The 40,921-nt window shown below is 53.6% G+C and carries 39 protein-coding genes and 4 pseudogenes; 24 read left to right on the forward strand and 19 right to left on the reverse strand.

Features of this window, described 5'->3' with window-relative positions; translation table 11 throughout:
- Positions 1-399 precede the first annotated feature (399 nt).
- On the reverse strand, positions 400-606 hold the full coding sequence (locus tag GKG34_RS13465; RefSeq protein WP_082210884.1) for a DUF6219 family protein: 207 nt from the start codon (positions 604-606) through the stop codon (positions 400-402).
- Between the two features lie 276 nt (positions 607-882).
- Here GKG34_RS13465 and GKG34_RS13470 point away from each other — a divergent pair, with 276 nt between their 5' ends.
- The 10 genes from GKG34_RS13470 to GKG34_RS13515 all read left to right on the forward strand — a co-directional run bounded on the left by GKG34_RS13470 (position 883) and on the right by GKG34_RS13515 (position 7,160).
- On the forward strand, positions 883-1,662 hold the full coding sequence (locus GKG34_RS13470) for a DUF134 domain-containing protein (protein WP_154256530.1): 780 nt from the start codon (positions 883-885) through the stop codon (positions 1,660-1,662).
- Between the two features lie 55 nt (positions 1,663-1,717).
- Positions 1,718-2,320 carry a Crp/Fnr family transcriptional regulator gene (locus GKG34_RS13475; RefSeq protein ID WP_255536643.1) on the forward strand — a complete coding sequence of 201 codons (603 nt, stop codon included), beginning with the start codon at positions 1,718-1,720 and terminating at the stop codon, positions 2,318-2,320.
- A gap of 79 nt (positions 2,321-2,399) precedes the next feature.
- Entirely contained in the window at positions 2,400-2,942 is a 543-nt protein-coding gene (gene rbr, locus GKG34_RS13480; RefSeq protein ID WP_005946411.1) for a rubrerythrin, read from the forward strand.
- A gap of 21 nt (positions 2,943-2,963) precedes the next feature.
- Complete coding sequence (locus tag GKG34_RS13485) at positions 2,964-3,338, forward strand: desulfoferrodoxin family protein (protein ID WP_005946408.1); 375 nt, start codon at positions 2,964-2,966, stop codon at positions 3,336-3,338.
- Positions 3,339-3,460: 122 nt separating this feature from the next.
- Positions 3,461-3,658 carry a Ferredoxin thioredoxin reductase subunit beta gene (locus tag GKG34_RS13490; RefSeq protein WP_044954330.1) on the forward strand — a complete coding sequence of 66 codons (198 nt, stop codon included), beginning with the start codon at positions 3,461-3,463 and terminating at the stop codon, positions 3,656-3,658.
- 18 nt (positions 3,659-3,676) lie between these two features.
- A complete protein-coding gene (locus tag GKG34_RS13495; RefSeq protein WP_005946404.1) occupies positions 3,677-3,880 on the forward strand; it encodes a 4Fe-4S binding protein in 204 nt (67 codons plus the stop codon).
- Positions 3,877-4,452, forward strand: a complete 576-nt coding sequence (locus GKG34_RS13500) for a 4Fe-4S binding protein (RefSeq protein WP_005946402.1) — start codon at positions 3,877-3,879, stop codon at positions 4,450-4,452. The genes GKG34_RS13495 and GKG34_RS13500 overlap by 4 nt, the downstream gene beginning before the upstream one ends.
- A 28-nt stretch (positions 4,453-4,480) precedes the next feature.
- A complete protein-coding gene (gene trxA, locus GKG34_RS13505) occupies positions 4,481-4,801 on the forward strand; it encodes a thioredoxin (protein ID WP_005946400.1) in 321 nt (106 codons plus the stop codon).
- Positions 4,798-6,492: an FAD-dependent oxidoreductase gene (locus tag GKG34_RS13510; protein ID WP_005946398.1), complete on the forward strand. Its 1,695-nt coding sequence runs from the start codon at positions 4,798-4,800 to the stop codon at positions 6,490-6,492. The genes trxA (GKG34_RS13505) and GKG34_RS13510 overlap by 4 nt, the downstream gene beginning before the upstream one ends.
- Positions 6,489-7,160: a GTP pyrophosphokinase family protein gene (locus GKG34_RS13515; RefSeq protein WP_005946396.1), complete on the forward strand. Its 672-nt coding sequence runs from the start codon at positions 6,489-6,491 to the stop codon at positions 7,158-7,160. Before GKG34_RS13510 ends, GKG34_RS13515 begins: the two co-directional genes overlap by 4 nt.
- 540 nt (positions 7,161-7,700) lie before the next feature.
- Here the strand turns inward: GKG34_RS13515 and GKG34_RS13520 are convergent.
- On the reverse strand, positions 7,701-8,780 hold the full coding sequence (locus tag GKG34_RS13520; RefSeq protein WP_154256533.1) for a diguanylate cyclase: 1,080 nt from the start codon (positions 8,778-8,780) through the stop codon (positions 7,701-7,703).
- 531 nt (positions 8,781-9,311) lie between these two features.
- Here GKG34_RS13520 and GKG34_RS13525 point away from each other — a divergent pair.
- The 10 genes from GKG34_RS13525 (at position 9,312) to GKG34_RS13570 (ending at position 21,366) form a co-directional block, all read left to right on the forward strand.
- A complete protein-coding gene (locus GKG34_RS13525) occupies positions 9,312-9,743 on the forward strand; it encodes an Rrf2 family transcriptional regulator (protein ID WP_154256535.1) in 432 nt (143 codons plus the stop codon).
- Between the two features lie 22 nt (positions 9,744-9,765).
- Positions 9,766-11,679 (forward strand): acyl-CoA dehydrogenase family protein, encoded by a 1,914-nt coding sequence (locus GKG34_RS13530; protein WP_118658167.1) that lies wholly within the window; start codon positions 9,766-9,768, stop codon positions 11,677-11,679.
- 23 nt (positions 11,680-11,702) lie between these two features.
- Complete coding sequence (locus GKG34_RS13535) at positions 11,703-12,914, forward strand: FprA family A-type flavoprotein (RefSeq protein WP_118658168.1); 1,212 nt, start codon at positions 11,703-11,705, stop codon at positions 12,912-12,914.
- 166 nt (positions 12,915-13,080) lie between these two features.
- Complete coding sequence (locus GKG34_RS13540) at positions 13,081-15,597, forward strand: ribonucleoside-diphosphate reductase subunit alpha (protein WP_154256537.1); 2,517 nt, start codon at positions 13,081-13,083, stop codon at positions 15,595-15,597.
- A gap of 10 nt (positions 15,598-15,607) precedes the next feature.
- Positions 15,608-16,651 carry a ribonucleotide-diphosphate reductase subunit beta gene (locus GKG34_RS13545; RefSeq protein ID WP_005946381.1) on the forward strand — a complete coding sequence of 348 codons (1,044 nt, stop codon included), beginning with the start codon at positions 15,608-15,610 and terminating at the stop codon, positions 16,649-16,651.
- A 34-nt stretch (positions 16,652-16,685) separates the two neighbouring features.
- Entirely contained in the window at positions 16,686-17,549 is an 864-nt protein-coding gene (locus GKG34_RS13550; RefSeq protein WP_005946376.1) for a nitroreductase family protein, read from the forward strand.
- Between the two features lie 128 nt (positions 17,550-17,677).
- Positions 17,678-18,859, forward strand: coding sequence for an MBL fold metallo-hydrolase (locus GKG34_RS13555; protein ID WP_005946374.1), 1,182 nt, complete (start codon positions 17,678-17,680; stop codon positions 18,857-18,859).
- Positions 18,860-19,020: 161 nt separating this feature from the next.
- Entirely contained in the window at positions 19,021-19,344 is a 324-nt protein-coding gene (gene trxA, locus GKG34_RS13560; protein WP_005921771.1) for a thioredoxin, read from the forward strand.
- 14 nt (positions 19,345-19,358) lie between these two features.
- Positions 19,359-20,288 carry a thioredoxin-disulfide reductase gene (gene trxB, locus GKG34_RS13565; protein WP_005946373.1) on the forward strand — a complete coding sequence of 310 codons (930 nt, stop codon included), beginning with the start codon at positions 19,359-19,361 and terminating at the stop codon, positions 20,286-20,288.
- Positions 20,289-20,853: 565 nt separating this feature from the next.
- Positions 20,854-21,366: a ferritin gene (locus tag GKG34_RS13570; RefSeq protein WP_173012988.1), complete on the forward strand. Its 513-nt coding sequence runs from the start codon at positions 20,854-20,856 to the stop codon at positions 21,364-21,366.
- A 177-nt stretch (positions 21,367-21,543) separates the two neighbouring features.
- Here the strand turns inward: GKG34_RS13570 and GKG34_RS13575 are convergent, their stop codons facing one another.
- Positions 21,544-22,881 (reverse strand): FMN-binding protein, encoded by a 1,338-nt coding sequence (locus GKG34_RS13575; protein WP_154256541.1) that lies wholly within the window; start codon positions 22,879-22,881, stop codon positions 21,544-21,546.
- Between the two features lie 235 nt (positions 22,882-23,116).
- A pseudogene (locus GKG34_RS13580) lies at positions 23,117-23,323 on the reverse strand (PfkB family carbohydrate kinase); the annotation flags it as partial.
- A gap of 513 nt (positions 23,324-23,836) precedes the next feature.
- Here GKG34_RS13580 and GKG34_RS13585 point away from each other — a divergent pair.
- A complete protein-coding gene (locus GKG34_RS13585; RefSeq protein WP_005924624.1) occupies positions 23,837-24,031 on the forward strand; it encodes a DUF3873 family protein in 195 nt (64 codons plus the stop codon).
- A gap of 56 nt (positions 24,032-24,087) precedes the next feature.
- On the opposite strand, the gene GKG34_RS13590 is transcribed toward GKG34_RS13585, so the two are convergent.
- From GKG34_RS13590 to GKG34_RS13615, 5 genes are all read right to left on the reverse strand, one after another.
- Positions 24,088-25,470 carry a relaxase/mobilization nuclease domain-containing protein gene (locus GKG34_RS13590; protein ID WP_097782399.1) on the reverse strand — a complete coding sequence of 461 codons (1,383 nt, stop codon included), beginning with the start codon at positions 25,468-25,470 and terminating at the stop codon, positions 24,088-24,090.
- A gap of 62 nt (positions 25,471-25,532) precedes the next feature.
- A complete protein-coding gene (locus GKG34_RS13595) occupies positions 25,533-25,811 on the reverse strand; it encodes a hypothetical protein (RefSeq protein ID WP_005924630.1) in 279 nt (92 codons plus the stop codon).
- Between the two features lie 110 nt (positions 25,812-25,921).
- Positions 25,922-26,251 carry a plasmid mobilization relaxosome protein MobC gene (gene mobC, locus GKG34_RS13600; protein ID WP_005924636.1) on the reverse strand — a complete coding sequence of 110 codons (330 nt, stop codon included), beginning with the start codon at positions 26,249-26,251 and terminating at the stop codon, positions 25,922-25,924.
- 1 nt (position 26,252) lies between these two features.
- Positions 26,253-32,021, reverse strand: a complete 5,769-nt coding sequence (locus tag GKG34_RS13605; protein WP_154256543.1) for a DEAD/DEAH box helicase family protein — start codon at positions 32,019-32,021, stop codon at positions 26,253-26,255.
- Positions 32,022-32,389: 368 nt separating this feature from the next.
- Positions 32,390-32,743: a TnpV protein gene (locus tag GKG34_RS13615; RefSeq protein ID WP_005946359.1), complete on the reverse strand. Its 354-nt coding sequence runs from the start codon at positions 32,741-32,743 to the stop codon at positions 32,390-32,392.
- Between GKG34_RS13615 and GKG34_RS13620 the strand changes: the two genes are divergently transcribed.
- Both GKG34_RS13620 and GKG34_RS13625 read left to right on the forward strand, forming a co-directional pair.
- Positions 32,742-33,149, forward strand: coding sequence for a hypothetical protein (locus tag GKG34_RS13620; protein ID WP_154251302.1), 408 nt, complete (start codon positions 32,742-32,744; stop codon positions 33,147-33,149). The genes GKG34_RS13615 and GKG34_RS13620 overlap by 2 nt on opposite strands.
- Positions 33,150-33,642: 493 nt before the next feature.
- Positions 33,643-33,963: an NAD(P)H-hydrate epimerase gene (locus GKG34_RS13625; protein WP_005946353.1), complete on the forward strand. Its 321-nt coding sequence runs from the start codon at positions 33,643-33,645 to the stop codon at positions 33,961-33,963.
- Positions 33,964-34,079: 116 nt separating this feature from the next.
- Here the strand turns inward: GKG34_RS13625 and GKG34_RS13630 are convergent, their stop codons facing one another.
- From GKG34_RS13630 to GKG34_RS13660, 7 genes and pseudogenes are all read right to left on the reverse strand, one after another.
- Positions 34,080-34,544, reverse strand: a complete 465-nt coding sequence (locus tag GKG34_RS13630) for an Hsp20/alpha crystallin family protein (RefSeq protein WP_154256545.1) — start codon at positions 34,542-34,544, stop codon at positions 34,080-34,082.
- A gap of 311 nt (positions 34,545-34,855) precedes the next feature.
- Positions 34,856-35,377 carry a DUF1003 domain-containing protein gene (locus GKG34_RS13635; RefSeq protein ID WP_015564846.1) on the reverse strand — a complete coding sequence of 174 codons (522 nt, stop codon included), beginning with the start codon at positions 35,375-35,377 and terminating at the stop codon, positions 34,856-34,858.
- A gap of 65 nt (positions 35,378-35,442) precedes the next feature.
- Entirely contained in the window at positions 35,443-35,718 is a 276-nt protein-coding gene (locus GKG34_RS13640) for an MmcQ/YjbR family DNA-binding protein (RefSeq protein ID WP_242821974.1), read from the reverse strand.
- Between the two features lie 72 nt (positions 35,719-35,790).
- Positions 35,791-36,682, reverse strand: a pseudogene (locus tag GKG34_RS13645) (radical SAM protein).
- A gap of 79 nt (positions 36,683-36,761) precedes the next feature.
- Entirely contained in the window at positions 36,762-37,232 is a 471-nt protein-coding gene (locus GKG34_RS13650; protein ID WP_005924656.1) for a GNAT family N-acetyltransferase, read from the reverse strand.
- Complete coding sequence (locus GKG34_RS13655; RefSeq protein WP_005946340.1) at positions 37,232-38,707, reverse strand: amino acid adenylation domain-containing protein; 1,476 nt, start codon at positions 38,705-38,707, stop codon at positions 37,232-37,234. Before GKG34_RS13655 ends, GKG34_RS13650 begins: the two co-directional genes overlap by 1 nt.
- Before the next feature lie 20 nt (positions 38,708-38,727).
- Positions 38,728-39,402 carry an alpha/beta hydrolase-fold protein gene (locus tag GKG34_RS13660; RefSeq protein WP_044954294.1) on the reverse strand — a complete coding sequence of 225 codons (675 nt, stop codon included), beginning with the start codon at positions 39,400-39,402 and terminating at the stop codon, positions 38,728-38,730.
- A 389-nt stretch (positions 39,403-39,791) separates the two neighbouring features.
- On the opposite strand from GKG34_RS13660, the pseudogene GKG34_RS16150 reads away from it, so the two are divergent.
- A pseudogene (locus GKG34_RS16150) lies at positions 39,792-39,911 on the forward strand (DUF5131 family protein); the annotation flags it as partial.
- 86 nt (positions 39,912-39,997) lie between these two features.
- Here the strand turns inward: GKG34_RS16150 and GKG34_RS13670 are convergent.
- The 3 genes and pseudogenes from GKG34_RS13670 to GKG34_RS13680 form a co-directional block, all read right to left on the reverse strand.
- Positions 39,998-40,201: a transposon-transfer assisting family protein gene (locus GKG34_RS13670; RefSeq protein ID WP_154244646.1), complete on the reverse strand. Its 204-nt coding sequence runs from the start codon at positions 40,199-40,201 to the stop codon at positions 39,998-40,000.
- Positions 40,191-40,706, reverse strand: a complete 516-nt coding sequence (locus tag GKG34_RS13675; RefSeq protein ID WP_154256547.1) for a YodL domain-containing protein — start codon at positions 40,704-40,706, stop codon at positions 40,191-40,193. Before GKG34_RS13675 ends, GKG34_RS13670 begins: the two co-directional genes overlap by 11 nt.
- A gap of 8 nt (positions 40,707-40,714) precedes the next feature.
- A pseudogene (locus GKG34_RS13680) lies at positions 40,715-40,921 on the reverse strand (hypothetical protein); the annotation flags it as partial.

Raw genomic sequence — 40,921 nt, forward strand, 5'->3', positions numbered from 1 at the left:
CGCCCCTATGAGGAAGTTGCATGGGCCACTTTCTACCGCGATATTACCGCAGCACCTACCGAACCGGATGAAGCATACTGACTTTTATACTATTTCGCAGATGTGACCGGATTTTCGAGGTGGTCTGCGTATGGATAAGAAACCTGACCGTTCCGAAATAATTACAATGAGCCTCTTGTATGCTTTAACGCTGGTGCTTACGGTATTAAAAGTGACGAGAACGTTTTCACTGCCTTGGTTGTGGGTACTGGGTCCACTTTGGCTTGGCACACGTCGGTACCGTGATTAGGGCTGCTTGCGCTGGGAGATCTCTCCCAGCGTTTTCTCTATGAAAGAAAGTTGCTGGAGAAAAAAATTCTCCAGCAACTTTGTCTTTGATGAATAAAGGAAATTTTTTATTTAACTATTCTCACTATTATTTGATTTAGTGATTTTTTTCTTCTTTGGAGAAACCAGTTTGTGACCGGAATAAATGGACATGCCCATACAAAGCAATGAAGAATAGGCAAAATATTTATGCGCAGTCATAGATTTTTTGATTCCAGAATAAATGCATCCCAACATACAGAAAAGTGCGCCTAAGGACCAGTATTTATGTGATTTCATGATTTGATACCTCCTTTGATTTAACTAATCCAATTATAACGGCTTTTTACGAAAATGCAAGCATTACCGGGAACGCTTGCATGTGGATGCTGTGACTGCCGCTACGGTCATGATCGGTGGGCATTACGAACAAGGCTCACATGTAGCATTCGACTCCGAATATCAGCCGGCACACATATGAGGACGGAAAATGTAGCAGCTTTTGAAAAAAATTGCTTTTTTCTGCTCAAAGTGCTACAATCGGAATATACCGAATACAAAGGGAGGAAAGCTCCCATGCCAAGATCGCCACGGTGCCGTCAAATTTGTGGCGTACCACAGGTCGATACATTCTGTCCCAACGGGTGCGAGAATACCGAGCCGATCCTGCTGACGCTGGACGAATACGAGGTCATTCGGCTGGTTGACTTGGAGCAGCAAACCCACGAGCAGTGTGCCGCTCAAATGGACATTTCCCGCTCTACCGTGCAGGAGATTTACGAAAGCGCACGGAGCAAGATCGCAGCGTATCTTGTCCACGGGAAACCACTGCACATCACCGGGGGAAACTACCGCATCTGCGGAGGACAGGAGGCAGCTCACTGCGGCCGTTGCTGCCGGATGCAGAGAGCCAACATGGAAAAATCAGGCAAAACTTGCAAAGGAGATTCCATTATGAAAATTGCAGTTGCCTATGAAAACGGTCAAATCTTTCAGCATTTCGGTCACGCCGAGCAGTTCAAGCTTTATGAAGCTGTGGACGGCAAAATCACTCATGCGAAAGTCGTTGACACCAACGGCAGTGGTCACGGCGCACTGGCAGGCTTCCTAATGCAGCACGGTGTGGACACTTTGGTTTGCGGAGGCATCGGCGGCGGTGCGCAGGCAGCACTCGCCGAAGCGGGCATCAAGCTCTACGGCGGTGTCAGCGGGGACGCTGACGCGGCGGTGAGCGCATTGCTCAACGGAAGTTTGGGCTACGATCCCAACGTTCACTGTGACCACCATGACCATGAGCACGGCGAGGCTGGTCACTCCTGCGGTGACCACGGCTGCGGCAAGCATAGCTGCCATTGATATGGAACGCACACTGACACAACTTCCGTTCTGGTCATCCTTGACCGAACGCGAAATGGACACACTACGCCGAAGTGCCTTTGTCCGTCATTATAAAAAAGGTGCGTTCGTTCACAGCAGCGACAATGAATGTCTCGGAATGCTGTTTATTCTTTCCGGCGAGATCCGCACCTATCTTCTCTCTGATGAGGGGCGGGAGGTAACGCTGTTCCGCCTGTATCCGGGCGAACTATGCGTGCTTTCCGCCTCCTGCGTGATCAGCCAGATCACCTTTGATACGCAAATGACTGCCGGAATGGATACGGACGTTCTGGTTATCCCTGCAAATGTCATTGCTGCACTCAAGGAGAAAAATCTCCATGTCCGCTGTTTTCTCTATGAACTGGCAACGAAACGGTTTTCTGATGTGATGTGGGCGATGCAGCAGATCATGTTCAAGGGGCTGGATCAGCGGCTGGCAGAATTTCTCTTTGCCGAAGCGGAACGTACCGGCTCCGACACGATACGTATGACCCATGAGCAGATCGCCCAGCACATCAGCTCGGCACGGGAGGCAGTGGCACGGATGCTCAAAAGCTTCTCGGAGGACGGACTGGTGGAGCTGAAGCGTGGTGCAATCACGCTGCGGGATAAGAACAGACTAAATCGTCTAAAATAAAAAGGAATGTGACTTCGTCACGGAATAAAATCATAGATTTGCTACAATAAAAGCAGAAAAGCAGGAAGGAGTATCCACCATGAAAGAAACGAAATACGCAGGAACTCAAACCGAAAAAAACCTGATGGCTGCCTTTGCCGGTGAGTCCGAGGCACGCAACAAGTACACCTATTTTGCATCCAAGGCCAAGAAGGAAGGCTTTGAGCAGATCGCGGCACTGTTCCTCAAAACCGCTGATAATGAGAAGGAACACGCCAAGCTGTGGTTCAAAGAACTGAACGGCATTGGCGACACCGCAGAAAACCTTCTCTCCGCCGCTGAGGGTGAGAACTACGAGTGGACGGATATGTACGACGGCTTTGCCAAAACAGCCGATGAGGAAGGTTTCCATGAGCTGGCCCAGCGTTTCCGCCTGGTCGCCGCCATTGAAAAGCACCACGAGGAGCGCTACCGTGCCCTGCTGCACAATGTGGAGATGGCGGAGGTCTTCGCCAAGAGCGAGGTCAAGGTGTGGGAGTGCCGCAACTGCGGTCACATCGTCGTGGGCGAGAAGGCCCCGGAGGTTTGCCCCACCTGCAACCATCCCCAGAGTTATTTTGAAATTCACGCAGAAAACTATTAAAGAAAGAAAAGGAGAATTATCATGGAGCAGAAGTTTTACATTTGCAAGCATTGCGGTAACATCATTGCCAAAGTTAAGGACGCAGGCGTCCCTGTTGTCTGCTGCGGCGAGCCGATGAGCGAGATCGTTCCCGGCACCACCGATGCCGCCGTGGAGAAGCACGTCCCTGTCTGGACAGTGGAAAACGGCATCGTCCATGTCAAGGTCGGCTCCGTGGAGCACCCCATGCTGCCGGAGCACTACATCGAATGGGTATCTCTCCAGACCAAGCAGGGCAATCAGCGTAAGGAACTGCATCCCGGCGAAAAGCCGGAGGTCTGCTTCGCTCTCTGCGAGGGCGATGAGGTCGAGGCGGTCTACGCCTACTGCAACCTCCACAGTCTGTGGAAAGCGTAATTCACCTTCTTAAAATCCGGTGCTCAAAAAGCACCGGATTTTTTTATCAATGTAACCTCGTCACAGAAAAAGACTTTGTCCTGCGGTATGATAAAGCCACAATCAAGAAAGAGCTGGCGAACATGAAAATCAAGCTCAATCCCGATCAGGAGATTGTCAGCACCATCAGAAAAGGACTCAAGCGCACCGGCGGGTACTGCCCCTGCCTCAGGGAGCGCACAGAGGCAACCAAATGTATGTGCCAGGAGTTCAAGAATCCAATTGCAGATCCGGGCTTCGAGGGGGTCTGCCACTGTATGCTCTATTACAAATCCTTGTAGGATTAAGGGAGGAAAGCTATGCTGTCAAAGAAACTGGCTGCCATAGATAAGACGCGGTGTGTCGCCTGTGGTGTGTGTGAAAATACCTGCCCACTGGGGGCCGTCAAGGTGCGCCGTGGCTGCTACGCCGCCGTGGAGGCGGAACGCTGCGTAGGCTGCGGCAAGTGCGCAAAGCTCTGTCCCGTCGGCTGCATTGAGGTGAAAGTGAGGGCTGACGCATGAAAGCAAAGCATTGGTACGATTACCTGTGGGTATATGCCATCATCTATTTTGCACTGGGCTTTTTCAATATCCTGTTCGCGTGGCTGGGTATGATCGATTTTCTTCTGCCGCTGCTTTTAGCCATCTTTGGCGGGAACAAATTCTTTTGCAACCACCTCTGTGGACGGGGTCAACTGTTCAGCAAGCTGGGGACAGACCTTAAATGCTCCCGCTGCATGCCCACGCCCCGCTGGATGTCCTCCAAGTGGTTCCGTTATGCCTTTTTGCTCTTTTTCCTGACGATGTTCGGCAACATGGTGTTCCAGACCTATCTGGTCGCTGCTGGTGCTACGTCCCTGCGGGAGGCCATTAAGCTGTTCTGGACATTCCGTGTGCCGTGGAGCTGGACTTATACAGCCGGTACGGTCACTGACTGGGTGGCGCAGTTCAGCTTTGGCTTTTATAGCCTCATGCTGACCTCTCTGCTGCTGGGTCTGATCGTTATGGTGCTCTACATGCCCCGCACATGGTGTGCGTTTTGCCCGATGGGAACCATGACGCAGAGTATTTGCAAGCTGAAAAACAAAAAATAAACAAAGATAACAGAACGGAGCCTTTCTCATGGCTGAACTGAAAATTACTGCTGCGAATTTTGAAAATGAGATACTGCATTCCGACAAGCCCGTCCTGCTGGATTTCTATGCGGACTGGTGCGGACCGTGCAAAATGCTCTCTCCCGTACTGCATGAGCTTGCCGAAGAAAAAAGCGGTACGCTCAAGGTGGGCAAGGTCAACGTGGACGAGCAGATGGAGCTGGCAATGCGTTTTCAAGTATCCAGCATCCCGATGCTGGTCGTATTCAAGGATGGAAAGGCCATTACCAAATCGGTCGGCTATCGGCCTAAGTCGGAGATTGCCGCAATGGTGGAGGGCGCAAGATGAAAGTTGTGATCGTAGGCGGTGTGGCGGGCGGTGCTTCTGCCGCTGCCCGCATCCGCCGTTTGGATGAACACGCCCAGATCATCATGATCGAGCGCAGTGGCTATGTGTCCTATGCCAACTGCGGTCTGCCGTATTATGTGGGCGGTGTGATCAAGGAGCAAGAAGAACTGACACTGCAAACTCCGGAGAGCTTCTGGGACCGCTTTCGCATTGATGTACGGGTACGGCAGGAAGTAACTGCGATCAATCCCGCAGAGAAAACCGTCACTGTCCGCACACTGGACAGCGGGAAGATCTATACGGAAACCTATGACAAACTGCTCCTCGCACCCGGCGCAAAGCCGACGGTTCCTGCGCTTTCCGGCGTCAGCAGTGAGCGTGTTTTCACGCTGCGCACCGTGGAGGATACCCTCCGCATTAGGCACTTTGTAGAGGATCAGAAGCCGAAAAACGCTGTTTTGGCTGGCGGCGGCTTTATCAGTCTGGAAATGGCGGAAAACCTTACAGAAATGGGCGTTTCTGTCACCATCGTCCAACGTCCAAAGCAGCTATTAGCGCCGCTGGATACGGATATGGCGAGCTTTGTCCATGCGGAAATGCGCAGACACGGCGTGACTCTGCGGTTGGGGGAAACCGTCACCGGATTTCGACAGGACGGAGATTCCGTGCTGACCCTGTTGGAGGGTAGTGAGCCGCTGCATTCGGATATGGTTTTGCTGGCCATCGGCGTCACGCCGGACACCCATCTGGCAAAAGAGGCCGGACTTGAGCTGGGTATTCGTGGCAGCATCGCTGTCAACGAACGGATGGAAACCTCCGTGCCGGACATCTATGCTGTGGGCGATGCCGTAGAGGTCACCCATTTTGTAACCGGGCAGAAAGCGTTGATTTCGCTGGCGGGACCCGCCAACAAGCAGGGACGCATTGCCGCTGACAATATCTGCGGCGGCAACAGCCACTTTACCGGCTCTCAGGGTTCGTCTGTTCTGAAACTGTTTGGCTTGACAGCGGCCTCCACGGGTATCAATGAAAAGGCAGCGCAGGCAGCAGGAATCGCTTACGACAAAGTCGTACTTTTCCCAGCATCCCACGCTGCCTATTATCCCGGCGCACGGTCAATGGCAATGAAGGTACTGTATGAAAAAGAAAGCCTGCGGTTGCTCGGTGCGCAGATCGTTGGCGGCGACGGTGTGGACAAGCGTATTGATGTACTGGCAACGGCCATTCGCGCAAAAATGACAGCTTTGGAACTGACGGAACTTGACCTTTCCTATGCGCCGCCCTATTCCTCTGCCAAGGATCCGGTCAATATGGCCGGTTTTATGATCGAGGATTTGGAGAGCGGGAAAGTGCAGCAGTTCCATTGGAATGATGTTGAGGGCTTGCCCTGCGATGGCAGTGCGACGCTGCTGGACGTCCGTACGGAAGGCGAATATCGGCGTGGGCACTTGAATGGATTCCGCAATATTCCACTGGACGATCTGCGGGAGCACTTGGACGAGTTAGAGCGGGACAAGCCTATCTATGTGAATTGCCAGACTGGGCTTCGCAGTTATCTGGCCTGTCGGCTTTTGACGCAGTATGGTTTCAGCTGTTCCCATCTCTCCGGCGGATACAGTTTTTATCAGGTTGTAACACAAGAGCAGCAGACAGCGCGGAGCGCCTATCCCTGCGGAATGGAGAAACTATGAGTGAAAATTTATTTGGCTTGACGGTTGCGGCAGATAAAGGCTTAGATGATCTGCAGTGCCAGCGCCTTTTAAGCGAAAATCGCAGGTATCAGGAAGTCATGCTGCAATACCGATGTGCGCTGAAAGCACTGGAAAGCAGGTTGGAAATTCTAAACGAAGAGTTTTCATTGCAGCATGACCGCAATCCGATAGAAAGTATGAAAAGTCGCTTGAAGTCGCCGTCCAGCATTATGAATAAGATGCAGAAGCGCGGACTTTCTCTGGATTTTCCGACCATGCAGGCAAATATCATGGATATTGCCGGTGTGCGGGTGATCTGCTCTTTCGAGGAGGATGTGTTCTTTTTGGCAAAGTGCTTAAAAGATCAGTCTGACATTGAAATCATCACGGAGAAAGATTATATTTCACACCCTAAGCCAAATGGCTATCGCAGTCTGCACCTGACGATCCGGCTGCCGGTATTCTTTGCGGAAAAAGAGATCCATGTGCCAGTGGAGATACAACTCCGTACAATCGCTATGGACTTCTGGGCAAGCCTTGAGCATACCATCCGTTACAAGAAAAACTTGCCGATAAATGCTGAAGTCGAAACTGAATTGAAAGAGTGCGCCGATTCCAGCAGAGAGTGGGATGGTAAAATGGAGCATCTACTGCACATCCTAACTTAATATGCACTGAATAAAAGAAAAAGCCTTATATTTCAATCCATAGAGGCCAATCTGTTGTATAATCGGAGCAAGAGAACTGGCAAAAATCCAGCAAAAACCTTGTACATGGAGGGCAGCTATGTATCGTTACAGCAATGGCCAGATCAGCTTGGCGGATTAATCGAGTATCTAATGCAGCAGGAGACCATCCTCCGGAAATGTAATGCAGTGCTGGATCTATCGTCCGTGTATGAGAAAATGGTGCAGTTGTGCAGCAAAGAAGATAGTCGTCCGCCCCTCGCCCCAGCGTTCATCGTAAAGTACCTGCTGGTGAGTTTCCTGTACAGCAAACCATCGAACTGGCAGATCAGGCAGCGCACCCCTTCACCTCAAAGCTAACGAAGCTGATGAACTGCACGCTGCCACCAGCCTTCAGTACCTCCATCACAACTGCGACGTGGACGTTCAGTGCCGCCTCCCTGTCCTTTCTTCGTCAGGCCAGGCTTTTTTCGCAATAGTGGCGACGAATTCGTTCTTGCTGTTTTTCGTTTGAAAAGAGCCTTATGGCCTTGGCGCTCTCCGGTCGTGGGTGGCGTAGTAGGCTCGCTTATTTTCGTACATGCAATAGTCGGCCTTGTCCAGCAGCGTTTGCATGATGCAGCCTTCATAATCGGCGGAGATCGCCCAACCGTAGGCGTAGCTGAGAGGAAGCTGATTGCCGTCACGGTTTGCAGCGTCGGCTTCCCTGCGCAGACTGTCCAGTATGCCCTCCACCTCCTGCCGGTCCGTATGGTAAATGACCGCCATAAATTCGTCGCCGCCGTATCTGCCCACGAAATGCTTTTCCGGGATCACCCGGCGTAAAAGCCGGGCAAAGCTCAGGATCAGTTGATCACCCGCCGAATGACCCCTCGTATCGTTGACGGTTTTCAGATTGTTCAGGTCAAATATGACGCAGGCCGTAGGCTCCCGGAGAATTTCCCTGTTGTTGAGAAGCTCCTCGCAGGAGCCTTTGTTGGGCAGGCCGGTATGGATGTCAATGTATGCCTTCTGCTCCAGCAGTTGGTTTTTCCGGGCCATTTTCAGTGCCATGGCGGTCTGGAGCATGATCAGGATCACCAGGCACAGCATATCCAGTGCCGAGAGGATCTCAATAGTGCGGATCTTCATGGCGATCTTTTCTGAATAATGTTCCGCGGCAGACACCGTTTCGTCCGCCATTTCAAAATAGGTCTCGCTCATGGCAACGATTTGGGTGTTCTCATATCCACGCTGTCTGGCCGCCGCGACCTCCGCCTTGAGCCGCTCCCAGTAGGCACGCTGGATGTCCAGCCTTTCCTGATAGGCCGCGTCCTTGAGCTTTACCAATTCGTAGTGCCCATCCCCGGATGTCAGATCGCTTAAAATATCGTCTAAATACGCGATCAACTCATCGTTTCGGGTGCCTGTGATCTCCAGCTTTACCGCCCGCTGCGTGGCTCCGCGCACCAGCCCGGCATAATTGATGACGCGGGCCGTGCCCTTCAGGTTGCCAATCTCGACCATCATCAGAGCGACAAGAATCACCAAAATCAGCACAAGGCAGCTTTGCAGGATGCTGATGAGATTTTTGCGATCTATTTTTACATTTCCTTTTATCATAACGACCTCGATCACGGAACGACCATGATATTCTTTATTGCGAATCAGTCTTGGTGAATACTTTACTCTGTAACGCACATCATGTCAATAACAATGGAAATTTTTCTACTGTCTCCCAAGAATGATCGGCATGATAAAATAATCTATATTTTCCCCCTGCTGCGGGGCTGGCTTTTTGAGCCTTGCTACAAACTCAAAGCACGCACTTTATTGATTGTTTCGGTTGGATGGCTTAGGCTTGTCAGGGATCGCCTCATCCGCCTTGGATGGACGACCCCTGCGAGCCCCAACCAATTCCTCTGCTTTCTGGTTTTCAGGCATAGTCTTTTCTGCTTTTGGCGGACTGCCACGGCACAGCTTTTTCGGCTTCTATAATTGTAATGAACATGGCTTTTCGCTGAATTGAAAGCGAAGCTGACCCGGGCTGGGGCGGTCTGTAATAAAGCGATATTTTTTTTGAAACTATCTTGACAAAATTTATCAAGATTGATATTATGGTATTAACAAGCAAGCGAAAAGAGGATGTGGAGCATGATCATCACCAAAGAGACGGACTACGCGCTGCGCATTTTGCGGGTGCTGATGGACGGGGAGAAGCATTCGGTGGCCGAGATGTCGGAAACGGAATTGATCCCCAATCAGTTTGCCTACCAGATTCTGCGCAAGCTCTCCGCCGGCAATTTGGTGCGGGTGAGCCGCGGCGCTCTCGGCGGCTGCGCGCTGTCCTGCGATCTGGACGCGACCTCTCTCTACGATCTCATGGGGGTCGTGGGGGAGCGGGGCATCCTGTGCGCCTGCATGGAGCCGGGATATGAATGCCACTGGCAGGACAAGCATGGGCGGTGCGCCATCCACTGTCAGCTGGCGGCCTTGCAGAAAAAGCAGGACGAGGCGTTCCGTGCCGTGAGCCTGCGCAGGCTGCTGACCGGCGGATCCGATCCCCAAGATACAAGCAAGCTGTAAAATTTTAAAAGGAGGTACCCGTATGCTGTTTCAAACCACGTCGGCGCACGAAGAGCTGCGCGCGAAGATCCGGAGTTTTGCGGAGGAGGAGATCAAGCCCCTCGCATTTTTAATGGATCAGAACAACGAGTTTCCCGATGAGGCTGTCAAGAAGCTGGGCAAGCTGGGCTGGATGGGCATTCCCTACCCCAAGGAGTACGGCGGTGCCGGTCTTGATGCTCTGAGCTACGCCATCGCGGTGGAGGAGCTGGCCCGTGTGGACGGCGGCACGGGCGTAATCCTCTCCGCCCACGTCTCCCTCGGCTCATGGCCCATTTTCGCCTATGGCACCGAGGAGCAGAAGAAGAAATATCTGGTTCCGCTGGCCAAGGGCGAGAAGATCGGCGCCTTCGGCCTTACGGAGACCAACGCCGGATCTGACGCCGGCGGCACGGAGACCACGGCGCTGGATAAGGGGGACTACTACCTCCTCAACGGCGGCAAGATCTTCATTACCAACGCCCCTAAGGCGGACACCTATGTGGTTTTCGCCGTCACCACGCCGGACATCGGCACCCGGGGCATCTCCGCTTTCATCGTGGAGAAGGGCTGGAAGGGCTTTGAGTTCGGCGACCACTATGACAAGATGGGTATTCGCTCCTCCTCCACGGCGGAGCTGATCTTTAACGACGTGAAGGTTCCCAAGGAAAACCTATTGGGCAAGGAGGGCGAGGGCTTCAAGATTGCCATGTCCACGCTGGACGGCGGGCGCATCGGCATCGCCGCGCAGGCGCTGGGCATCGCCCAGGGCGCGTTTGAGCACGCGTTGAGCTATTCCAAGGAGCGCGTCCAGTTCGGCAAGCCCATCGCGGCCCAGCAGAGCATCGCCTTCAAGCTGGCGGATATGGCAACCAAGCTGCGCTGCGCCCGGTTCCTCATCTACTCCGCGGCGGAGCTGAAGGAGCAGCACGCGCCTTACGGCATGGAGTCCGCCATGGCGAAGATGTACGCCTCGGACATCGCGCTGGAGGTCACCAACGATGCCTTGCAGATCCACGGCGGCAGCGGCTACCTCAAGGGCATGGAGGTGGAACGGGCCTACCGCGACGCCAAGATCACCACCCTCTACGAGGGCACTAACGAGATCCAGCGGGTGGTCATCGCCTCTCATCTGTTGGGCAGGCTGGGCAAGAGCTCCGGCGGCGAGAGCCGTTCGGCGGCCAAGAAACCCGCGCCCATCACCGGCATTCGCAAAAAGACCATCTTCCGGGAGGGGGATGCTGCCCAGCAGGTGGCCGACCTTGTGGCGGCGCTGAAGAAGGATGGTCACGACTTCTCCGTGGGCATCCCTATGGATACGCCCATCCCGCAGGCGGAGCGGGTGGTCTCCGCGGGCAAGGGCATCGGGGAGAAAAAGAACATGAAACTGGTAGAGTCGCTGGCCAAGGCCGCCGGCGCGGCCATCGGTTCTTCCCGCCCTGTGGCGGAGACTCTCAAATATCTGCCGCTGAACCGCTATGTGGGTATGTCCGGTCAGAAGTTCACCGGCAATCTGTACATCGCCTGCGGCATCTCCGGCGCATCCCAGCACCTTAAGGGCATCAAGGACGCCTCCACCATCGTGGCCATCAATAAGAACGGTAACGCGCCTATCTTCAAGAACTGCGACTACGGCATCGTGGGCGATGTGGAGGAGATCCTGCCCCTGCTCACTGCCGCGCTGGATAGCGGCGAAAAGCTGCCCGCGCCGCCCATGGTAAAGATGAAGCGGCCCACGCCGCCGAAGCCCGCCCCCATCGGCGACCGCTACGTCTGCAGCGGCTGCGGCTACGAGTATGTGCCGGAGTTGGGCGACGAGGACGGCGAGATCGCGCCCGGTACCCTCTTTGAGCAGCTTCCCGCCGAGTGGGTGTGTCCCGAGTGCGCGGAGACGAAGGATCAATTTGTAAAGGCTTGAGGCCGTGAAGGAGGCAAGATAAGATGTATTGCGTGCGTAAAGTAACGAACGACCTCTACTGGGTGGGCGCCAACGACCATCGCCTGGCCCTGTTTGAAAACTGCTTTCCCATTCCCCGGGGCGTAAGCTACAACGCCTACTGCCTGCTGGATGAAAAGACGGTGCTCTTTGACACGGTGGACTGGTCTGCCTGCCGCCAGCTTTTGGAAAATCTGGCGTATGTGCTGGATGGCCGCGAGCTGGACTACCTGCTGGTCAACCATCTGGAGCCGGATCACGCCGCCTGCATCGAGGAGATCCTGCTGCGCCATCCCAAGGTGAAATTGATCTCCAATGAGAAGGCATTCATGCTCATGCGGCAGTTCGGCTTCCATGTGGACGGACATGAGTGCATCGAGGTGAAGGAGGGCGACACCTTCTCCTTCGGCAAGCACACCGTCACCTTTGTGGGCGCGCCTATGGTTCACTGGCCGGAGGCCATGGTGACCCTCGACGTCACCGACGGCGTCCTCTTTTCCGCCGACGCCTTCGGCACCTTCGGCGCGCTGGACGGCAAGCTGTTCGCCGACGAGGTGGACTTCGAGCGGGACTGGCTGGACGACGCCCGCCGTTACCTCACCAACATCGTGGGCAAGTACGGCCCCCACATCCAGCTCCTGCTGAAAAAGGCCGGCGGCGTTTTGGATCAGATCAAGTACATCTGCCCGCTCCACGGCCCCGTGTGGCGCAAGAATCTGGGCTGGTTCATCGAAAAGTACGACACATGGAGCCGCTATGCCCCTGAAACCCAGGGCGTGCTCATCGTCTACGCCTCTATGTATGGCAACACGGAGAACGCGGCGCAGGCGCTGGCGACGTCGCTCTGCGATAAGGGCATGAGCAAGGTGGCGATGTACGATGTGTCCTCCACTCATGTCTCCCAGCTGATCTCCGAGGCGTTTAAGTACAGTCACATTGTCCTAGCCTCTGTGACCTACAACCTCGGCATCTACCCCGCCATGCATGACTTCCTCATGGATATGAAGGCACTGAATCTGCAAAACCGCACCTTTGCCATCATTGAAAACGGCTCATGGGCGGTGAAGTCCGGTGACCTCATGCAGAAATTCGTCAACAATGAGCTTAAGAACATGACAGTGCTCAACGAGCGGCTCAGTCTCGCCTCGTCCATGGGCACGGACAAGCGCACTGAGCTGGAAGCACTGGCGGACGCCATTCTGGAATCTATGAAGTAACTGGCAAGGAAAGCCAAAACCAAGACAACAGACAACAAACAGCCCCGCCGCGTCGGCTGCAGAAAAACCGGCTTTCAAAAACAGAGCGGGCAAGCGTGATACTGCGCTTGCCCGCTCTTTGCCCAAAAGGACATGAGAAGTGCCCGGAGAAGATGAGAGGATCGAAATGGAGATCAGAAAACGAAACGGGGAGTCTGTTCCCTTTCAACAGGAGAAAATTTTCAACGCCATGAAAAAGGCGTTTGACGGACAGGGCAAGGAGATCGGGAGCAGAGAGATGGATGAGATCCTCGCCACCGTTCTCAACAATCTCTCCGTCACAGTGCCGCTCACCGTAGAACGTGTGCAGGACGAGGTGGAGCGAACGCTCATGGAGCGCGGACACTATGAGGTGGCCAAGGCGTACATCCTCTACCGCGAAAAGCGGTCTGCGCTGCGCCGTGTCCGGCATACCATCGCGCGGACGGTGGGGGATGACTCGCTTGACGAGGTGCTGCGCCGCATCCAGATGGATTTTACCGAGGAAGTCTACTCCCTCGCGGCGCTTCAAATGAAGTTTGAGAGTTTCTGTCGCCTGGGCATGACGGAGGATGAGCGGGCTGAGGCACTGACCAAGGCGGCGGTAGAGCTGACTACGGCAGAGGCACCCAAGTGGGAGTTCATCGCGGCACGGCTTCTGAACCACTCCTTTCGCTGTCGCAACGCACAGGAATGGGAGGGGCGCGGCGTCTGCGACCTCTATGGCAAGCTTCGCTATCTGACGGATAAGGGACTCTACGGTGACTATATCCTTGCCCACTATACCCACGAGGAGATTGCCATGGCGGAGGACTTTCTCTGCCCGGAACGGGACGAGCTGTTCACCTACTCCGGCCTTGACCTGCTGCTCAAACGCTATGTGATCCAGTCACGCAGCCGCGTGCCGCTGGAAACACCGCAGGAGATGTTTTTGGGTATCGCGCTGCATCTTGCTATGAACGAAGGCTCTGACCGCATGGGGTGGGTAAAACGCTTTTACGATATGCTCAGCCGTATGGAGGTCACAATGGCGACACCTACCATGTCCAACGCACGAAAGCCCTACCATCAGCTTTCAAGCTGCTTTGTGGACACTGTGCCGGACAGTCTGGACGGCATCTACCGCTCTCTGGACAACTTCGCAAAGGTCTCTAAATTCGGCGGTGGAATGGGGATGTACTTCGGTAAGGTGCGCGCTGCAGGCAGCACCATCCGCGGCTTTCAAGGGGCGGCGGGCGGTGTTATCCGCTGGATCCGGCTGGTCAACGACACCGCCGTGGCGGTGGATCAGTTGGGGATGCGGCAGGGCGCTGTGGCGGTTTACTTAGACGCATGGCACCGGGATCTGCCGGAATTCCTTCAACTGCGCACCAACAACGGCGACGACCGCATGAAGGCACATGATGTGTTTCCCGCCGTGTGCTATCCGGATCTCTTCTGGCGACTGGCGGAGGAGAACATAGACGCGCCGTGGCATCTCATGTGTCCGCATGAGATCCTCACGGTCAAGGGCTACGCACTGGAGGATTACTGGGGTACAGAATGGGAGAAGCGGTATCTGGACTGCGTCAATGACCCGCGCATCGAAAAGCGCAGCGTCACCGTCAAGGACATCGTGCGGCTGGTGCTTCGCTCGGCAGTGGAGACCGGCACACCCTTCGCTTTCAATCGCGACAGTGTAAATCATATGAACCCAAACGGCCACACGGGAATGATCTATTGCTCCAATCTCTGTACGGAGATCGCGCAGAACATGGCACCCATCGAGCACATCAGCACTGAGGTGCACACGGAGAACGGCGACACAATTGTGGTGACGGCCACACGCCCAGGTGAGTTTGTGGTCTGCAACCTGGCGAGTCTGTCTCTCGGTAATCTGCCGGTGGAGGACGAGGCCTATATGGAACGCACGGTGGAAACGGCCATCCGCGCACTGGATAATGTGATCGACCTCAACTTCTACCCGTTGGAATACGCGCGGCTTACCAATCAGAAGTACCGCAGCATCGGCCTGGGCGTCAGCGGCTACCACCACATGCTGGCAAAGCGCGGCATCCACTGGGAGAGCGATGAGCACCTTGCCTTCACCGACGCAGTATTCGAGCTCATCAACTACGCTGCCGTCAAGGCGGACACAGCACTGGCACGGGAAAAGGGTCGTTACGCGCTCTTTGAGGGCAGCGACTGGCAGACGGGCGCGTATTTTGAAAAGCGGGGTTATACCTCCGAAAAGTGGCGGGCGCTTGCGAAAACGGTGGAGGTGCAGGGAATGCGCAACGCCTATCTGCTGGCGGTCGCACCGACCTCCAGCACATCTATCCTCTCCGGCACGTCGGCGGGCATAGATCCAATTATGAAGAAATTCTTTTTAGAGGAAAAAAAGGGCAGCATGCTGCCCCGCGTTGCTCCGGAGCTTTCTATGGACACATGGTGGTACTATAAGGCAGCGCATCTGATCGACCAAAGCTGGTCGGTACGCGCCGCGGGCCTTCGCCAGAGACATATTGACCAGGCGCAGAGCATGAATCTCTATATCACCAACGACTATTCCATGCGTCAGGTGCTCAGACTGTATTTGGAGGCGTGGAGGGCCGGCGTCAAGACCATTTACTATGTCCGCAGCAAGGCCCTTGAGGTCGAGACCTGCGAAAGCTGCTCGTCATAAGGAGGATAGCATGACGGAACTGAAGAAAAAGCCCCTCTTTAACCCGGAGGGCGACCCTGATGTGCGCCTGCGGCGCATGATCGGCGGCAATACCACTAACCTCAACGACTTCAACAATATGAAGTACGCTTGGGTCAGCGACTGGTACCGGCAGGCCATGAACAACTTTTGGATCCCTGAGGAGATCAATCTCTCGCAGGATGTGAAGGACTATCCCCGCCTGCTGTCAGCCGAGCGCAGCGCCTACGATAAAATTCTGAGTTTTCTTGTCTTTTTGGATTCCATTCAGACAGCGAACCTGCCTAATATCGGCGCCTACATTACCGCCAACGAGGTCAATCTCTGCCTGTCCATTCAGGCGTTTCAGGAGTGTGTCCACTCACAGAGCTACAGCTATATGCTCGACACCATCTGTTCCCCCGTGGAGCGCAATGACATCCTCTACCAATGGAAAACGGACGAGCATCTGCTGCGCCGCAACACCTTCATTGGGGACTGCTACAACGAGTTTCAGGAGCGGAAGGACGCTCCCACGCTGCTGCGCGTGATGATGGCAAACTATATTTTGGAGGGCATCTATTTTTACAGCGGCTTTATGTTCTTCTACAATCTCTCCCGAAACGGGAAGATGCCCGGCTCGGCGCAGGAGATTCGCTACATAAACCGCGATGAGAACACGCACTTGTGGCTGTTCCGCAATATCATCACGGAGCTGCAAAAGGAGCAGCCGGAGTTGTTCACCGCCGAGAGCGTACAAGCGCTGCGCGAGATGATGCGTGAGGGCGTGGAGCAGGAGATCGCATGGGGGCATTATGTAATCGGCGACGACATCCCGGGGCTGAACCGGCAGATGATCAGCGATTACATCCGCTATCTCGGCAACCTCCGCTGGACGAGCCTTGGCTATCCTGCATTGTATCCAGGCTTTGAGAGCGAACCGGAGAGCATGGAATGGGTCAGCCAGTACGCCGACGCCAACATGGTCAAGACCGATTTCTTTGAGGCACGCAGTACCGCCTACGCCAAGAGCACCGCACTGATAGACGATTTATAAGAAAACCAAAGACATCAGAATAGGAGATACTACTATGAATTACAGCGCTATGATTCAAAATCGCAGATCCGTTCGCGCATTCCGCGAAAAGGAAGTTCCGAGCGAGGCTATCGGCCAGCTCCGATCCTACTATGAAAAGACCTGCCCCCGTCTTGTCCCGGAGATTGCAACGGAGCTGATCGTCTTGGACAAGGATGCACAGCCGGCGCTGGAGAGCTCAGCGGGTTATAATCAATTTCTCATCGGAGCACCGCACTACCTGCTCCTTATGTCTGCCCCGCATTCCTATGCGGCCATCAACGCCGGCTACATGATGGAAGATCTCGTCCTCAAGCTGACTGAGTTGGACATTGACACCTGCTGGATGACCTTCACCGACAGCGACAAAATCAAAAAGGCACTGTCTCTCGCCACCCCGTTAGAGGTGGCGGCAATCGTTGCCTTTGGCTACGGGGAAAAGACCGCAAAAAAGCTGCGGCTGAATATCCTAAGTATGTCTCAGATCGATGTGCGGGCCGAACAGCAGTACTACGCGCCCAAAAAGGGCGTGCACGATTTGGTTCACATGGGGAGCTGGAGCAACAAGTCTGGGCTTGACGAGATGATGGACTTCTACGACGATATGCTCTGGCAGTCCTTCTACGCCGCTTCGCTCTCCCCCAGCTATCTCAACCGTCAGCCCTATGGCTTCCTTGTGCAGGATCACAGCATCTATTTGGTGCAGCAGGAGGATGCCTACACCGATAATTTGGATGCCGCATTGGATCTCGGTATTGTCATGCTCCACTTCTCCGCTGTCGCCTCCCAGTGGGCGGGGCAGGTACGCTGGGAACTTTCACCTGCTGCGCCCGACGGCCTGCCGGAAGGACTTCGCTCCGCTGCGGTGTACCACATGTAACGACTCTGGGGGAAGCAAGGCAACGGTAAAATGCGCGACCGCCGATCCGCGGTTGAGCGTATGTTTCATTAGAAAAGAAGAACCTATCAGTCAGAGTCTGAGTAAGGAAAATAGGAGGTATTTTTTATATGGCTATCCAAACGGTAACAGATGCCATCCGCTATGTAGGGGTGGATGATAACACATTGGCACTCTTTGAAAACCAGTACCCCGTCCAGCCTATGGGAGTGAGCTACAACTCCTATGTCATTCTGGATGAGAAGATTGCCGTGATGGACAGCGTGGACGCACGGGCAACGGAAGAATGGCTTTCCAATGTGGCGCGGGTGTTGGAGGGGCGCAGGCCCGACTATCTTGTGGTCACACACATGGAGCCGGATCATTCCGGCAGTCTCATGCGGCTGGCACAAAAGTACCCGGAGATGAAGATCGTGGGAAACGCGAAAACATTTACCCTGATCAAGCAGTTCTTCGGCACAGGTGCATTGTCGGAAGACCGTATGCTGGAGGTTGGCGAAAGAGATACGCTTTCCTTGGGTTTGCACCGGCTGCGCTTTCTGCTGGCGCCGATGGTACACTGGCCGGAGGTGATGACGGCGTATGAGGAAACGGAAAAAATCCTGTTCTCGGCGGATGCCTTCGGACGCTTTGGCTCACTGGAACGGACTGCCCGTGCCCCCTGGGTGCCGCAGGCCCGACGGTATTATTACAATATTATCGGGAAATATGGCGCACAGGTGCAGGCTCTGCTGAAAAAAATCTCCGCGCTGGAGATCAAAACAATCTGCCCGCTCCACGGTCCCGTGCTTACAGAAGGGCTGGAGGAGTGTCTGCGGCTCTATGATCTCTGGTCACAATGGGAACCAGAAGAATCGGAGAGCATACTGATTGCCCACGCATCCATCCATGGAAATACTGCCCATGCGGCGAAGACCCTCAAGGGTAAATTAGAGAAAAAAGGCGTACAGGTCAGCATATGTGATCTCACTGTGACAGATCTTTCCTACGCTGTTGCCAGTGCGTTCTACTGCGGGAAGTTGGTTTTAGCCAGCGCCACCTATGACGGAGGACTGTTTCCGCCCATGAGGGAGTTTTTGGAACATTTACGGACAAAGGGATTCCGAAACCGCCGGGTTGGCCTTATTGAAGACGGCTCTTGGGCACCTGCTGCCGCGCGGCTGATGCGCACCAAATTGGAGGAGATGAAGGATATCCACCTTTACGAAACGGTAGTGTCTCTGCGTGGTGCATTGAACCAAACCAGCGAAGCGCAGATGGACGCTCTGGTGGCTGAGCTCTGCGCAGAATAAGCTGCAACAAACCGCAGCTATTTTCGTACAGATGATGGTCTTACTCATCTGCTTTATGTCCCAAGGGCAGAGTACCGTCATCTCAGGTTGAGGTCACGATGTGGTGTAGGGCGAGACCGGAGTCTTGAGAATACCCAAACAAAGGAAAGGAGCTGACAGATATGGCAGCTATGAATATGAATCAGGAGCAGTTTGAGCAGGCGATCCGGGAGAAAAAGCCCGTTTTGGTGGATTTCTGGGCGCCCTGGTGCAGCTACTGCCGGAGGATCGGCCCCGCGTATGAGAAGATCGGAGAGGAATACGCGGACAGCCTCGCCGTCGGCAAGATCAACATTGACGAGGAGCCGCGGCTGGCGGGGGCCGAGGGGATCGAGGACATCCCAACTCTGGTGCTGTACCGGAACGGAAAGGCCGTGGATTCCATCATCGCGCCCGGCTCAAAGGCAGAAATCGACCGTTTCATTCAGGAAGCCTTGGCGAAATAACGGAGGGTTCAGATATGAACAACAATCATGTTTATGATATGCTCGTGGTGGGCGGCGGACCGGGCGGCTACACCGCCGCCCTGTACGCGGCACGGGCGGGGCTGGACACCATCGTGCTGGAAAAACTGTCCGCCGGTGGGCAGATGGCCCTGACCGAGCAGATCGACAACTATCCCGGCTTTGAGGATGGGATTGACGGCTTCTCTCTGGCGGAGAAGATGCAAAAGCAGGCGGAGCGCTTCGGGGCACGCAGCGAATACGCAGAAGTCCTCCGCATGGATCTGACAGCGGTTCCCAAGCTCGTGGAGACCAGCGAGGGGATCTTCCGGGGGAAAACCGTGGTGCTGGCCACCGGCGCAGACCCCAGAACGCTGGGCGTTGCCGGAGAGACGGAGCTGTTGGGCCGGGGCGTGGCCTACTGCGCCGCCTGCGACGGGATGTTTTACAAGGGCAAAACGGTGGTCGTGGTGGGCGGCGGCAATTCCGCCGCGGCAGATGCCCTCCTCCTCAGCCGCGTGGCGAAAAAAGTGATCCTCGTCCACCGCAGAGACACCCTGCGGGCCACCAAGATCTATCACGAGCCGCTGGCACAGGCCGAAAACGTGGAATTCCGTTGGAACAGCGTCGTTTCCGCGCTGCTTTCCGGGGACAGGCTGACCGGCGTCCGCCTGCGGGACACCGTCACCGGTGAGGAAAGCGTGGTGGACTGCGACGGCGTATTTGTCAGCGTGGGCCGACAGCCCGCCACGGCGCTGGCGGTGGGTCAACTGGCGCTGGACGGCGGCGGCTATATCGTGGCCGGAGAGACCACGGAAACCAGTATTCCCGGCGTTTACGCCGTGGGCGACGTGAGGACGAAGCCCCTCCGTCAGGTGGTCACCGCCGTGGCGGACGGCGCGGTGGCAGTCCACATGGCGGAGAAATATATCGCGGAAAACCGATAAGGGAGGTAGATTGAAAAAGCCATGTTTAAGGTCAGGCCGGATACGACCGCAGTGGGGATGCCGACATATCTGCAAGGCAAACTGCCAGAGTGATGGCAGATAAGATAACCCATGTAAGATCGGGAGATATGTTGTCTCTCCATATCCAGTCCACGCAACAGTGAGCAACTGAACACAAAAGCACAGCCGCAGATGTACTCTGCGGCTGTGCTTTTATGCGTAGTATACCGCGTGACAAGCGGTTTTACTGTGACGGCGTCACATAATTTGAGAAAATCGGCTTCGAGGCAGCTTTTGGAGCACAAGCCCTTTGTGCTTGTTGACAGAGAAAAAAATATAGGTATAATAAAAGCAAAATAATAAGATTCATTCTTGCATTTGGAGAGTTGGCGGTACGCCAAAATACGCAGAGGAGATATTGGCCGCCGTAACAGAGCTGCAGCAGCATCCCAAGGCGGAGCAGGTGTTCCTGGAGATGAAAAGGGAGCATCCCAGCATCGCTCTGGGTACGGTATATCTGCCCCCATGCCGGGAGCAGGAAAAGACAATCTTATGGAGGAGAAGTATCATGAACGCTAACGTATCTCTTCTGCTCAACGAGCAGATCAATAAGGAGTTCTACTCCGCCTATCTATATCTGGACTTTGCCAACTACTACGCCGCCGTCGGACTGGACGGCTTTGAGAACTGGTACCGGGTACAGGCGCAGGAGGAACGTGATCACGCCATGCTGTTTTATCAGTATTTGCAGAATAACGGCGAGGACGTCACCTTTGAGGCTATCGCAAAGCCGGAGTGGGAACGAGGCGACCACATGGCCCCGCTGAAAAAAGCACTGGAACACGAGATGCTGGTCACCGCCAGCATCAATGCCATCTACGCCGCCGCATACGAGGTCAGGGACTTCCGCACCATGCAGATGCTGGACTGGTTCATCAAGGAACAGGGTGAGGAGGAGAAGAACGCCGCTGACCTCATTACCAAGATGGATCTGTTCGGCGGTGACAGCAAGGGGCTGTATATGCTAAACAGCGAGCTGAAGGCACGGGTCTACACCGCGCCCTCGCTGGTGCTGTAAGCCCCGCGCGTCTGCGGGCTTTCGCATCAGGCAAAAGGCAGACTGCATACAGGTGGCCTGCCTTTTCTTCCACCAGGTGGTTAGATTGTGCTAACTGTGTATAATAAATAAGCAGCGCCCGCCGGGAGATCTCCCGGCGGGCGCTGCTGTGTTCAGAGGAACGTTATTTTTCTTGCCTTACTTTGCGGCATCCACCAGCACACCAACGTAGCCGGCAGTATCCACCAGCGTGGCACCGGAAACGGCGTCCACAGCCTTTTCATCTTTGCTCAGAGCCTCGGCGTCGGCAATGCTCATGCCGTTCACGTGATTCTGGATGGCGTCGTAGTTGGCATCCAGCGAAACGGTGGAACCAGCCTTTTCGGCCATCATCTTGCTGTAGTAATCGGCGTTGACCCGCTTGGACATCAGCACCTTGCCCTCGGCGTAGCCTGCGCCGAAGTCAGAATCGGAGTTGGGCACACCGACGACCCCGGCGTCCGAACCGGCAAACTGGAACTCGTCAATGTAGCTCAGCACGATGGTGTCCCCGGCGGTGGCGACAGCGCCGGAGGTGAAGCACTTGGTACCGTGTGCGGCCCCATAGACCACATTCAGCTTCAGGTCCTCGGAGCTGCCGTTGAACTCCACGGCCTGCGTGGTCTGGGCGTTTTTGGCGGCATCCACGATGGCAGAGAGATAACCGGCGGTATCCACCAGCGTTGCGCCGGAGACGGCGTCCACAGCCTCGGCACCCTTGGCGGCCACATCCTCCAGCTCGGAGATGGTCTTGCCGACGGCAAAGTTCTGGATGGCGTCGAAGTTTGCATCCAGAGCGACCGTGGAGCCGCCCTTTTCAGCCATCATCTTGCTGTAATAATCGGCGTTGGCCCGCTTGGACATCAGCACCTTGCCCTCGGCGTAGCCTGCGGCAAAGTCGGAGTCGGAGTTGGGCACGGCGGTCACGCCTGCATCGGTGCTGGTGAACTGAAAATCGTCGAGGTAGGCGGCGAGGATGACGTCATCCTTCACCACAGCCACCGCTTCGGTGAAGCACTTGGTGCCGTGGGCGGCAGCATAGGCCTGACCGATCTGGATGCCGCCTTCCACCGGGACGATGGCGGCGGGCTCAGCGGGGGTTGCGGCAGCAGAATCGGCGGGGGCTTCTTCGGCCAGCTCCACACCCAGTGCGGCGGCAACGGCCTTCCGGACGGCCTTGGAGGTCACCGTGGCACCGGCAACGCCGTCGATGGCGGGGCCGTTGGCGGCCACGACCTGCTTGGACAGCTCTTCCAGTGCAGCGCCGCCGATGCTCTCGGTCTCCTGTGCGCCTTCCAGTTTGCAGTTGGTAACGGTGCCGTTGGCATCCACGGTCAGGGTGGCGGTGACAGCACCGCCAAAGCCTTCGGCAGAGCCGGTCTTAGTCACACCGGCAGCGGTGGAGCTGCTGCTGCCGCCGCAGGCGGCCAGAGAGACGCCAACAACGAGGCTCATGGCCACGGCAGCGCTCAGTTTGCGGATGATCTCCTGTTTCATGGGTCTTTCCTCCAGAGAAAAATCGGTTTGTGTTCGGTCCCCAGAAAATGTCATATCTTTTCAAGGATGTTTACAAAAGATAACATATTTTGTGAGGTGCTGTCAAGAGGATTTTAGCACATACTTCGTGAAGAATGATAAATTGGTGTCAATTTGTGACGCTGACGGTATAAAAAAAGCCGGAAACCAACGTGCAGCGGTCGGTTCCCGGCAGACGGAAGCGCTAAGGCGAAACTCAACGCTTGATGTCGTAGTTCATGTTCATCAGGTTGCGGATGGAGCTTACTTCGTCGGTGATGTTGGCATCGCCGTGGATGGTGTGCTTGATGGCGCTGCTGGCCACGGCAAAGTTGATCATATCCATGGCCTTGTAGTCGTGCAGCATGGCGTAGATGAGGCCGCTGGCGAAGGCATCGCCGCCGCCCACGCGGTCGAGGATATTAATGCCGGTTCCGCCTATGCCCATTACCGATTCAGCTTGCTTTGTGACACGAATGTACGGCAACATTTTTATCTGCCGATAACTCAACCTGCGTCAATCGAACGCTGCAATGGAGATGGCGGAGAACAGTTTGCGCGTACGAGCGTTCAGCTCAAGCAATGCTTCGTTCTCTCAGCACATCTTCATTGTAGCTTAGGTTTGGGCATCTGTATAGCTCACTGGCTGTGAACTTCTCAGAACCAACACCATTGTGGCAAGCAGTGCATTCGTGCGCACAAATGCAAATTTTGCGTTGCAAAATGCTTGTTGGGAAATCCCAAACCCTTTCTGATCTGCACCGTTCCGGTGCAGGCTGCGCGTTCTTTCCGAACGCTATTGAATGTGTCAATGCACACTCTCTCCGAAAATCCGGGGTGCTTTTTGGTGCAAGCGTCAATGGCATAATTCCTAAGTTCATGATAGAATAGGTGCGTTGTGTGCCTGACACATGAAAACGGAAAGGACGATGCAGAAATGGAGCAGCTTTATCTGATGCCCGGTGAGGAACGCTACACAAAGTTTCGGGATGAGAACGGTGTGCCCAAAATCCGTTACACCTACTGCTCCCTGCACGGCAAGCTGTTCAATTGCGTGTGCCGCTCAACAGATGAAGCCCAACGGCTGTGTGAAGATTGGCTCGTAACGCAGGATCGCTGCTACATAAACTAAAAAAGTCGCCGAGGATTCCGCCCCATGAAAGGGTTAGAATCCTCGGCGACTTTCGTTTATCGGGTCTGCTGCTTTTCCTGTGCGTCTTTTTCTTCTGCGAAGAACAATTCAATATTTTTCTGTGCCTTTACCAACTCCTGCATTTCTTCTCGTGCCTTGCGATAGTCCGGGTAGGCTGCTTTCTTTTGGGTCAGAAGATCGGAATACTCTGCATTCAGTGCTTTGACCTTCGGCAGCTTTTTTAAGCCAGTTTCATCGAAAGCGGCCTTGGCTGCTTTGTGCAGTGTGATTTCTTCCCGGTGAGTATCCAGAAACTTTTTGCTATATCCCGCTTTCCGGTAGGCATCGTAGACTGGGTGGGTCTTGGCGTAATTGACGATGTGCGTTTTCAGCACAGCAATTTCCGCCATCCGTGTTTCGGCGGCTTTGATGGAATCTCCCAGCTGGTGGTATTTTTCTGTTGCCGCCGCTGTGCGTTCATTCAGTTCATCTGCGCTGCCAATTTTGTGTTCCTGCAAGAAAATCAGCGTCTTGGACATTTCTTTCAGATTATATTTTTTCGCCCATCGTGCATAGCCTTCGCTTTTGCCCTCGGAGAGCTTTGCCTGAATGTCAACCAGCAATTGGAACGGCGGCTCTTGGAACGGCTGTGTCTGACGCGGACGGTGTTCGGTTTTTCCCGCAATCACCGCTTGCAGTTCATCCTCACTGTACCCAGCCCCCAGCGTTTTGAAGCGGATGAACCGCTTCTGCCGTGCGCCCTTGACGGAAGTGTATTTTCCACGCTTGACCTCATAACCCTGTTGTTCCAGTTTTTGCAGAAAATCTTCGTAATCCTTGGGCTTTTCTGCAAGGATGCTGTCGATGATGTCACACAGCCTATCACGATTGCTTTCTTTGGGTGGATAGAGGGTACGTTTCTGCCGTTCCCGGTAGGGCTTTATTTCAATAACAGAGAGCTGATGCTCCAGACAAATCAAGTCGCTCAACCGCTGAACGGCCAGTGCCGAAAAGAAAAAATCCCGGAACTTTTTTGAACCGTCCAATGCGGTGGAGTTGAAAATCACATGGTTATGGATGTGGTGACGGTCTGTGTGGGTGGCAACGATAAAAGCGTATTTGCCCTTGGTAAACCGCATGGCAAGTTCATAGCCCACCTTGTTGGCTTCCTCGGCGGTGATCTCACCGGGTTTGAAAGACTGTCGAATTTGATAGGCGATGATGTCGCTTTTCTGTCTGCGCCCGGTAGCAAGTTCATACTGCCGCTTGGAAAGCATAAATTCTTCATCGACTGTCAGAGGGCTACACTCGTAGCAGCTTACCAGTTCACCTTGTTCGGTCTTATCTGGATTCTGCACATAGTCTGTGCGGCTTTTCAGACAAGCCGCAACCGACTTGCCCTTGTTTTTGTGCAACGCGATCAGCCGTGTCGCGGCCATCCTGAATCACCCCCATAAAAGAAAAATGCCGCCCGAAGGCGGCAAACGATTAAAACTATTTCTTACAGTTCGGCAAGCCACTCACTGAAACGTCCGATGTCCTCGGTGATGGCTGTTGCACCGAAAAAGAGAACGAAGCAGATGAACTCAGCTACCAGCAGGATAAAGAACTGATCCCAAGTCTGGCGGTAGGCAGTGTAGATGCCGCAGCCGAAGATGTAGAGCATCAGCGGAGCAACCACATAGCTGGACAACGTGAGCAGCCACTTCGCCATCAGAGCCAGAAAAGCCACAAAGAGAGAAACCGGGAAGAGAACAATTTTCTTCAGGATAGACATCATATCAGGCACTTCCTTTCTGTTCGCTCTTATTATAAAGGTATCGACTATTGCACTGCAAGGATGTCAAGCATTATATGTACACCCGCAGTCCTCCAACTGCGGGAATTTTCTTAGAGATTTGCCAGTTTAGTCAGAATCTGCTTGCCAATGGAAATCAGTTCGTCCAGCCGGGTGCGCAGATCAGCAAGGTCGGCAGAGTAGATCTTGCCGTTTTCGTTAGCGCGTTTGGCGACCTGATTCAGATTGTTACTGCAATTCTGAAGCAGATAAGCCATTCGGCGCAGCTGTGGAAGGTCGAGGTTCAGGCAGTAGCCATCCAGTGCCATTTTGCGGATATAGGCACTCAGACTGTGGATGCCCATTCCATACATCTTATCTAAAATGCGGTTTCGTTCTTCATCGGTCACACGAATAAATAGACGGTGTTCCCGCTTTTTCACATTATCGCCCCTCCTTATCCAGATAACTCTTGAACGGCTTGACTGGTTCCGGTTGGTTGACCTTTTCCTCCAGCGCAGCCAGCACGGACGGACGAGTTGCAGGTGTTTCGGTTTCCTCGGTTTCTTCGGGAGCATCCTGCGAGGAACTGCGGTCACGGTCGATGTTCAGCAAGGCGTTCAATTCAGCAAGGCGGGCTGACTTTTCAGCCAGTTCTTCCTCCTGTGCAAAGGGCTTTGCCACTTCGACCTCTGCGGCCTGCTTCTGCTGTTTAAGGTTTTGCAGAGCATTTTCGGCATCTGCAATACGGTCAGCGAAATTGTCGATGGCATTGTCCAGACGAGTGATATTGCCGCGCGCATCATCGCCCAGCGACACCGGGTAACTCAACTCTGCCCGGAGTACGGCCTGATGCTCATTTTTGAAGCTGTCGAATCGAATGTTCAGTTCAAAGCCACGGTAGGTGCCCAGCAGCATCATATCAGCATTGGGCATCTCTTGCCGAGCCAGCAGCAGCCGTTCGCCTGCAGCCTTTTTGTCATCGTACACCATGCCCTTGATGGTCATGCCGCAGAAGTTTTCTTTGTCCTGCGGGTGTGCTGCTGCAATCTGTGAATCCTGTTGTAAAGCAGCAATGCGTGTTTTCTGTTTCTGGATCTCCTCTGGGAAAGTTTTGAGCAGCTTATCCTCCAGACGATATTTCTGATTCTGGAAGTCTCCGCGCAGCACCTTCAATTTTGCTACCTGCACGTCCAAATCCATCTTTTCCCGGATGCGCGGGTCACCAGCACACAGAGCCTTGATTTCAGCGTAAGACAGAGCCTGCTCATCAATATCATCGCAGGAGCGCATAGGCGACTTGCTCGTCATGATCTGCGAAATGAACTTCTGCTTATTCTCTAAGGTCTGGTACAAGTAGGCGTCAAATGTCGATTCAGTGACGTAATTATAGACGTACACTTGTTTGTTTTGATTGCCTTGACGGATGATTCTGCCATTGCGCTGAGTCATATCCGACGGACGCCAGCCTACATCCAGATGATGCACCGCCACAAGCAGCGTCTGGACATTTGTACCGGCTCCCATTTTTGCAGTGCTGCCCAGCAGCACACGCACCTGTCCGCTGCGCACCTTGGAGAAAAGTTCTGCTTTCTTGTTCTCCGTATCTGCGTTGTGGATGAACTCGATTTCCTGCTCTGGCACACCAGCAGTGAGCAGCTTGGAGCGGATATCGTCATAGACGTTGAACGAACCGTCCCCCTTGGGAGTAGACATATCGCAGAAAATCAGCTGGGTCAGCTTCTGTTCCTTGGTGTCGTTCCAGATGCGCAGGACGTTGTTGACGCAGGCATTCAACTTACTGCTGGGGTCATCAGGCAGAGCCGAGTTCATCAACCGCTGATCAAGACCGATTTTGCGGCCATCCGACGTAATTTTCAACATATTATCCACAGAAGGGTCAACAGAACCGCTGTGGACTTCGGCTGCACGTTCGCTCAACGCCTGCACCATGTCCTGCTGGATTTCCGAAGGCTTGACCACTACGGTTTCAAATTTAGCTTGGGGCACTGGCAGGTTCAACTGATCACTGGTCTTGATATCCGCCGCTTCTTTGAACATCGCCATCAATTCGGGAAGGTTGAAGAACTTAGCGAACCGGGTGCGTGCACGGTATCCGGTACCTTCGGGCGCAAGTTCAATGGCCGTGGTCGTCTCACCGAAGGTGGATGCCCACGCATCAAAATGGGTCAGTCCTTTCTGCTGTAAGGTGTTGTACTGGAGATAGCGCATGAGGGTGTACATCTCGGTCATGCTGTTGCTCAGGGGTGTACCCGTTGCAAAAATCACGCCACGGCCACCGGTGATTTCATCCAGATAGCGACACTTGCCGAACATATCGCTGGATTTTTGTGCCTCGCTCGTACTCAAACCTGCGACATTACGCATTTTCGTGTACAAGTAGAGGTTCTTAAACGCTTGGCTCTCATCCACAAACAACCTGTCTACGCCCAATTGTTCAAACGTAACCACATCATCTTTACGGTCTGCGCCTTGCAGCTTTTCCAGTTTCTGTTTCAGAGACTTGCGCAACTTTTCCAGCTGCTTTACTGTGAAATGCTCGCCAACCTGTGCTTTCGCTTCTTCGATGGCCTCCTCGATTTCATCCATCTGTTCCTGAATCAGACGCTCCTGTCGTTCTGCGGACAAGGGTATCTTTTCAAACTGGCTGTGTCCGATGATAACTGCATCATAATCACCGGTCGCAATTCTCGCACAGAATTTTTTTCGATTACCGGGTTCAAAATCTTTCTTGCTGGTAACCAGCAGCTTCGCATGGGGGTACAGACGTAAAAACTCGCTGGCCCATTGTTCCGTCAAATGGTTTGGCACGACAAAAAGACTTTTCTGACACAAGCCCAGACGTTTCAGTTCCATAGCGGAAGCCGCCATCTCAAAACTCTTGCCAGCACCGACTTCGTGCGCCAAAAGGGTGTTGTACCCATACAGCACATGGGCAACCGCATTGCGCTGATGCTCTCGCAAATTGATCTCCGGGTTCATGCCCACAAAATGAATGTGACTACCGTCATACTCACGGGGGCGGGTGCTGTTAAAAAGCTCGTTGTACTTTTTTACCAGTAGGGCGCGTCGCTGTGGATCTTTCCAGACCCAGCCAGCAAATGCGTCCTTGATGGCCTGCTGTTTCTGCTGGGCGAGGGTGGTTTCGTTCTGGTTCAGCACACGTTTTTCCTTGCCATCCTCCTCGATGGTATCATAGACGCGGCTGTCGCGCAAGTTCAGTGTGTCCTCCAAGATTTTATAGGCATTGGCCCGGCGGGTGCCGTAGGTTTCGGTGGCCATAATGTCACCGTAGCCAGTAGCAGATTTATTGCTGATCCGCCATTCGGAAGTATAAGGAGAGTAACGGACGGTGATGGCGTTGTTGTAGCGGATGCGATAGGGTGGCTGAAAAGTTTCCATCATGAACTGCTGCACGATGGAGGGGTCAAGCCATGTGGCACCCAAACGCACATCAATTTCAGAGGCTTCCAGATCTTTGGGCTGGGCTTTTTCCAGAGCTTCAACATTGACCCTGAACTCCGGGTGGCTTTCTGCAGCAAGCTGTGCCATGCGAAGCTTATCGCGCACATTGCCGGAAAGGTATTCGTCCGCAGTCTGCCAACCAGCTTCCGGGTCGTCTGCATCAGCGGCAGGCTCTTTGAAGATCACACCGGACAGTTCAGTGGTGATGCGCTCGTAGTTGCCGGGAGTACCCAGCAGGTCGGCCATGTAGGGCAGGTCAACCTTGCCATGCTCGCCAATGGATACCGCCAGTGCTTCGCTGGGGGTATCCACGCTGGTGACAATACGTTCTGGGCGAATCGTCCGCTTGGTGAACATATCTGCCTTAGATTTGAGATTTTTATTCTCGTCCAGATTCTCCAGCGAGCAGAGCAGATAATAGGAGCTGTCATCATCGAACAGGCGGGCATTTTTCTTGTCGTTGATCAGACCGTATTTTGCAGTAAACGCATCGTAGGCATAATTCAGCTTTGCCTGCGATGCCTTGATATCCTCGTCCGGGAAGTCATTCAACTGCTGGTCGATCAACTCGTTGACGATCTGCCGCAGTTCCACCATGCCAGCCACACGGCCTTTGGCGTTGTCGGACAGTTCAATCTGTGTCATGATGGAGTTCTCGCGGTAGTAGATTTCACCATCCACCACAGTATAGCTGAAATTCTTCACGGTAGGGTCTGCGGGCAGAGTTTTGCGCTGCACTTCCGCATCGGCAACGTCCGGAGCGGCAATCTCCACCGCAGTGTACTGGCCCTCGATGTGCTGCACCGCTTCGGTAAGCTGGTCTGCAAGGTTTGCATCTTCGATTGGTGCAACGGTCAGGTCATGGCCGTACTGGGTGCTTTCTAGTTCCAAATTTCCCAGCACCATTTCCGGATGGTCTACAAAATACTGATTGATATTGAAGCCATCTTCGGTCTGCCCCAGCTGCACCCATGCAGGTTCGATGTCTGCAGGGCGGTCACGCTTCTGCAAAAAGAGGATATCCGAAACAACCTCGGTGCTTGCATTTGCCTTAAAAGCGTTGTTGGGTAAGCGGATGGCTCCCAGCAAATCAGCACGTTCCGCCATGTACTTGCGGGCACTGCTGTCTTTGCTGTCCATCGTGAAACGGCTGGTCACGAAAGCAATCACGCCGCCCGGTCGGATCTGGTCGATAGTCTTGGCGAAAAAGTAGTTGTGGATAGAAAAACCCAGTTTGTTGTACGCCTTGTCGTTGACTTTGTACTGACCGAAAGGGACATTACCTACGGCAAGGTCGTAAAAATCTCGGCGGTCGGTGGTTTCAAAGCCAGCAACCGTAATGTCGGCCTGTGGATATAGTTTTTGGGCGATGCGTCCGGTGATGGAATCCAGTTCCACACCATACAGACGGCTGTCAGCCATGCCAGAGGGCAGCATACCGAAAAAGTTGCCAATACCCAAGGAAGGCTCCAAGATATTTCCAGACTGGAAGCCCATCTTTTCCACAGCATCATAGATGGCGCGAATTACCACCGGAGAGGTATAGTGGGCATTCAGAGTGGAAGCGCGGGCGGCGGCATACTCCTCTTCGGTGAGCAACCCTTTCAGTTGGGTGTACTCGGCAGACCAGTTTTCCTTGTTGGGGTCAAAGACATCTGCAAGACCGCCCCAGCCTACATACTGCGAAAGCACCTGCTGCTCCTCGGCGGTGGCACCGCGATGCTCCTGCTCCAAAGTGCGCAAGGTCTGGATGGCTTCAATATTGCGGGCGAATTTCTGCTTGGGGCCTCCGACACCCAAATTATCATCCGTGATGTGAAAATTTCCTGCGGCTTCCGGCATCGGTTCAGCGTTCAGGGCTTCGTCTGCGGCAACAGCATCCGGAAAGGTCTGCCACTCGCCATTGACCTCCACAGAGATAGGCAACTTGTCCAGTTCCTCATCAGGTGTAGGTTCATCCCGCCGCAGACCGTCCTCGAATTGCTGCTTGTTGAGTACCTCGTTATCCCACGACTGCCCATGCGCGCTGGTGTCGATGCGCACATCGGTTTCGCCAACATAGCCGATTTTGCCTTCGATGGTTCGGGTGGGAAGGTCAACAACAACTTCGTCACCGACCTTGTAATCAACAGCCTTTTCAGGAGAAACGTCAATAATTTCATCCTGCTGCTGTTCATACAGTTCCCGGATATTGGGCAACCGTTCAACCCGGAAGATGGGCTGTCCGCTGTTGGTCAAGTCCATGTCCTGCAAGCTGACGGATTTGAACATGAAGTTGACGTGATCCACACGGAAATCCCGGCCATCTAGCTTGACGATGATGCCGATCGGCAGATAATCTTCCTCTCGCAGATATTTTGTCTGATGGTGGGTACCATCTCCGCCCTGTCCGGCTAGATAGATGCTGTTGCCCTCGGCCCACAGCTTCTGCGATTTTGCTACCCACTCTCTGCGCAAAAAGCCGGTCACTTTGACTTTTCCCAGCGCATTTTCCTGTGACAGCAAATTAGAACGAAAAACTTCCTTTACAGTGATTGCATCTTTGTCATAGAACAGAAAATATCCGCCCAGTTCAAAGCCAATCAGGGTATTGGGGTACTGCTCTTTCAGAGCATTGTATTCGGCAGCGGCATCACCATCCAGCATTGGGAGCTGTCGTTCCGCTTCCTGCACGGCGGCACGATGCTCTTTTTCCTTATCGGTCAGGTAGCGGTCAGACTGAATCATCAGGTCGATGTATTTCTCGACCTGTGTCCAGCTTAACGTAACCTTTTGATGATCCGGGTAGTGGTCAAATTCAAGTCCTTTTCCATCATGATTTACAAAACCGCTGCTGCCATCCAGAAAATCCTGCGAATGTCCGCCGATGCCGTACTCTTTCGCCAATGCTTTAGCGCGGAGTTTGCGGTCGGGCTGTGTCTGGTACAGTTCGATGATCCGCTGCTTGCCATCCTGAAAACCGGAACCATGCTTGCGCAGTTCATTCTCAATTTCAGCTTGCGACAAAACAAAAGCGGAGGGCGATTTTTCGCTCTCCGCTCGGTCGATATGTTCAATTTGCTGGGCTTCGGTGGGGATGACGGCATCCAGAAAACTTAGCTGTAGATCAGTTCCGTCCGAATCACTTCCTCGACCTGCTCCTGTAGGCTGTTCATGTGCTGTACCCACGCCATCTGATTCTTCTCCTTGTCCGGGGCCGGGTTCTTCGCCAGCAGATCGGCCATCAGTTGCTTCTTCATCGCTGCTGCGGTCTGCTCCAGTTCGGTCAGGGTCGGGTACAGGCTCCCGTTCAGGAGCATCGTGTGGTACAGAACCGGGTGCTGCTGCCTCAGAAAGCTCAGGCGCATCCTGCCGTACTTGCCCAGCGGGGTCTTCGGCTGATGCAGGGTCAGGTTCGGGAGAAGATAATCCCCGGTCTGCGTGTAGTTCAGATTGCTGCTCATATTCATGCTGGCTCCTTTCATTGTTTCGGCGGCGGATGGTCGTTTTGACTGCCCGCTCGACGGTGCGCAGGACTTCGCGGCTGATGTCGCTGACTGCGGCACCGAGTGTGTAGACAGTGTCCGGGGTAGAAAAATCGTAGATGGCCTGAAAACTGTCTTTGTCAAAATAGCCATCCGGCTCAAATCCACAGCGTTCCAGCAGCGTGTAGGTGACGCTAATGGCGGCGGCAGACTTGAACTGCATCTCCACCCCGGCTTCATCATAATCCATCAGCAGCGAACCGTCAACGATGGCGCTGATGTCCTCGCTGTTGTTGTCCCAGTAATCCGCCACCAGTTTCCCGGCAACATCCGCAAGCTGCTGGCTGACACGCTCTCCGCTGATGCCGTAGGTGGCGGCGAGCATTTCTGAAACCGGCTGTTTCAGGTCATCGTTGTACTGCCACAGGTCGGGGTCACGGGAATTACGGCGCACCCCGGTGTCCGACACATCGAAAACGTAGTGCAGGCGCGGGAATCCGCTGGATTCATCCAGCAGGGCGATGCCCTTAGAACCGCGCCGGACATAACGGTTCATCCGGTTGTTCCAGATGTCATAGTCGGCGCAGGCGGTGGCATCGGGCCGCTGGGCGTAGATCATCAGCTGGTCTGCAAAGGGGTACTTGTACAGTCGGGATGCAGTGGTCAGGTAGTCCGTCCAGCTTTCCCAGTACCGGGTCAAGCCGTTGGCCGTGCGCTGGGCAAGGGCGAGATATTCTTCGGTTTTGCTTGGCATAGCGTTCCTCCCTTCAATCTCGTTGTAAACAAAAAAGCGAGCGGCCTTTTCAGGTCACTCGCTTATGGAATCTATGGTAGTTTATTCGTGTTTTGCGGCAAACTTTTCTGCCATCTCCAGCAGACGGTCGATGGGTGATCTTTTTGTGGTATCCATTGGCTATGCTCTCTATGGCACCGGGTTCCATGGTGCACTTCGGCCTTCCGGTCTTGCTGCCTGCGGGCTGATACGCCGTCTGCATAAGAGCGACACCTTTGTGCTGGCTGTAGACCTGCCCAGCGGCATCAACACGGATACCGGGGAGGTTGCCGAGGGTGCTGCCTATGCAGATTTGACCGTAACCTTCGACAGTTATAAGCCTTTGCATATGGCAGAAGCTTCTGCGCCGCTGTGCGGAAAAATCATCTGTGCTGACATTGGCATCCGGGATGAATGGCACCCGGAGTTTTGACGAAGGCTTGCCGCTGCGGAAAAATACCGGGAAACAAAAAATGCCCCCGGAGGGCTTGTTGCGGCTCTCCGGGGGCATCTTATGTGCGTTGTGCCTTGGCGCACACGACCGGCGTTTTACTCGATTGCAATCAGATTCGGGTTCTCAGGCAAAGCCTTCGTCTGCTGAGGAGCAGGCAGCTCGACGTGCAGGATGCCATCCTCGAACTTTGCGTGGATGTCTTCCTTCTTCACATCGCCCACGTAGAAACTGCGTGCGCAGGTGCCGGAGAAGGATTCGTGCCGCAGATAGCGGCCCTTCTTATCCTTTTCGTCATTACTGTGGCTGCGCACTGCCTGAATGGTCAGGTAGCCGTCGTTCAGATCCATCTGAACGTCTTCCTTCTTGCAGCCCGGCAGGTCAACAGCTACTTCGTAACCGTTGTCCGTCTGTTTGACATCGGTCTTCATCATGTTTGCACCACGCTTACCAAAGGTATCACGAGCCTCACGGTTCATCATACGTTCCAGTGCAGCGTCATTCCAGAACGGATCGAAGAAATCATCGAACAGGTTTTCATGGAAAACAGTCGGCATAAGCATAAATCATTCCTCCAATCCCGGCGTTCGGGTCGGGGCAAAAAATCTGAAGCGTCCACTCGGAAGAGCTTTCCGGGGAGTCTTGCGGCTCTCCTTTTTCCCTTCCTCCTGAGCACGCCACTGTTATAGCACCGTTCATTAGCACTGTCAATAGCAGAGTGCTAATATTCACGAAAAAATAATACTTTTGCAACAATATCTTGTATCTGTCTTTCCCCCCATTACCACAATGAGACAAAAATCAACACCGGGAGATGGAATCGCACACCGTTTTCTTTCCGGCTTATCCCATTTTGGCGCAAAAAAGCTAGGATTCAGTTGTTTTCCTGCTGCTTTGTATGATTTTTGCCATCGTTTTGCAGCCGCTTTTCCAGTGCGGACTGCTTGGCAAGAATGGCGTTTACTTTATCGTACAGGTCCTCGATCATGATCTCGGTCTTCAGGTTGACTTTATAGTCATTTTCCGCTCTGCGGCGGTCTTTTTCCTCCTGACGGTTCTGGCTCATCATGATCAACGGTGCCTGAATTGCCGCCACACAGGACAGTACCAGATTCAGCAGAATAAACGGATACGGGTCAAACGCTTTGGCAGCCAGCACCGTGTTGACCACCATCCAAAGAATCAGAACACCGGTAAAGGAAAAGATAAACGCCCAGCTTCCGGCAAATTTTGCAATGGAATCTGCTGCACGCTGCCCCAGCGTATACTTTTCTTTTTCGCTTTCAGGACTGACGGAGATCTTACTGTCTGCCAGCAGATTCAGCACTTCCTCATCGGTCATGTCGTGCCGGATGTCCTTGAGCACTTCTTTTAATAGTTTTCTGTTTTCCTTCATAACGGTCACTCCTCTCTCATGGATGTTCTTGGGTGGTAAACTGGAATTTGTCAGTATCTCTTTTTTCATGTTTTGGGTATCGTTGCTTCATAACTCATATCAAGCAACATTTTGGTTTTGTCATCTGATACGCTGCCATCCAGTGCAACAGTAATCCAGCTATCCTTGCTCATGTGATACGCCGGGAAGAAGCCGGGTTCCTCTCGTAGTGTGCCAATCAGAATTGGGTCACATTTGAAATCGACCACTTTCAGCATTTCTTCGCCTTGCAGCCCCAGCTTGTTCTTTGGTACATCCATAATCAGAGCAAACCACTTCCGATTATTACAATGCCGGAACACCTCATAATTCGGATATTTGAGCCACGGATAATCTGTCTCGGCGTTATATGTCTGATTCTAATTCTGCGCGTTTCATAACCTCACCTCTACAACTTCTAGCTTTCTGCATGTTACTATATAGTTTTGATTACCTGTTCTTCTGCATTTTGGCCGAGGGATAATCTCTTCGTTGAAAAAATAATTGACCACGATAGGCGGATCGTTGAACGGGCGTTTGATGGAATCATCATCCCGGACATACAGTAGCCCTTCCTCTTGGCAAAACTGCCGCATCTGCGCATCCAGCATTGACCAGTAGCTGCGTTCTTTTTTATTGTAAATGGTATCGTACAGCGGCAGCAGGTCTGGATGTTTTTCCGTTATATAGTCAAAAATCGTTTTCTTATAACCGCCCCGCAAGTTTAGGTTTTCCAGCCAGACCAAATTACATTGATTCTTCGCCCGGTGGATGATGGAGGGCAGGTCGGTGAGGCCGGGGAAAATCGGCGAGATAAAGCAGGTGGTGCGCACACCAGCATCATGGAATGCTTTCATAGCGGCCAGCCGCCGCTCAATGCTCACTGCATTGTCCATATCAGCGCGAAAATCTTCGTCCAGTGTGTTTGATCGACCAGGATACCCGCGCATTGGGGAATGTTTTAATGAGGTCAAGGTCACGCAGCACCAGGTCAGACTTGGTAGCAATACTGAGGCTACATTCGCTGCCCTGCATCTGCTCCAAAATGGCGCGGGTGCGGCAGACGGTTTCCTCCAGCGGCTGATATGGGTCGGTCACGTAACAGAGAAACAGTTCTTTCCCTGCATACCGCTCCGGGTGTTTGATTTCCGGCCAAAATTTAACGTCTATGAACTCTCCCCAGGGCTCCGGGTGATTGGTAAAACGCTTCATAAAAGATGCGTAGCAATATTTGCAGCCGTGGCCACAGCCCACATAAGGATTGACCGAATAATCACTCACAGGCAAATTGGATTTTGTGAGGACGCTTTTTACTTCAACGTTTCAGATGATTGGCTCCATTGTATGTATGCTCCTTTGATTTTGCTTATTTTTCACGGGACAGTTTCATCATATCCTTCATATCGGCAAAACCGATTGTTTGATACAGCGGCCTGCCTTTGTTTGAGGTTTCAAGATAAATTTTTGAAATATGCCGCTGACGAGCCTGCTCTACAAGCCACCTGACGATTCTGTTCCCTATGCCGTGTCCGCGAAACTGCGGCCGGGTATAAATGTTCATCAGGTAGGCACATTTCCCGTTTAGATTGTCCGGTGAGGGCATCTCATGATAGAGGCATATCCCGCCGCAGCCGACGATTTCCTCCCCTACGTAGGCAAAGCAGGCAATATGTCCGCCCTGCGGCAGTTCTGTTTGATAGTAGCGGCGATTTTCCGATTCCAGCTCTGTTACAGACCGCTCCGAGGGGATGGAGAATACCTCATGCAAGACTTCCATTCGCCATTGCATCAATACATTCAGGTCCTGGATCGTGGCCTGCCGGATCTGAATCTCCATTATAATGCCCCCGCTTTCATTACCACCGGCAGTTTCGACACATCCGGCTTACCGTTGACATTCAAAGGAATCTGCTTCATCTTCACAAAGAACTCTGGGATCATAAAGGAAGTCAAATTTTCAGACAGTTCTTTTTTTACTTCCGAGACTTTCAGCTTATTGTCGGAAGGCACCACATAGGCGGTCATATAGGACAGTCCATCCTCGTCTGTAAAAGCCCGGACAATAGCCTGCTGCACATCCTTGCACCGATAGAGCCGGGACTCCACCTCGGCAAGTTCCACCCGCTTGCCGTAAATCATGATCTGGTCGTCCTTGCGGTGCAGGAATGCAATGTTGCCATCCGGCAGGATATAGCCCAAATCGCCGCTGCGGTACATGGTGCTACCGTCCGGCTGCCGCTCAAAAGCTCTGTTTTCCTCGGCATGGTCGCCAATGTAGCCCAGAGATACACCGCCGCCATAAATGCAAATCTCACCCGTCTGCCCTTTGGCAACCTCGTTGCCAGATTGATCCAGAATCCTGATCTGCGCACCCAGTACAGGATGACCGATGGGATAGGTACCGTCCTCCAACACGGTTCCACTATTGCAACGGTAATAGGAGGCGCAGACCGTTGTCTCGGAGGGGCCGTAGGTGTTGTAAACCTCTGCTTTGTCCAGCAGGTGATCCACATAAACGCCCCGCAACACATCGCCGCCGCTGATAAGCAGCCGCAGAGAGGACGGAATGACAGACAGGTGGTTCATTTCTGCCAGCAGATACGGAAAGCCGCTGATCATAGTCACATGGTGGCGTTCCACAAAAGCCATCAACGCATGGATGTCGGCCTTGTCCTCGTCAGAGGGGATGGCCAGAGCGGCGCCATTCAGCAGGCTGGTGAACACTTCCTCCACAAAGATGTCAAAGGAACAGACGGAATATTGCAGCATGACATCGCCGGGGCCGGGGTGGAACTCATTCGCAAAGGCGCGCACATAGTGGCAGACATTGCGGTTGGTAACACAGACGCCTTTGGGCCGCCCGGTCGTGCCGGAGGTATACAGCACATAGGCGGGGCGTTCCGGGTCCTCCACGGCGTTGCGCTTCCAGGAGGGCGTCTCCACGCCGCAGATCTCACAATCTGTATAGCGGATGGGGAAACTGTTCAGTTTGGGCGCAAAGGCGTGTTCCGTCAGCACAAAATCCACCTGTGCCTCGGTCATCATGTCATGGATGCGCCCGGTGGGAAAATCCGGCTCGGCTGGGACGTATCGGCCGCCGCATTTGAGTACCGCCAGAATCGAGGCAATCATCTCGGTTCGGTGACGCATGACGATGCCGATGCTGTGTACTTCCTGCGGAAAGCTGCACGTGATCATATCCACCATGTTGGACAGCTCTCCAAAAGTCATGGTGCGGTCGTTTTCAATGATAGCCGGGGCATTTTCATGTTCTTTAACTACCTTCTGAAAAAGCGAATAGATCGTATCCATCGTTTTATCTCCTTGTCGGTTTATCTATTTAATATCCAGTGAATGCCAGCCGCTGTGCGCTTGTTGCACGCCTGATAGTGGCTGCCACTGTTCAGTACGAAGGTGGTTTCGATGCCTTTCCCGTGGCACAGTGTTTCTATCTTCTGCGTATTCTGCTGCACAACGTTCAAAATCGGATTATCGGTGGAGCTCTCCTTGTCTCCGAGAGAAAAATACAGACAGTCAGGTTTGCGCTTCATCTCATGGGAGCACACATATTCCATGATGCCCTCAAACCAGAAGGAACCTGACATACTCGCTGCGCGGGCAAACACATCCGTTTGGTAGAGAGCGTAGAGGGCGAACAGCCCGGCCAGCGAGTAACCGGCGAGGCCCCGCCAGGCGGGCGCACCGGGAAGGAGCGCTTCCGCTTCCGGCATAATTTCATCCAGAAGCAGTTTCAGGTAATCATCCGCACCCCCGGTGCAGGGCGTATCGTGTTTAGAGATCGGCCCCATATACCACGGTGTCATGTCATGATCCCATTTCAGCTTACTGACCGCCACCAGACTGAAATCTGGGCAGCCGAGCGCCATCAGGTTTTTATACACACTGTTAACGGCATTGGAAAAGGTGTTGAGATAGATAACTGGGCTGCCCGGCTTTGCGCTTGGGTATATGTCCACTCTTTTTTGTTCTATGGTTAAAGAAGTCACCTTGTTGCCTCCTCTCTTGACGATTCATTGTATAAATATTGTACGGTATCCGAAAACGAAAGCAAGTACGCAGAAAGTTCGTACATAGTATCAAACTACTGACCAAGGCTATAAACAGGAGGAAGTAGCCGTTGGCGATGTTGTCTGTCTATATGTTACGGCCCCGGTTTCCGCTGTTCTATATCGGTGCGAAGCTACAGAAGTCAATATTCCTTACCATTATGATGATGGCAACGTACATATGAACCATGTGATGAGATTGAAAAAGCTGGATCAGTACAACCCGTCTTTTCTCCCGTTTGAGAAGCTGAAAGCCTATGGGATTGGTGCGGTACGTGGGCCACGAAGAATGCCTCACAGTCTGATTTGCGAACTGGAAAGGAATCGGTATGAGCAGTGATATTTGGAATCCCTGGCATGGCTGCCGCAAATACAGTGAGGGCTGTGACCACTGCTATATGTACTATCTGGACAATGAACGGGGCAAATCAGGCGGGGAAATTTATAAAGTCAAGACAAATTCCGATTTGTCGAGTTCAGTATATCACACCAAATGCAAAAAGAGAATATGTACGCCGCCCGCAGGCGGCAAAGATCAGTCCAGTGGAAATTCCAGTTCGGCAAACTCCGCATCGGTCAGCAGTTTCAGCTTTTCGATAACGCCCTCCGACAGTTCCCGCAGGGCAGTTTCATCGGGCATCAGGTAGCACTGCATGAGCCGCAACTCGTGGATAAGCCCCAGCCGGGTGCCGGTGTTGTAGAGCATCATCAGGGTCAATTCCTCGTGGTCAAAGTTCATGTTCAGCCCTCGCTTTCCGGCAGACGGTAGGATTGCACTCCGGGGCATCGCACTTTTCCTTGAGATTCATCAGTACCGAATGGCGTTCCGGCTGCTTGTCCAGAAACCCCGGCAGTTCCTTGAAGCCGATGCTGTCCACATAATGCACAGATATCTCGCCATTGCGTTTGAGTGCAATCACATCGCTGACCGACAGGCTGTGCCCCTCAAAATCCTGCGGACGGGAGAGGTTGAACATCTGAAACAGTTCTTCCAGAACCTCGTTGTCCGGCACATCCTGCCACATGGCGGGCAGATCAGCATAGTAGGTGACCTCGTAATGCTCCGGGTCGGGCGTTTTGCCTCGACGATTCAACTCCCGCATGGAAGCAAATCTTTCATCGAAGATTTTTTCGTCATGCCTCAGCTGCATCACCATATAAACATCGCACCCTGCGTTCAGAAACTTCTGAGGGATGTCCGTCATGGGTTCACCGTCAAAATTCTGGTTCCATTTTTGCTGCATCGTCCACCTCACAGTTCAGGCGCAGAACGTGCAGACGATTTTGGCGCAGACGTATCACTTGCCAGTTCTGCCAGCTTTTCCAGTGTGGAAGGGCGATGGTCTGCACTCAGTTCCTCGGCTTCCGAAACTTTGTCCATGACGGCATCGTAGTCCTGCAACAGCCGCCGCCCCTTTTCCATGTGGTGCGCTTCCAGAATCTGCTCACGGGCTTCCTG

This window comes from Faecalibacterium sp. BIOML-A4 (genome assembly GCF_009679665.1).
Taxonomy (GTDB): Bacteria; Bacillota; Clostridia; order Oscillospirales; family Ruminococcaceae; genus Faecalibacterium; species Faecalibacterium taiwanense.

Coding starts and splice junctions, on each gene's coding strand:
- GKG34_RS13465 (WP_082210884.1), bottom strand. CDS start 606: ATGAAATCACATAAATACTGGTCCTTAGGCGCACTTTTCTGTATGTTG.
- GKG34_RS13470 (WP_154256530.1), top strand. CDS start 883: ATGCCAAGATCGCCACGGTGCCGTCAAATTTGTGGCGTACCACAGGTC.
- GKG34_RS13475 (WP_255536643.1), top strand. CDS start 1,718: ATGGACACACTACGCCGAAGTGCCTTTGTCCGTCATTATAAAAAAGGT.
- rbr (WP_005946411.1), top strand. CDS start 2,400: ATGAAAGAAACGAAATACGCAGGAACTCAAACCGAAAAAAACCTGATG.
- GKG34_RS13485 (WP_005946408.1), top strand. CDS start 2,964: ATGGAGCAGAAGTTTTACATTTGCAAGCATTGCGGTAACATCATTGCC.
- GKG34_RS13490 (WP_044954330.1), top strand. CDS start 3,461: ATGAAAATCAAGCTCAATCCCGATCAGGAGATTGTCAGCACCATCAGA.
- GKG34_RS13495 (WP_005946404.1), top strand. CDS start 3,677: ATGCTGTCAAAGAAACTGGCTGCCATAGATAAGACGCGGTGTGTCGCC.
- GKG34_RS13500 (WP_005946402.1), top strand. CDS start 3,877: ATGAAAGCAAAGCATTGGTACGATTACCTGTGGGTATATGCCATCATC.
- trxA (WP_005946400.1), top strand. CDS start 4,481: ATGGCTGAACTGAAAATTACTGCTGCGAATTTTGAAAATGAGATACTG.
- GKG34_RS13510 (WP_005946398.1), top strand. CDS start 4,798: ATGAAAGTTGTGATCGTAGGCGGTGTGGCGGGCGGTGCTTCTGCCGCT.
- GKG34_RS13515 (WP_005946396.1), top strand. CDS start 6,489: ATGAGTGAAAATTTATTTGGCTTGACGGTTGCGGCAGATAAAGGCTTA.
- GKG34_RS13520 (WP_154256533.1), bottom strand. CDS start 8,780: ATGATAAAAGGAAATGTAAAAATAGATCGCAAAAATCTCATCAGCATC.
- GKG34_RS13525 (WP_154256535.1), top strand. CDS start 9,312: ATGATCATCACCAAAGAGACGGACTACGCGCTGCGCATTTTGCGGGTG.
- GKG34_RS13530 (WP_118658167.1), top strand. CDS start 9,766: ATGCTGTTTCAAACCACGTCGGCGCACGAAGAGCTGCGCGCGAAGATC.
- GKG34_RS13535 (WP_118658168.1), top strand. CDS start 11,703: ATGTATTGCGTGCGTAAAGTAACGAACGACCTCTACTGGGTGGGCGCC.
- GKG34_RS13540 (WP_154256537.1), top strand. CDS start 13,081: ATGGAGATCAGAAAACGAAACGGGGAGTCTGTTCCCTTTCAACAGGAG.
- GKG34_RS13545 (WP_005946381.1), top strand. CDS start 15,608: ATGACGGAACTGAAGAAAAAGCCCCTCTTTAACCCGGAGGGCGACCCT.
- GKG34_RS13550 (WP_005946376.1), top strand. CDS start 16,686: ATGAATTACAGCGCTATGATTCAAAATCGCAGATCCGTTCGCGCATTC.
- GKG34_RS13555 (WP_005946374.1), top strand. CDS start 17,678: ATGGCTATCCAAACGGTAACAGATGCCATCCGCTATGTAGGGGTGGAT.
- trxA (WP_005921771.1), top strand. CDS start 19,021: ATGGCAGCTATGAATATGAATCAGGAGCAGTTTGAGCAGGCGATCCGG.
- trxB (WP_005946373.1), top strand. CDS start 19,359: ATGAACAACAATCATGTTTATGATATGCTCGTGGTGGGCGGCGGACCG.
- GKG34_RS13575 (WP_154256541.1), bottom strand. CDS start 22,881: ATGAAACAGGAGATCATCCGCAAACTGAGCGCTGCCGTGGCCATGAGC.
- GKG34_RS13585 (WP_005924624.1), top strand. CDS start 23,837: ATGGAGCAGCTTTATCTGATGCCCGGTGAGGAACGCTACACAAAGTTT.
- GKG34_RS13590 (WP_097782399.1), bottom strand. CDS start 25,470: ATGGCCGCGACACGGCTGATCGCGTTGCACAAAAACAAGGGCAAGTCG.
- GKG34_RS13595 (WP_005924630.1), bottom strand. CDS start 25,811: ATGATGTCTATCCTGAAGAAAATTGTTCTCTTCCCGGTTTCTCTCTTT.
- GKG34_RS13605 (WP_154256543.1), bottom strand. CDS start 32,021: ATGATTCAGTCTGACCGCTACCTGACCGATAAGGAAAAAGAGCATCGT.
- GKG34_RS13620 (WP_154251302.1), top strand. CDS start 32,742: ATGCTGGCTCCTTTCATTGTTTCGGCGGCGGATGGTCGTTTTGACTGC.
- GKG34_RS13615 (WP_005946359.1), bottom strand. CDS start 32,743: ATGAATATGAGCAGCAATCTGAACTACACGCAGACCGGGGATTATCTT.
- GKG34_RS13625 (WP_005946353.1), top strand. CDS start 33,643: ATGGGTGATCTTTTTGTGGTATCCATTGGCTATGCTCTCTATGGCACC.
- GKG34_RS13630 (WP_154256545.1), bottom strand. CDS start 34,544: ATGCTTATGCCGACTGTTTTCCATGAAAACCTGTTCGATGATTTCTTC.
- GKG34_RS13635 (WP_015564846.1), bottom strand. CDS start 35,377: ATGAAGGAAAACAGAAAACTATTAAAAGAAGTGCTCAAGGACATCCGG.
- GKG34_RS13650 (WP_005924656.1), bottom strand. CDS start 37,232: ATGGAGATTCAGATCCGGCAGGCCACGATCCAGGACCTGAATGTATTG.
- GKG34_RS13655 (WP_005946340.1), bottom strand. CDS start 38,707: ATGGATACGATCTATTCGCTTTTTCAGAAGGTAGTTAAAGAACATGAA.
- GKG34_RS13670 (WP_154244646.1), bottom strand. CDS start 40,201: ATGAACTTTGACCACGAGGAATTGACCCTGATGATGCTCTACAACACC.
- GKG34_RS13675 (WP_154256547.1), bottom strand. CDS start 40,706: ATGCAGCAAAAATGGAACCAGAATTTTGACGGTGAACCCATGACGGAC.